The 44396-nt window shown below is 55.5% G+C and carries 36 protein-coding genes and 1 tRNA gene; 15 read left to right on the forward strand and 22 right to left on the reverse strand.

The features are described 5' to 3' along the window. Together rpoD and AXW11_RS13115 are read left to right on the forward strand one after the other, a co-directional pair. A partial coding sequence (rpoD, locus tag AXW11_RS13110; protein ID WP_286792348.1) for an RNA polymerase sigma factor RpoD occupies positions 1 to 1288 on the forward strand: 1288 nt, incomplete at its 5' end. A gap of 114 nt (positions 1289 to 1402) precedes the next feature. Further along, positions 1403 to 1479, forward strand: a tRNA-Ile gene (locus AXW11_RS13115). Between the two features lie 228 nt (positions 1480 to 1707). Here the strand turns inward: AXW11_RS13115 and AXW11_RS13120 are convergent. The 9 genes from AXW11_RS13120 to AXW11_RS13160 all read right to left on the reverse strand — a co-directional run bounded on the left by AXW11_RS13120 (position 1708) and on the right by AXW11_RS13160 (position 14112). Then, entirely contained in the window at positions 1708 to 3453 is a 1746-nt protein-coding gene (locus AXW11_RS13120) for a DUF2726 domain-containing protein (protein ID WP_091642277.1), read from the reverse strand. A gap of 57 nt (positions 3454 to 3510) precedes the next feature. Beyond that, positions 3511 to 3849: a hypothetical protein gene (locus tag AXW11_RS13125; RefSeq protein WP_091642275.1), complete on the reverse strand. Its 339-nt coding sequence runs from the start codon at positions 3847 to 3849 to the stop codon at positions 3511 to 3513. Positions 3850 to 3885: 36 nt separating this feature from the next. Then, positions 3886 to 6084: a DUF262 domain-containing protein gene (locus tag AXW11_RS13130; protein WP_091642272.1), complete on the reverse strand. Its 2199-nt coding sequence runs from the start codon at positions 6082 to 6084 to the stop codon at positions 3886 to 3888. Further along, positions 6056 to 7912, reverse strand: a complete 1857-nt coding sequence (locus AXW11_RS13135; RefSeq protein ID WP_091642269.1) for a DUF262 domain-containing protein — start codon at positions 7910 to 7912, stop codon at positions 6056 to 6058. The genes AXW11_RS13130 and AXW11_RS13135 overlap by 29 nt, the downstream gene beginning before the upstream one ends. A 415-nt stretch (positions 7913 to 8327) precedes the next feature. After that, positions 8328 to 9008: an SOS response-associated peptidase gene (locus AXW11_RS13140; protein WP_091642266.1), complete on the reverse strand. Its 681-nt coding sequence runs from the start codon at positions 9006 to 9008 to the stop codon at positions 8328 to 8330. 37 nt (positions 9009 to 9045) lie between these two features. Beyond that, complete coding sequence (locus AXW11_RS13145) at positions 9046 to 9984, reverse strand: hypothetical protein (protein WP_143071138.1); 939 nt, start codon at positions 9982 to 9984, stop codon at positions 9046 to 9048. A 511-nt stretch (positions 9985 to 10495) separates the two neighbouring features. Then, entirely contained in the window at positions 10496 to 12040 is a 1545-nt protein-coding gene (locus AXW11_RS13150; RefSeq protein ID WP_091642263.1) for a hypothetical protein, read from the reverse strand. 1023 nt (positions 12041 to 13063) lie between these two features. Further along, positions 13064 to 13396 (reverse strand): tRNA-binding protein, encoded by a 333-nt coding sequence (locus AXW11_RS13155; RefSeq protein ID WP_007153529.1) that lies wholly within the window; start codon positions 13394 to 13396, stop codon positions 13064 to 13066. Positions 13397 to 13431: 35 nt separating this feature from the next. After that, positions 13432 to 14112 carry a glutathione S-transferase family protein gene (locus AXW11_RS13160; protein WP_091642257.1) on the reverse strand — a complete coding sequence of 227 codons (681 nt, stop codon included), beginning with the start codon at positions 14110 to 14112 and terminating at the stop codon, positions 13432 to 13434. A 110-nt stretch (positions 14113 to 14222) separates the two neighbouring features. On the opposite strand from AXW11_RS13160, the gene AXW11_RS13165 reads away from it, so the two are divergent. The 6 genes from AXW11_RS13165 (at position 14223) to AXW11_RS13190 (ending at position 23118) form a co-directional block, all read left to right on the forward strand. Continuing rightward, positions 14223 to 14459 carry a TIGR02647 family protein gene (locus AXW11_RS13165; RefSeq protein ID WP_036203201.1) on the forward strand — a complete coding sequence of 79 codons (237 nt, stop codon included), beginning with the start codon at positions 14223 to 14225 and terminating at the stop codon, positions 14457 to 14459. A 162-nt stretch (positions 14460 to 14621) separates the two neighbouring features. Beyond that, positions 14622 to 15212: a PEP-CTERM sorting domain-containing protein gene (locus AXW11_RS13170; protein ID WP_041332642.1), complete on the forward strand. Its 591-nt coding sequence runs from the start codon at positions 14622 to 14624 to the stop codon at positions 15210 to 15212. A gap of 343 nt (positions 15213 to 15555) precedes the next feature. Next, complete coding sequence (gene aupA, locus AXW11_RS13175) at positions 15556 to 16893, forward strand: alkane uptake protein AupA (RefSeq protein WP_041332641.1); 1338 nt, start codon at positions 15556 to 15558, stop codon at positions 16891 to 16893. Positions 16894 to 16906: 13 nt separating this feature from the next. Then, entirely contained in the window at positions 16907 to 20062 is a 3156-nt protein-coding gene (locus AXW11_RS13180; RefSeq protein WP_091642254.1) for an Ig-like domain-containing domain, read from the forward strand. Positions 20063 to 20341: 279 nt separating this feature from the next. Further along, positions 20342 to 22636, forward strand: coding sequence for a molybdopterin-dependent oxidoreductase (locus AXW11_RS13185; protein WP_091642251.1), 2295 nt, complete (start codon positions 20342 to 20344; stop codon positions 22634 to 22636). Between the two features lie 20 nt (positions 22637 to 22656). Continuing rightward, the gene (locus AXW11_RS13190) at positions 22657 to 23118 is read left to right on the forward strand and encodes a DUF2489 domain-containing protein (protein WP_036203189.1); all 462 of its coding nucleotides are present in this window, start codon (positions 22657 to 22659) and stop codon (positions 23116 to 23118) included. Between the two features lie 336 nt (positions 23119 to 23454). Here AXW11_RS13190 and AXW11_RS13195 read toward each other — a convergent pair whose 3' ends face one another. The 3 genes from AXW11_RS13195 to AXW11_RS13205 all read right to left on the reverse strand — a co-directional run bounded on the left by AXW11_RS13195 (position 23455) and on the right by AXW11_RS13205 (position 27992). After that, a complete protein-coding gene (locus AXW11_RS13195) occupies positions 23455 to 24819 on the reverse strand; it encodes an HDOD domain-containing protein (protein WP_036203187.1) in 1365 nt (454 codons plus the stop codon). 129 nt (positions 24820 to 24948) lie between these two features. Then, positions 24949 to 27024, reverse strand: coding sequence for an ATP-dependent DNA helicase RecG (gene recG / locus AXW11_RS13200; RefSeq protein ID WP_091642248.1), 2076 nt, complete (start codon positions 27022 to 27024; stop codon positions 24949 to 24951). A gap of 8 nt (positions 27025 to 27032) precedes the next feature. Further along, positions 27033 to 27992, reverse strand: a complete 960-nt coding sequence (locus tag AXW11_RS13205; RefSeq protein ID WP_041332640.1) for a hydrogen peroxide-inducible genes activator — start codon at positions 27990 to 27992, stop codon at positions 27033 to 27035. Between the two features lie 89 nt (positions 27993 to 28081). On the opposite strand from AXW11_RS13205, the gene AXW11_RS13210 reads away from it, so the two are divergent. Next, positions 28082 to 28954, forward strand: coding sequence for an NAD-dependent epimerase/dehydratase family protein (locus tag AXW11_RS13210; RefSeq protein ID WP_085681670.1), 873 nt, complete (start codon positions 28082 to 28084; stop codon positions 28952 to 28954). Positions 28955 to 29023: 69 nt separating this feature from the next. On the opposite strand, the gene ridA is transcribed toward AXW11_RS13210, so the two are convergent. The 5 genes from ridA to AXW11_RS13235 all read right to left on the reverse strand — a co-directional run bounded on the left by ridA (position 29024) and on the right by AXW11_RS13235 (position 33758). After that, a complete protein-coding gene (gene ridA / locus AXW11_RS13215) occupies positions 29024 to 29410 on the reverse strand; it encodes a deaminase RidA (protein ID WP_036205609.1) in 387 nt (128 codons plus the stop codon). A 103-nt stretch (positions 29411 to 29513) separates the two neighbouring features. Continuing rightward, a complete protein-coding gene (locus tag AXW11_RS13220) occupies positions 29514 to 31661 on the reverse strand; it encodes a RelA/SpoT family protein (RefSeq protein ID WP_091642245.1) in 2148 nt (715 codons plus the stop codon). Positions 31662 to 31836: 175 nt separating this feature from the next. Continuing rightward, positions 31837 to 32049 (reverse strand): DNA-directed RNA polymerase subunit omega, encoded by a 213-nt coding sequence (gene rpoZ, locus AXW11_RS13225; protein ID WP_036203173.1) that lies wholly within the window; start codon positions 32047 to 32049, stop codon positions 31837 to 31839. A gap of 91 nt (positions 32050 to 32140) precedes the next feature. Continuing rightward, positions 32141 to 32773 carry a guanylate kinase gene (gene gmk / locus AXW11_RS13230; protein ID WP_036203170.1) on the reverse strand — a complete coding sequence of 211 codons (633 nt, stop codon included), beginning with the start codon at positions 32771 to 32773 and terminating at the stop codon, positions 32141 to 32143. A gap of 118 nt (positions 32774 to 32891) precedes the next feature. Beyond that, positions 32892 to 33758 (reverse strand): YicC/YloC family endoribonuclease, encoded by an 867-nt coding sequence (locus tag AXW11_RS13235; RefSeq protein ID WP_036203167.1) that lies wholly within the window; start codon positions 33756 to 33758, stop codon positions 32892 to 32894. A gap of 162 nt (positions 33759 to 33920) precedes the next feature. Here AXW11_RS13235 and rph point away from each other — a divergent pair, with 162 nt between their 5' ends. Further along, positions 33921 to 34637 (forward strand): ribonuclease PH, encoded by a 717-nt coding sequence (gene rph / locus AXW11_RS13240; protein WP_036203164.1) that lies wholly within the window; start codon positions 33921 to 33923, stop codon positions 34635 to 34637. Positions 34638 to 34805: 168 nt separating this feature from the next. Here rph and AXW11_RS13245 read toward each other — a convergent pair whose 3' ends face one another. Next, the gene (locus AXW11_RS13245) at positions 34806 to 35612 is read right to left on the reverse strand and encodes an exodeoxyribonuclease III (RefSeq protein ID WP_036203162.1); all 807 of its coding nucleotides are present in this window, start codon (positions 35610 to 35612) and stop codon (positions 34806 to 34808) included. A gap of 81 nt (positions 35613 to 35693) precedes the next feature. Here AXW11_RS13245 and pyrE point away from each other — a divergent pair, with 81 nt between their 5' ends. After that, a complete protein-coding gene (gene pyrE / locus AXW11_RS13250; RefSeq protein WP_075195032.1) occupies positions 35694 to 36332 on the forward strand; it encodes an orotate phosphoribosyltransferase in 639 nt (212 codons plus the stop codon). Between the two features lie 79 nt (positions 36333 to 36411). Further along, on the forward strand, positions 36412 to 37059 hold the full coding sequence (locus tag AXW11_RS13255; RefSeq protein WP_036203157.1) for a DUF4124 domain-containing protein: 648 nt from the start codon (positions 36412 to 36414) through the stop codon (positions 37057 to 37059). Between the two features lie 86 nt (positions 37060 to 37145). On the opposite strand, the gene AXW11_RS13260 is transcribed toward AXW11_RS13255, so the two are convergent. Then, a complete protein-coding gene (locus AXW11_RS13260; protein ID WP_036203154.1) occupies positions 37146 to 37568 on the reverse strand; it encodes a hypothetical protein in 423 nt (140 codons plus the stop codon). A gap of 338 nt (positions 37569 to 37906) precedes the next feature. On the opposite strand from AXW11_RS13260, the gene AXW11_RS13265 reads away from it, so the two are divergent. Continuing rightward, positions 37907 to 38431 carry a fibronectin type III domain-containing protein gene (locus AXW11_RS13265; protein ID WP_051946545.1) on the forward strand — a complete coding sequence of 175 codons (525 nt, stop codon included), beginning with the start codon at positions 37907 to 37909 and terminating at the stop codon, positions 38429 to 38431. A 16-nt stretch (positions 38432 to 38447) separates the two neighbouring features. Here AXW11_RS13265 and AXW11_RS13270 read toward each other — a convergent pair whose 3' ends face one another. Then, positions 38448 to 38774, reverse strand: coding sequence for a DUF2782 domain-containing protein (locus AXW11_RS13270; protein WP_036205605.1), 327 nt, complete (start codon positions 38772 to 38774; stop codon positions 38448 to 38450). Between the two features lie 129 nt (positions 38775 to 38903). Between AXW11_RS13270 and polA the strand changes: the two genes are divergently transcribed. Further along, entirely contained in the window at positions 38904 to 41639 is a 2736-nt protein-coding gene (gene polA, locus AXW11_RS13275) for a DNA polymerase I (protein ID WP_091642315.1), read from the forward strand. 221 nt (positions 41640 to 41860) lie between these two features. Next, on the forward strand, positions 41861 to 42229 hold the full coding sequence (locus AXW11_RS13280; RefSeq protein WP_041332636.1) for a hypothetical protein: 369 nt from the start codon (positions 41861 to 41863) through the stop codon (positions 42227 to 42229). A 29-nt stretch (positions 42230 to 42258) separates the two neighbouring features. On the opposite strand, the gene AXW11_RS13285 is transcribed toward AXW11_RS13280, so the two are convergent. Together AXW11_RS13285 and AXW11_RS13290 are read right to left on the reverse strand one after the other, a co-directional pair. Further along, entirely contained in the window at positions 42259 to 43665 is a 1407-nt protein-coding gene (locus AXW11_RS13285) for an OmpP1/FadL family transporter (protein WP_177190611.1), read from the reverse strand. 115 nt (positions 43666 to 43780) lie between these two features. Beyond that, positions 43781 to 44396, reverse strand: a 616-nt coding sequence (locus tag AXW11_RS13290; protein ID WP_286792349.1) for an ATPase, T2SS/T4P/T4SS family, incomplete at its 5' end; no start/stop codon positions are given.

Raw genomic sequence — 44396 nt, forward strand, 5'->3', positions numbered from 1 at the left:
CACCTCAGACGATTCTTCCGACGATGATGATGACGATGACGACAGCGAAGAAGAAACCGAAAGCGGTCCGGATCCGGAAGAGACCCGTCTGCGTTTTGAGCTGCTGAAAGAAAAGCTCGATGCTGCCGATGCAAGCCTGGCCAAACACGGCCGCGGCCACAAGAAAACCCAGGAAGCCCTGAACGAGCTGGGACAGGTGTTTGCGCCGTTCAAGCTTGGCAACAAGGCCTTTGATGAGCTTGTAAACGTGGTTCGCTCCACCAACGATCTGGTGCGTGAGAACGAGCGTGCGATCATGAAAATCTGTGTGCGTGAGTGCAAGATGCCGCGCAAGGATTTCATCAAGTCGTTCCCCGGCAACGAAACCAGCCTGGACTGGGCCGAAAAGATGTCCAAGGGCAAGAAGCCCTACGCACCGCTGATTGCCGAGCGCATCGACGAAGTCGTGCGCCTGCAGAAGCGCATTGCCAACATCCAGACCGAAGTCGACCTGGACGTTTCCGACATCAAGGAAATCAACCGCCGCGTCTCGATCGGCGAAGCCAAGGCCCGCCGTGCCAAGAAGGAGATGGTGGAAGCCAACCTACGTCTGGTTATCTCCATTGCCAAGAAGTACACCAACCGCGGCCTGCAGTTCCTCGACCTGATCCAGGAAGGCAACATCGGCCTTATGAAGGCCGTTGACAAGTTCGAGTATCGCCGTGGCTACAAGTTCTCAACCTACGCCACCTGGTGGATTCGTCAGGCCATCACCCGCTCCATCGCGGACCAGGCCCGCACCATCCGTATTCCGGTGCACATGATCGAAACCATCAACAAGCTCAACCGCATCTCCCGTCAGATGTTGCAGGAGATGGGCCGCGAGCCCACGCCGGAAGAGTTGGGCGAGCGCATGGAAATGCCCGAGGACAAGATCCGCAAGGTATTGAAGATCGCCAAGGAACCGATCTCCATGGAAACCCCGATCGGTGATGACGAAGACAGCCACCTGGGCGACTTCATCGAAGACATCCAGGCACTGTCGCCCGTCGACTCCGCCACCGCCGAAGGCCTGCGCGAAGCTACCCGCTCCGTGCTCTCCGGCCTGACCGCGCGCGAGTCCAAGGTGCTGCGCATGCGCTTCGGTATTGAAATGAACACCGACCACACCCTGGAAGAAGTGGGCAAGCAGTTTGACGTAACCCGCGAGCGAATCCGCCAGATCGAAGCCAAGGCTCTGCGCAAACTGCGCCATCCTTCCCGCTCCGACCACCTGCGCGGCTTCATTGACGATCAGGGCAACGGATAACACCACAACAGTAGCGGGCGCCACCCCTCACCGGTATAATGGCGCCCGCTTTGTTGCTTCCGCCCGGAAACAATACCTCAAAAGCAAACCTTAAAGCAGCATCCGCTGACAAAAGGGCCTATAGCTCAGTTGGTTAGAGCAGAGGACTCATAATCCTTTGGTCCCTGGTTCGAGTCCAGGTGGGCCCACCACTCCCCCAGTATTTTTGAAACTGGTATTGAAACCATAAATCGTCCGCTTTGGTCGCAAAGCGAACACTAAATTTTAGCGATCAACCTCTGGTGAAAGTTCGTTTGAGGCGGCCACTGTTTTTGGAGAAGCAAAAGGGAGAGTGGGTCAAACGTAACCTTAAGCGATTTATTTACCCGCAGAATGCAGAGTCTCAACTATCTGATTTCTGCGCACACGACCAAAGCCAGTTACCGACTTTGCGCCCAATCATCAAATCTTCTCCATGCATCGCGGTAGTCGTCAAGGATGAGCAACACATCATCCTTTATATTCTGCGATAGTTGTGGGGACTTACTCTCAATAGCTTGGGTTACCGACTCAGCCTTTCGCTGAAAGCCATCGCGCCGACTACTCCAGAATTTCATGCAGTACTCTATAGACGCTCGATACCATCGATTACTCCGGGGCTCACCCCAAAGTTCTTTAGGCTTTGACTTCCCCCAGTTCCACCAATCATCAGAAGACCACTCAACTTCGTCCCAGTTTCCATCAGGCTTGCGAGGAAGATACCGCTCTACAATTGAGAAGACTTTATTGAAATTGCCGTTGCTTGCCGATAAATCATCCAGAAATTGCCACTCCTGAATTTTTTCATCAAACTCCTCTTGGCACGTTATACCTAAAGCTTTAAGCCCTTCTTCGTTGTGTTTTCGCCAGTGCTCGTTGGCCACGTCGAATTCTGCAAAATAATGAAATCGCTTGCGAAACTTCTCACTGCCGATAACTCGAATCCGCAGCGGACCGACTTCCTCTTCTTTGGGAAAGTCCGGGGCATTCAATCCACACGTCGCACCTCCCCACTTGCTTTGAATCTTCAGAAATAGATCATCGCCCCTCCTAATGCTCATTGCTTGGGTATCGACCACAGAATGAGCAAGTTCTGGGTAGCCTATTTCATCCCAGTTCTCATAGCGATAGTGCACAGGAGTTAAGCCGATAGGGGGTGGCACATTTGGCCCGATTGCGGACTCAATGGAATGACTTAGACGCTGAAAGAATCTGTTCGAATGTTCGATTAGTGCAAGCAAGTCTTGACGCACCTCAGCATTGGCTTTGTTCGCAATGTCTCGGATTGACGCCAGGAAATCTGGGATGGTTTCTATGTCAAAGCTTGGCGACTTTATCGCGTCGATCAGCCAACCAACATAGCGGGAAACAAACTCATCTTGCCGGTGGTTGAGCGCAGCATCTAGATGACTCCCGATTTCAATCCTGATCAAGGGAACTCCCACGCTGGCACAGTAAGCATTTTTCAAGCGGTCACCGAGATTGTCCGCATCACCGTGAGTACGGCCATCTATCTCAATTGCTGCTAGCGCCAGGCACATAGGAGGCGGCGTCGCTATCACTACGTCAAATCGGCGGCGTCCGGGTACCCACTCTTCACTCTCGGGCCGGATTTTTGCCTTGGCGGAAATAGACGAACGCAAACCGCTTGAGATTGAGCCAATTTCCGATAGCGCCACCTCTTGCAGTGCGATTAAATCGCTGCCCTCAAGTGCTGATCGAATTTTTAATTGAAACCCAGGAATTCTAAGAAACTGGGCATTACGCGTTGCGCTTTTTCGTTTTCGATGCTCGTCTAGTATTAATTCGGCAACAGCACGGGCTGAATCGCTCGCTCCGATTGAGACCACGACCAAACTAGGCTCTTCCGGTGAAGGCCATACTTTCAAAGATGAACCAGGTTTGTACTCGATGGCAACAAGCGGACGATGGTCGAGCATCTTTCCCTTCGAGATTACGGACTCTGCCAATACCCAATCATAAATGCCTTGAGGATTTGCCTTTGGGAATACAGCATTTTTGGGTATGTGCCAGAATTCCGAAGTGCTGCGTGTCCGGAATTCCCTTTTTAACATTTCCGCGACCGCGTTAACGTGCGCATGAACAAGCGGCTTTTTTTCGAATTCGTTGCGGTTGTCCGTTTCCATCCCTATCCCCTAATAAATTCCGGACAGAAGGCTCCATCGCCCCCCAGCTTTGATGCATTACAAGTCCCGCAAACGCTCAGCTTCTGCCCGGGAAACCCACTGCACAGTCATTTGGTTCTGACGCACGCTAACCACACCCTGACTCGCATTAGGCAGTTCGTGCTGGGCCCGATACACCAGGAGCGTGTCCAGCAATTCCAACAGATACAACTTGAATTCGCTTTTCATTAGACGCGCCTGGGCCTCCTCATCCTCGAATCGCCATGAGGTCAGCTCAAGCCGATTGTCCTCGTCGTCGCTAAGGAATATGACCTTTCCCGTTCCTGTATTGTCAACAAGGCACTGGTCGGCCAACTGATCCAGTCGAGTCTGATCGAAAGTCGGATCGTAATTCATTGTAGGCTCCCTGTACTGTGAAACTGGAGTGTTGTTCTAGCGCACCGGGCTGCCGGGCAAACATTCCTGGATAATTTCCTCCAAGAATGACGGCATGCCAACGTCTACCCAGCCGTCCTTCGGTTCCTGCCGGAACTGTGTCGTAAATCCTTCGTAGTCGTAGTAAATGGCGTAGACTCCCCCATCCTGCATCTTAATCAGGTTGTAGCTCCATTCGTTCGACCCATAGACCGGTTTGAAAGCAACTGACCGGATTGGCCCTGGGAGCCCCTTTTCCTGCTGCAACTGCTTGAGCTTGAGGTCCAGAACGTATGTGCGCAGTTCGGCATGGAAGCCTTTAAAAGATGCTTTGCTGAGCAAGCAGACATGATCACCTTCCCGGTGAATCAGTCGCTTTGTGCAGTAACCAATGACCTGCGGGTTTTCTACGACCAGCTGTCTCCAGCCACCACAGTCACATTTGGCAATCAGGTCCCTTAGGGAGGCCTCAGTGTCGTGGATGTCAATGTGGTCAAGCAGTGCTCTGAATTCTGGCTTTTTAACCACCTTAAACCAGTTCTCGAATCGTTCCCGGTATGTCCCCCGGTTCGGAAGACAGAAGCTCGATCTGTGGAAAGAATGGTAGACCAGATAATCGCCGAGGGAGAGCAGTGCCCGCTCCAAGAGGTGTTCTTTGGAGACCCTTATTTCGTCACTGAGCACCGAAGCGGTCTTCGTAGCCAGGTGCTCAAAGCTTTCGGAATTTATGCTGTCGTCAGGCCCCCTAGCCATATCCAGCAAAAAGCCAAGCTTTCCCTTGAGGTAGACGTGGACCTCAAAACGCTCGAAAAGCGATTCCCAAGACGGATCTTCCAGAATCAGGCTCGCCTTCAATTGTTCCTCTTCCCGCTGGGCTGGGGCGAAGCCACTTTCAATCCCGGAATTCGCAACGAATTCATAGAGGTCTGCACAATGATCCGAAAGCTCATTCAGGCTCTGAAGGGAAGGTACGATAGACGACATCTCATCAATCCGGTGGTTGTTGATGAGGTTGTTGGTTACCCGTTTCCAGCGCCTCAGTTCTTCTTGCACTTCCCATGCCTCTGGCGTCATAGATTCAATGAACCGAACCAGGGCATAGAATCGCGTCTGGCGCACATAATCGGTACTGGTGAGCACATTCAGCAAGTCGTCGAGAAGCCCGCTGTTTTGGGGAAGATCAGAGAAATAGTCGAGGATCAGCTCAACGCGGCGAAGATTCTCCTGATCGAATGCTTCGTGCTTTTCCAGATCGTCCGACGGAATGTGGCCACTGCGCGACCGTACGACACTCAACCACTTCTGTTCGGATTCATCCATCTGAATATAGGGTTGCCCCGTGCGATCACAGGCACGATAGAACGCCATCAAGTGGAAAAATCGCAAATAGAGCTGGTCGAACGTGGCCTCGTTGGTTCGACGGCTTAGCTGCCAAAAGAGGTCTGTCCATTGCTGATCCAGTTTGCTCTCCAGTTCGTTACCTCCGGGGATGCACTCAAGCTGACCACAGAGCCAAGCCTTAAAATTCTCGAAATGAGTCAGTTGCATGCCGCGAGCATTCATCTTGATGTACAGCTCATCCGAGAGTCCGAAGTCTTTCAGCTTGAGAAACTGAAACGTGATGCGTGGTGACTGAGAATCCGTTAACCGGCCATACGAATTAGTCGGACAATCGAAGAAAGTTTCATGGATTGAATCGAGCATGTTCAAACAAGCGTGAACGGTGGGGTCGCCCCTCCACGAAAGCATGAACCAGCTTTTGTCCTCAATGGCCTCGGAAAGAATGGTGCTCAGAGTGTTAGGGTCCACGTCCTCGGCTTTCGCCAGGGCATCAAAGAACTCAGAGGCACTGGTTCGGGTTTTGTACGTGAAGCGGGCATTTTCTCCAGCCACAAAGGTGTTTCTGAACGCCTCAAGTAGGCCCTCCTTCGCCGCAAGATACCAATGGAGCAAAAACAGCGTCGTCATCCGCTGTTGACCATCGAGAATTGAAAAGGTCTTGTTGTCGCCTTCAAAGTTCCCATAGACAAAGTCCAGGTTTAGCGGATGTGAGGGGCTTTCCGTCGTGAGGGAACCGCGAAGGGCCGCAAGAAATTGACGACGAACCTCCCAGGCCTCCTCGCGGCCTTGAGCGTAGTCACGCTGAATAACAGGAATTTGGGCCGTATCCAATTCGCCAAACATCTGGCTAAAGCTGATTGTCTTCCCTTGATTCATGAGCCCCCCCGTCGTTTTTAAAGAACTTGCGAAGCGTTGCTGTCATGGCGCTTTTGTGGCTTTCGATATCGCGTGAATTCCAGAAAAGCATGTTGTCGACTTCATCACTGTAATACTTCAGGAACACATTCTTCGTGCAAATCGGTACGAAGGTCGCGTCCCGGTCCAGGGCGATAATGCGGTTCCGCTTGATGGGAAAGATCGCGTTTTTGTAGCTGCGATTCGTGGTGCTGTCCAGCAGAGCAAGATTGCCGATGGAGTGCTCTGCTTCACCATCCGAGTCCTGGGCGTAAAGAGTGTGGATGGCTAAGAACAGCTTCTCAAAGCGGTCGGAATTGAACGTTTCGCCTTCCAGGAGCTGTGTAGCTTCTTCAAGCATGCCCCCTACTTCTGGTCGAAGTTCAGAGCCCGCCCCGGTGGCCTCCATAGGCTTTTTATAGAAGTATTCGATAATGTCTGACAACCAGTCTTTTTGTTGGCGTGGGGCCCGTGGCATATCGCTGGTAACCGAGCGAATGTGTTCGATGTCCCAGGTGCCGGTTTTGAACTGATCAAATTGAAATCGAGCGTTGCTGCTGGGGTTAAGAAACAACGTGGCCACGTTGAACATCAACAGGATCGAAACCACACTTTGTCGATTGTTTTCATAAGAAAGCTGGCCCACAAAATCAGAGATGTCTGATTCCAGATGGTCAGGATCAGTGTACTGATTCAGAGGCTCCAGGTCGGGGAAGAGGACATTGAAAATAGTCGCTTTGAGCCAGGCCCGGAATTCGGTTTTCGTTGAACAGCCATTGAACGCCTTCAGAATCGCACCAACTTGAGTCTTTCTGGAAACCAGAAAACCGACCATGTGGAAAAGGTTTGGATCGCTAAACCATTCATTCAAGGTCATAAAGCATCGCTTTATGCGAGCCCATTCCTCGTGAATATCTCCGGATTCCTGCTCTTCCAGCCAATGTGAGAAAACGAGAAAAACGTAGTATTTATCGTGGGGATTGATCGTCTGTGTTTTTGAGGCCAACTGGTCAGCGATAAGCTTCAGAACGAACTCGATCCGGTTTGCCTCAGAGGATTTGTTGCTCAGGAAATACCAAAAATCGTTTTTTTGCAGTGTACGCTCAATGTCATCCCATTCTTGGGCGATTTTCAGCTGCTTCAGGTAGCCATCATCGTCTTTGGTATCCTTAAAATTGCCGCTTTTCAGAAACAACGCCTTAACCAGTTCGCCATTGGTTAAGGGGATTTTCCCCACATTCAATCGCGTGAAAACGGTGGTGGCATCAACCTCTTCGTTGATTTGATACCAAATGGCTTTTACTTTCAGGCGATCACGCTCGCCTCCCAGCAATGTTTGAAGAAACAAAAGCTTGTAGCCTGCCCCCTTGGTCTCAAACCAGTCTTCGATGGCAATCTTTGCCTGGTACATGTGGAAAAAATCGATATTGTCCATCGACCGTTCTTGATCCAGTCGATCCAGAAATTCAGCACTTTCAGGCCGAGTCTCGTACGCAATTCGGTACGGCGTCATGTCCATCGCTTCGGCCTGTGTCTTTAAGCAGGTCATAATAATTCGAATGGTCGTTAATCGCTGTTGACCATCGACCACTTCCCACTCGTCACCAAGTCGTTTAACGACCACGGGCTGCAAACAATAAAACGGCTCTCCGGTAGAGGAGGCGTTATTTTTTTGAAACTCATCGATGTCTTCCAGAAGCTCCTCAACCTGCCTCTCGGTCCAACGATATCCACGCTGGTACGCAGGTATAAAGAAGGACTCGTTCAGTAGGCTACTGATTGACACAGGCTCTAAATTATTTTCTGTCATAGGGGCTTCTCTTAGCGGAAATCGAAATGTGTTGAGCGCCGCAGCCGAGGGTTAGCAAACGGGGAACTTGGAGAGCACAGTCCATGTTTAAAGTTCGGGCAGATATTGATCTTAGCGAGGTTATGCTGCCAGATAGGGTAGCCCAACGCCATCCTGCTCTGTAGCTATCATAGGTATATCTAAAGATTTTTCATTCTCAGCGTTAGCGGCAATCCACTTCCCCAAACACCATTTAGTCATATAGCGCGAATTATGGAGCTTGCCGTTCAGCATGAGTTGGGCATCTGAGCTAAACGTGTCGGCAAGGCGCTCGGATGTTCGCTTTTGTTTAAAAACTCGATATCACACTTCGCATCGATAACACCATATTTAGGCTATACGTGGCCAAATTATGGTTGCACTACCACACTCCTGATCAGGCATCGTCCGCTTCAATTTTTTCGACCTCACCCTTTATCTCAAGTTTCTCCGGAGACTTTATCGGCTCCACGGAGAGAGGCTCACCTATCCTCGTCTTGAGCAGATGCTGCAACGGATCGGTATTCGTCAGCTTAGGATCCAGCCACAGTTCAAAATCCTCTGGTCTCAACATCAACGGAATGCTTTTCGGATGAATGTGCCTGAAGTTCGGATGTGGCGGCAGTGTGACGATGGTAAACGAAGGTACGATATCACCCTGGAAATCCCAGAACTCATAAAGCCCGGCAAACGCGAGTGCGCTATCAACGGGATGAATGTTGTAGCATTGCTTGCGCCCCTTTTCCCCGGTCCATTCGTGGAATCCACTGGCCGGGATAATGGCCCGCTGGGAGTGGAACCGTTTTTTCCAGAGTGGGCTGGTTCCCAGGCTTCCCGATCGGGCGTTGAAGGTGCTGTATTTTGGTGAGGGGCGATAGCCGCTACCATCGGGTTTGGGTTCGATTAGTAGTGACCAGATCGCGTCTTCCAGGGCTCTACCCTGGTTTGTCTCGTAGATGATCTGGCCTTTTGCACCTGGTGCTATGTTGAGGCGGGATTGAACGCGTATAGGTATGCCCAGGATTTCTAAAAGATCCTGGACTAACGGGTCGTCGATTACGTTGTAGCGGCCACACATAACGCTGTCCTTCTATAAGAACGAGCTATCGAGCAAATCAAAGATTACGGGCATTAACCTGATCTCGATGGATTCGATACATGACACCAGAGCAAAGTTCACAAAAGCACTGTTGAGCATTTAGAAAAACCTGATGATTACAACGGCGACAATAAAACAGATACTCACCCCGGTCGTTTCGATACATTCCTGAACCTACTGATTTCCGTACCGAAGGAATTACTTGAGATGGTTGATGGTTCTGTTTTTGGACCTGGAACTGTGGTGAATCTTCCCGATAGCTGAATTTCTCCACGTTACGATCGTGTGACTCAAGATAGTGAGCCATCCTTGGGTGATAGAGCCATCTTTTACAGTCCAACTCTTTCGCCATGGATTTCGAGAGAACGACTTTGAGAGGTATCTCTGTATGCTGAAATTGCGACCTGGCACTAGAGATATCAATGGCAAGAACAACCGCCTTATGATCGCGACAATTCCAGTCTGAAAAATCCGGTACACCCTGTTTTTCAGGGTGTACCAGCTTTATACCAACTTGCACGCCTTTGAATTCACCAGTTACATCGAAAGTTTCACCCAGTAGGTTTCTGTTTATGTGAATGTTTTCCAATGTAATGGTACAGGCCTGAGAACATACGTAATCAGGATCGGGAACAGATGACCAAGGGCTTGGCGGGGGATAAACGTAATCTGGCATAGCCACATCAAATGACTCGGACTCGGAGAAAATCTGCCGAGCCATCGCGGCGACTGACACCCAGTATGAAAACGTGCACTCCTCGTAAACTTTTTTGTCTTGTCCACGGGTATTGTGAGCAAAGTGGTCAACACGCCCGACCATGCAGTGTCTGGCAATAAGAGGAAGATCACAACCAGGACACTTACAACCACATCGCGCCCCACTGGGCACGTCCCTTACGTCCACAAATCGTTCAGATTCAATATGGTATCCAAAAGGGATTTTGGTATCAGCCACGCCCAATCTCCAATTCGAGTGACTATCAGTTTAGATAGCTAATCGAATGAGGAGACGAGTGTCAACGAGGTGTCGACCCGTTGATGGGTTTTGTGGTGCTGCGTAAACCCGCCACAGGGCTCCCATAATCCCGTGGTCCCTGGTTCGAGTCCAAGTGGGCATACCATTCGATACATTTACCTATCCAGCGTCATTGAAACCATAACTTGGCCGTTTTGGCCACTTTATGCTTACATAAGTAAGCATAAATGACGGCTTCCCATGCTTGGTAAAAGCTGAGGTCGCAAAGCGAACGCTCCGATCCGCAAAGTCTCCGCAAGAGACTCGGTAGTGTCAATCGGATAGGGGTAAGTCCAAAAGATGTCTACAAGTATCTGAGGGAGAATCCCGCTGAACTGTCCAGGCCGGGTCTCCTATTGTTTTATGAAGCACTACAGGAAGCTTTTCCCTGCAAAAAATAAGCACCAAGCCCAGGCAGGCTCATCGCAGCAAAATTTTCTCGCGAGAAAATTTAAATCCGGAAGCGGTTTCTAAAGCCCAGACCGATCAAAAACAACAAAATGAACGAAATCAGACCGTGCAAGGATGTCAGTAGATAGAGAGCGCCACCACCATCGTCAAGAACGGTTCCATAGCTATCCCTCAGGAAACCGGTTGCCGGCAAAAACGGAAGTACCCACGCAAACGAAAACAGCAACTCGACTTCAGTTTCAGAAATCCAATTTCTGTAAATAAACGCAAAGAACACACAGGAAAAGATGAGCCAAAAAAAAGGACGCCATATCGACTGCCCATAGTTTGAAGAAACTTCAAACATCACATCGAGCACTCCCGCCGGCCAGGATCCTTTACCACCTCGAAACCGACTCCACTTCATTTCTTCAGCATGACACCTCAGTGCCAGCCCGTGATCACGATTTCCCTCAGCGAGCTCCTTGATGCGTTGAAGCTTGAAGCCGCGATTTTTTTCTTGTCGGATATCTCCTCTACTCAACCCTTTTCCGAATTCGATATTGGCAAGATTGAGATGTTTGCTAAATTGGGTTCCAGCCAGGTCCGGTACCGGCCCGAATTTCATATCTGCGAGAGACAAAGGCCCCTCGAAGGTAGATCCTTTAAAAGACAGCTCGCTAAGAAAGGGCGAGTCTTCGTCCTGGGAGAACTCGGCCGAACCGGGAAACACCGCATGGTGAAAAATAACTTTACCCGGCCCAATGCGGCCAAAATGAAGGTGGGAAATAGCCTCCGAGGGAAATCTTGCGAGCGCAAAAATGATGGTGCCCTGACGCATTCCGATGTTATTTATCGACAGATGCCGTACAGCTGTAAAATCAGCATTGGTAAAAGCCAACCGCGGTTTTTCCTCGCTGCCCAAATTCAGATTCCGAATCTGGACCTGTTGGCCATGCCAAAGGGTGTTATTGAACTCGACCTTTCTTAAAGATGTGGCGCCCTCAAAATCCATCGCTACGATTTTTGCCAAAAACTGTGCGTTATCAAAATCTACGAACTGACCTTCCGACGCTTCAACGCTCAGCATAAAAAGGTCACCACCAATCTTTGTGGATTCTCCCTCGCCTTCCGTCATCCCTCGAGAATGGCCAAAGATAAGATCCTTGTTTCCTAACTGCTTTATTGAAAGCCTGGTCTTCCCCGAGAATGAGCACCCATCAAAATTCAGGTGTCCCATTTTTGAAAAACACCCGTTATTAATTTGTAACCCCCGGAATTCTGATCCTGCAAACGACACCAGACCTGCGCCAAACTGAGGATCGTGGAAGACCACCGGCCCATGGAAAATGCCAGGAAAGATAAAATCACCATCACCGAAGTCGCAGTTGGTATACACCAACGATCGACCACCCCAATTGATCTTGGGAAAGACCAAATTACCGTCTTTGGTCGTCTCTCGGAGCGCGATCCATTCGACGGATTCGAAGTGAATCTCGCCGTGTGTCTTAAATCGACCTATCAGCCTCGTTGCTTCAGTGGAATCTTTGGCTGCCAAAAGTTCCTTTAGCAACTTTTGCAGCTGGGCTCCCTCTAATATCGACATAACTCTCCCGGCGTACTGGCTTTCCAGCGTTCAAGCAAGAAAATAAACAAACCCGTCTTGGTGATTCTCAGGCCAACAAAAAGGTAATCATTACAGCCTGCCACCGACAATCAAAGGCGGTTTACAAATTTTCTCGCAAGAAATAAGCCCGCGAAGAGCAGGCCAAGCGGCACCGAGGAAGGTCGTATCAGCTGCTGGCGCTTCGCTGAGGGGTAAAAATGGAGTTGATTCTGCCGATCTCGAATGTTCGCTTTTGTTTAATAGCGTGATACGACACTTCGCATCGACAACATCGCCCCGGATACACCCGGCCAATTTGTGGTTGCACTATCACAAGCTGACCCATAGTTCCGAGAAAGCCCTAGACAAGCACGTTGTCGATCACGTTACCGTGTCCGCGCCTATAAAACCTAAGAGTCCTGTCTAAAGTATTCAACAGTGGGGTGAGGACCAGGATCTTTCGTGCAGTGGCGTATAACCACGATTGAGCCACCCTGCCGGACGGTTGTGGGTGATCTGAGTGGCCGGCCGCATTCTTCGCCATCCACTTTGTGCTTACAGAGCTCCTGGGGCCCGGAACCGTCGCTGTCTATCGTAGGGGGACCACCGCCGCCAGGCGATGATGTGTCAGGGTTCCGGGATGTTCTGACGTAATCGAGCAGTATCCCCAGCCCGATCACCAATACGGTCGCTGTTGCTGGGTCCAGCCCCCACACCTGGAGCCCGGAATACTTGCGATTACGTGACGATGTCACGGGAATGCTGTACCTGTGATACCCGGCCAGCTCATTCTTCGCGGGTAGGTTTCCAGCCACCTCAACGCCTGGTATTGCCTCCAGGGACCGCACCAGCTCTTGTTTCGACAATTCCGATGCATGAGACAGTACAGATAGAAGCGAACCGGTATCTTCATACGATAGTAACTGAGACATGCCAAATTCCTTTGCTCATGCCTTCTGGACAACGACAACGGCCGTTAGGGGGTACCATTAAAAATAGATCAGTTATTGATCAAATCAAGAGTCAAATAAGCCTCTGCCCATTACTCACCTTGTGATCCGTGCTTACCAGGGTTATCGCCCCCTCATCATTCTTGATCCCCGTCACCAGGCACTCGGACATAAATTTACCAATCTGTTTTGGCGGGAAGTTGGTCACGGCGAGCACCTGCTTACCCAACAACAACTCAGGGTTGTACAGGTCGGTAATCTGCGCACTGGATTTTCGAACGCCCACTTCCGGGCCGAAATCGACTTTCAACTTGTACGCTGGCCTGCGGGCTTCCGGAAACTCGTTTACCTCGATGATGGTGCCGATGCGCAGCTCTACGTTCTCAAAGTCTTCCCAACTGATCATTCCTGGTGTGTCCTCTGTCCATTAAAAGAAAGTGGCTATTTTCTGTGGTCCGCGAGCAAGGTGCCGACGGTGAACGCGATGTCCTCGTGCTCGGTGTCCCGCCACGGTTCCGCGAGGGATTCGGCTTCCCACTGCTGCATACTGCCTAACGCCAGAACCCTCTCAACGTAGGCAGCGGCGCCTTCGCTCAGGTCCAGCCCGTAGGTGCGAACCCGATAGACGACAGGGGCAAAGAAGGCATCCACAGCGCTAAAGCGGTCACCGGCGAGGAACGGGCCACCGAACTGCTGCAGGCCATGGGACCACAGGCTGTCGATGCGGTCGACATCCTTTTGCAGGCCCTCACTGACCGTGTTCATGCGGATACGCAGGCCCACGTTCATGCTGCAGATATCCCGTAGCGACTGGAACCCGGAATGCATTTCAGCAGCAGCACAGCGAGCCCAGGCGCGGGCCTTTGCGTCTTTGGGCCAGACGCCCTCGTGACGCTCGGCCAGATACTCAATGATGGCCAGCGAGTCCCATACGGTTGTGCTTTCATCCGTGAGGCAGGGTACCTTGCCGCTGGGGCTCAGGCGCCTGTAAGCCTGCCAGGTGGGCTCATCACCAAACACAATGAGCTGCTCATTAAACTCAATGCCCAGCTCCTTCATCAGGACCCAAGGGCGCAACGACCATGACGAGTAGTTCTTGTTCGCAATATGAAGGGTGTACATCCCTGTCTCCATCCAGGTGGGGTGGTTTATCCGGAAATCAGTTTTGCCGAATACCGTGGCTTCGTATACAACTACACTAAGACCATTAAAAATAACACAAGGAACGCACCATGCCTTTCTCTTCCGACCACATTGATGAACTCAATCTGCTGGCGATGTTCGATCTGTCTTCCGCGCAGGAGGGCATCAAGGTTCACCAGCATTCAGCTGCACCGGAGATGGTGACCGCGGCTGAACGCCTACACCAGAAGGGGCTGATCACTCAGAAGGATGGCGGTTACCTGACAAGTCTGGGCAGTGAAATGGCGGAGCATGCGCAGAAGGTGCTATCGGTGCTGACCAGTTGACACTGGCATCGTGACTCCAGGAATGTCAGCTTTGTTTACACTATCAAACCGAGTCGGAAACTGCGCTTTGCCTATGTATCGGTAACAACGATGATTTTGGACTGTGGCACCTTTAATGCTGTGATTCTCCCGCAGTAAGGAATATCACCGGGAGTAGCAAAAATGAACACGAGAACTAAGTTTTGGCCACTGGTGGCTGGAACGCTGGCATCCGCATTCCTGATGTCAGGTTTTGCTGTCGCGGCACCCATCAAATGTGATGATGCCTATAACTATATGCAGATGGACGATTCGCAGGCCGCAGTATGCCTGGCGTCCGGCAAGAACAACCCGAGCTTTACCGGCAACCCTGCCAATGACATTTTTCTTAACAACGCCGCAGGAACGGGTTATCAGTTTGTGGAGAAATCTGAAAACGCAGGGAACCCCACAGCACTTTACAATCTGGAGTACGGACAGACCGACAGCACCGGCACCTGGGAATTCGATAGCAGCCTTTGGGACTCATACAGCACTATTGCAATCGGCTTCAAATTTGGTGGCGGAAACAAGGCTGACAACTGGTTCGTTTATGAACTTAACTCCCTCGTCTCCTCTGGAGACTGGGCGTACTTCGGCAAGGGTAATGGCCTGTCTCACGTGAGCCTTTACGGCAAGGGCTCTGTTACCGTGCCCGAACCTGGCTCACTGGCGCTGCTGGGCGTTGGCATCATCGGCCTGACACTGGTTGGCCGAAAACGCCGCGCGAACTGAAACGTCGAGTTTCAATACACGTTAGCGCAGTATTCAAAGGCTCCCGGAAGGGAGCCTTTTTTTATGCCCGCAGAAAACCTGCAACAGTTCACAACTCTTCGTTACAGAAAAAAACACCTTCCGGCCTGATAAGACTCTGTATTTCCTTCATTTTTAAACCATCTTTAACTAGAGGGTGGTCGTTTCGACACCAAAAGCTGTCAAAGAAGCCAACGTCCCGATAAGACAAGAGCACTACACTGCTTTTCGAACAAATGTACCAACAATAATTGCCAGCCCTGTTACCCGACTCCGGGGGCACGGCAAAGGTCCATAACAAAGACAAACAAATGGAGTGTGTTTCATGGTTTCAACCTCCCGCTTTTCCCTGCGTGCGATGACACTCGCCGTTGCAGCCGCCTCGGCCGGTTTTTCATTGAATGCCTCTGCCAGTATGGGCAATATCGGTACAACCTATGGCGTGATGCCCGTGGACGTGGCTACCGCACAATCCCTGTCGATGTTCAACGAGCATGTGTCAGCCACCTATTACAATCCGTCCTATCTGACCAGTGACGAGCGTGGCGAGCTGACCGGCGGCATCCTTCACGCGGAGCAGGAATTGCGCTCCAGCCGTTCCGATGCAGACGGCGATATCATTTCGGATTCGCCGAGCCAGCACGTCCTGATCGGCATGAAAACCAACCTGGCGTCCCTGACCCGCTTCGATCACCCGATTTACCTGGGCTTCATCGCAGGCGTTGAGAAGTATGGTAAGGAAATGCTGGCATTCTCCTCGGAAACCTCCGAAACCGGGCAGTACCTGCAATATGGCAAGGAACCCCTGTTCCTGAACATTGGTGGTGCCACCCCCCTCTGGCGGGGCATCTCAGGCGGTTTTTCGGTGCGTGTCACTCTGGAAGCAGCCGCTCAACTGGATGCCGTTTCAACACTTGGCGGTGAAACCAGCCGCGAGCGACTGGCGGTTAACGCCGAGCCCTCGCTGAAGTCCATCCTTGGCACCACCATCAAGTGGGGCGATACTTTCTGTCCGGACAGTGACTGTTTCCTCGACGGCTGGGAAAGCGCGATCACCTATCGCACCAAGTCATCCGCTTCGACGTCTGTAGACTCCAACATTATCGTTACACAGACCATCCCCGACCCGGGCCTGAGCCTTGCGGTGGCTACTATCGATTCCTTCCAACCGGAAACCTTTGCCATCGGCACCCAGTACAAGGGTGACGGCTGGCGCATCGGCGGTAGCATTGAGCAGCAGAACTGGTCTGAACTGGAAGACGAGTTCGCCGGCGACACAATCAAGGATCAGGAGAATGTCAGCGCAGCCAATCGCATCCGTTTTGATGACATCCTGGTGCCTCGCATCGGCGCTGAATACCAGCTCAGCCGTCACTTTGCCGTCCGGGGCGGGCTGGCGTATGAGGAGTCTCCCCTCAAAACCACCCGCAACCCGGAGCTGAACTATCTGGACACCGACAAGATCGTGGCCGGGCTAGGCATCAGTGCAACCTATGAACGCACCCGTGTGCTGGCCTACCCGGTACGGCTGGATATCGGTTACCAATATCAGCAGCTGCAGGACCGGGATTTCACCATCGTCGACTATGACGGTAACGAACAGCAGGCAACCGCCGACGGTGACGTTCACGTTATCAGCGGCTCCATCACCCTGAAGTTCTGAGGAGAGGTTTGCCATGAAACACAACAATACATTGGCACTGATTCCCGCGATGTTCCTGGCAGCATGCGGCGGGGGTGATGAACAGACCATCGACGAGCCGACAACTCCGGGAGAGGTGGTTTACTCCTACCCGGCGGATGGCCAGAGCAACGTTAGCCCCAAGGCCGACATGGTGCTGCGCTTCTCCCATGCGCTGTCTGACAACGATGTTGCCAGCAAAATCCGCATCACCGATGGTAGCACCGACCTGAGCTTCACGGCCGAAAGCGTGGATGGTGGGCGCAGTCTGACATTGTCGCCACAGGGCGAACTCAGCCCGGGCGCCGACTACACCATTGAGTTTACCGAGGCATTGCAGGCGGAAGGCGGCCGTACGATTCCGACCCCCAATGCTTTTGGCCCGGAGGGCGTGCAGTTTTCAACACGGGGTGCATTCAGCGGCATCGCCGGGCTGGACAACCTGAGCCCCGAGTTCACAGTTGCGGAAATGATTCCCTCCGAGGGCAATGTATTCCAGCCCATGAACTTCTCAACGTTCCGACTGCAAATGACCCAGACCGTACACCCGGACTGGAAGGCGCTCGGTGGTGTCATTGAAATCACTGACAGCAACGCGAACGTGGTGCCGGCCACCGTTCTTGTGAAAGGCCGGGACATCACCATCGACCCCTGCCTGGCAGACTCGAAAGAGCGCTGTGGCCGCGAGGAGGACATACTCACCTCGGGCGAGACCTACACCGTGTCAGTCCGCAACCTGTCGAGTCTCCATGGCGGCACGCTGGACGACTTCAGCGAAACTATCACCCCACGCGACACCGGCCCAACCGTTGTGCTGTCCCAGCAAGTGGTGGATTCCGGTCTGAACGCCGGCGAGAGCGCCGCGAACACCCGCAAGTCTCGGCTAAACGGGCAAATCATCAACGGAATTACTCTGAACTCCGTACTGCAGGGCAATGCCGGGCCGTCCCAGCAAACCGGCGATCTGTTTGCAGAGCTCGCTTACGCACCGGCATTTACGGCGGATGAGCCCCTGCCACTGCGAGTTCCGAAAGGCAGCGTGCTAACCAGCAGCAGCCTGGATGTCCGTGTCAACGGTGAGGTGCCGGTTATAGATCCGGCAACCGGAAACATCCAGCAAACCGGTGACATCAAGGTGACCATGTTGTCGGACGCCACCGGTTACCTGATGCCAAACCCCTACACGGATAACATGAACGCGCCGCGCCACGTCAAACTGTTCATGGATGTTGCCATGAACACGGAAGAGGCGCAGCCCAATGCTTCGTTATCCCAGGACCTGCTTGGGGTGGAGCTGACCGGCATCGCGATCGTGGAAGACGGCGTTCTGACCATCGACGCCATCGGCATGGTGGAACCCAACCTGCTGGGCCAGGAATTCACCGATGCCACCATTGCCTTTCGCATCGAAGCCGCGACGGATTCCGAGTCCGCACTGGATGCTGCCGAACAACGGGACGAAGAACTGGCGGACAACACCGGCCCACAGTTAGTGAGCTGGATGCCAGGACCGGACGATGCCTTCCCGGGTGATCGTGATCAGATGCAGCGCCCTGGCGACCCGATCGTACTGAATTTTGACGAACCGCTGGACGCCGATACCATCGCCGATGGCATTGTGCTGGACGCGGCAGGCACACCGCTGACGGTTGGCGACAACACACTGGACGCCAAACTCGACGGAACCGCCCTGGTACTGAACCCGGTCGGAGGCCTGGAGCATGGTGTTGATTACACCGTGCAGATCGGCAACGCGTTGACCGACCTTGCAGGCAATGGTGTCACACCGCAGAACCTCAGCTTCGCCCTCCCTGACATTGGCGGCGGTTCAGTCCCACAGAGGTCACCTCTGGCGCTGACAACCTATCCCGGTTACCCATGCGTCACCACCGGGGTCAACCTAAGCCAAGATAGCCATGGGCAGTGTGTGGATAACGCACCTAATGGTCCTCGCGGGGACGAGTTGCCGGTAACTACCATGCCTACGGACCGCCCCATCGTGGTCGTGTTCTCCCAGTCCATGGATCTGGACTCCATCCGCAGCGGCGAGACGTTTGTGGTTGAGAGAGTGGACGAGAGCGGCGCTGCAATTGAAGCGGTATCCGGCCGGCTGGAGAAGAACAATCAACGGATTCGGTTTTACCCGGACGAGCCCTGGGAAATCGATAGCCTGTATCGTTATCGCATGAAATCCACTTCCGGAGGCCAATGCCAGACCGGAACCGAGGATTTCATCTGCGGCGCCAACGGTCTTGCCCTGCAAACCGATCTCCTGGTAAACCCTGAAGATGTTGGCGGGCCAAATATGGACATTTACTTCCGAGGTGGTGAAGCGCTAGATACAGTATTCACTCCCTTACGGAACCTGCCGATTCGGGATACAAACTCGAACTATGTGGTTGACTGCGACGCGCTGGGTTCCCAGGACTGCCTGGAGCCATTCGATCATGAAGTGGATCCAAACGATGCCAGCGAGTTCCTGCCGTCCGCCAATGCCGCAAAACTGAAATCAGCAGGCAACGCAACAATACTGCTAATGTCCACTCCGGCAAGAGTCGGGTGCCCGACCAACGGTGATGAATGCCCAGAGAATAAATTCATCTATCAGACCTATGGACTGAATACAGAGGTTATCGGCCCCTACATCGATCCGGACTCAGGAGAGCAGACCGGTGTAAGGGTACTCTTATACCCAACCATGCTCGCGACAACCTCTACCTCGGTTTACCTGCGGATTGCCGGCTTGATCACGCTGGAAGAACCGACTGGGCCACAGATCCTTCGGATGCGATACAACACGGAGACTTCCGAGGACAATCCACAAGGCTTGGTGGAAGGCGTTATTGTCGAGAATGATGATGGCCAGACCGAGTTCAGAACCGAAGCCCGCCTTCAGCTCGACGCCCCGCTGCTGGAACCACCCATTGGCGGACCACACGACCTGTACAGCAAACCGTTCACTCTTGAACTGAAAGGCGACATCAATTTCTTTGATGATGGCAGGATGCAAATAGAGCAAAGAAACACCAATCGTGTGCCGCTGACAGTCAACATAGAAAGCTTGGGGAACATTCCTCTGGAAATTCCAATTGGCGGCGTTTACCTGAACTTCCTGTCCAACCCCATCAAGGAAATTCCAGCAGAGTACTAACTTCAGGCTCCGCTACTTATGGCCAGCCCTCGGGCTGGCCTTTTTTGTGGCCGGAAAGGCCATAAACCGGTTTTCCACTCTCCTGCGTTTCCTGCTAATCTGGTTGCCTGTTGAAACCAACTCCGAAGTCCGGGGCCAAGCGGGGACGGTATTCCGAAACCGTGCGGAGCCATGGATGGCGGAGCCCGAGCGTTACAGGGACGTATTCAAAGCGTGTTTCGGAATACCGTCCCTGCTTGGCCATGCTCAGAACAATAACAACCAGTTTGGAGAGACCCCATGGAAAACGGCACCCACTACCGTACCTGCCATCTATGTGAAGCCATGTGCGGCGTGGCCATCGAGGTCAGGGATGGCCACGTCGCCTCCATCAAGGGCGACGAGGACGATCCGCTGAGCCATGGCCATATCTGCCCCAAGGCCGTCGCCCTCCAGGACCTCCACGAAGACCCGGAGCGCCTGCGCAAACCGGTACGGCGCACCACCGACGGCTGGCAGGAAATGGAGTGGGACGAAGCCTTTGACCTGGTGGCCAGCCGACTGCACCGGGTACGCAAAGAGCACGGCCGCAATAGCATTGGCGCTTACCTCGGCAACCCCAACGTACACAATCACGGCTCGCTGGTGGCTACCATGCCATTCCTCCGGGCCCTAGGCACCCAGAACCGGTTCTCCGCCACCTCCAACGACCAATTGCCCCACATGCTGGCCAGCCTGGAAATGTTCGGGCACCAGATTCTCTTCCCGATACCGGACATCGACCGCACCGACCTGTTCATCTGCATTGGCGCCAATCCGATGGCCTCCAATGGCAGCCTGATGACCGTGCCGGACTTCCGTGGGCGACTCAAGGCACTCAAGGGCCGTGGCGGCAGGATGGTGGTCGTGGACCCACGCCGCACAGAGACCGGCAAACTGGCCGACGAGTTCCACTTCATTCGCCCTGGCACCGATGCCCTGCTATTAATGGCCATGGTGCACACCCTGTTTGAAGAAGACCTGGTGAACCTCGGCCATGCAGAACAATGGACGAAAGACGTAGACCTAGTCCGGCTGGCCGCAATGGGCTTCACCCCCGAAGCCGTCAGCGAACAGACGGGCATGCCGGCTGCTGATATCCGCAACCTCGCGCGGCAACTGGCCACAACACCGAGGGCTGCGCTGTACACTCGCATGGGCACCAGTACCCAGGCCTTTGGCGGCGTTGCGACCTGGCTTGCCTACGTGCTCAATATCCTGACCGGGAAGCTGGACAGCACTGGCGGCATGATGTTCACGCAACCTGCGATTGATCTGATCGCACTCGGTGGCATGTCCGGCCAGAAGGGCCATTTCGGCAAGCGGTTCAGCCGGGTGAAAAAACTGCCTGAGTTTGCCGGCGAATACCCTTCAAGCACCATTGCCGATGAGATTCTCACGCCGGGCGAGGGCCAGATACGGGCATTCGTGACGGTGGCGGGCAACCCGGTGCTTTCAAGCCCCAACGGTGGACGGCTCGACGAGGCCTTCGGCGGCCTCGATTTCATAGTGTCGGTGGATTACTACCTCAATGAAACCACCCGTCATGCGGACGTCATACTACCTCCCACCGCCGGGCTTGAACGCAGCCACTACGACCTGATCTTCAGCATGTTTGCCGTTCGCAACACCGCCAAATACAGCCCTGCCCTGTTCGATGCTGGCAAAGACGCCCGCCACGACTGGCAGATACTGCTGGAACTGGCCCACCGTCTGGAGAAGAAGCGAAAAGGTGGCCGCCTGCCCCTGCGTTCCGAGATGGGTTGGCGTGCGTTCAAACAGATCGGGCCGGACCCGATCCTTGATCTTATGTTGCGGGCCGGGCCCTACGGAACCGACATCGGTCCTGCACGCGGCCTGGTCCAGCCCGCCATCGACCTGGTGATGGATATACTTCCGGAGCGCCATCCCCTGCGGGGTCTGGCAAAAATGAGCCCACTGAACCGCCACTGGCAGGACCTGCCCAAGGGGCTGTCCATCAGCGCCCTTAAGGAACTACCCAACGGTGTGGATCTCGGGCCACTTCGCCCATGCATGCCCGGCAGATTGTTTACCCGCGACGGCAAGGTAAACCTCGCCCCACGCCGCTACTTACAGGATCTGGGGCGGCTCCATGCCTTACTCACGGCACCGGCCTCCGACGGTCTGCTACTGATCGGGCGCCGGCACGTTCGCAGCAATAATTCCTGGATGCACAACAGCCAGCGGTTGGTGAAAGGCAAAGACCGCTGTACCCTGATGATCCATCCGAAAGATGCTGCTCGCTGTGGCCTTCAGGCTGGTGATTCCGCCGAGATTGGCTCCACCTCCGGGCAGATCGTACTACCGGTGGAGATCACCGAGGATGTGATGGCGGGCGTGGTTTCAGTACCCCATGGCTGGGGCCACCATCGGAAGGGTACCGGGCAGAGTGTGGCGGTTGCCCACGCTGGCGCCAGCATAAACGACGTGTTGAGCGATCAGGAGATTGATCCGCTTGTTGGCACGTCCGTACTTAATGGGCAGACCGTGTCTGTAAAAGTCTGGCGTGCGGACCGCCAGCGTAAACAGGCCTGACATTCTCAAGGGAGACTTCTATGCCGCCGTGGCTTCAATGGACACTGATTATTGCCGGCCTGCTGGCCATCGCGCTGCTTGTCGCGTTTATCGGCCGCCAGTCCCGTGCCCTGCAGGACAGCAGGAGGCGGCAGGAGAAAGCAGAGTCTTTCCAGAAGGAACGCCGCGACAGCATGATTGAAAGTATCCGGGTATTGGCCATGGCGGTGGAAGAGAATCAGGTTGAATACTCCGAAGCCTGTCTGCGAATCAAGGGCCTATTGGACCACGTGGCACCGGAGTTGCTGGACCAGTCTCCTTTCCGGGTGTTCCAGGAAGTGCATGAGCAGATCCAGCACATGCCGACCCATCGCGCCCGCCAGGAAACGGATGCCCGCTTCGTGGAAAAGATGGACCGCGAGCGCCTGGCAGTCGAAAAGGAGCACGCCGACGCCATTCGCCGCGCCGCAACGGCCATTCGACACCATCCGTTCCAGGCCTGACCCTTACCAATATGAGTCTGACGCTCCAGTATTTTGTAACAGTTTGTAATCGAATTTCATCACTGAAGGTTTGATTAGCTTTACAAATCAATCTCTTCAGATGTCACGAAATTATGACGCCCGGCTCATTCACCAAACACCAACGTAGCCAGCTTTTATTTCACTCCATATTGGCTAAGTTTAAAAAAGCACGTTGCCACTACCGACCCTGCAACTGCTCACGTTGTTTTCTCCTGAACACGTTTGGTTTGATCTGCAACAAGCGGGTGAGCTTGCCGGCCTTCGGGCCGGCTTTTTTGCGGGGCTAAACTAGAGAGGTTTGGCGGTAGAGAGGACCTACTGATTCATCATCCCCGCCATCGCCATAATGCTGTCCTTGTTTCCGACCAGTTCATCAAACTGCGCTTCCACCTTTTCCCTGTTCAGACCGAGAGATTCGTAGAACGCGTCCGACACCTCTTCCCCCGCACCCAACGCAACACCGCGCTTGGTCAGCAGTTGCCGACTCAGCCAGAGCAGTTTGCTGTATACCGCGTGAGGGCCGTCGTAACCAGGATTCTTCTGGTTTCGGATTGCCAGACAGACCTCGTCGGGCATACCCCAGTTCTGCATCAGTTCCGCCGCAATCTGCTCCCGGGTCACGCCCAGAAGATAATGCTCAATCATTGAGGAGTCGAGATGGGGGTTTGCTTCCAGTGACCGGCACACCAACTTGAAATGGGGAGGAAACACCTGTGCCAGCACCAGGTAGCCAAAGTTGTGCAACAACCCCCCCAGGTACGCAAGACCAAAGATAGGACGTTCGCCACGAGGCATCATGCTGGCCAGGATACCGGCCGACTGAGCCTGCCATATTGCCTGTTGCCAGTAATCCACATAGCCTTCCGGATGATCCTGGGGCTGCTTCAGGGCACGCCCCAGAGACAGGCCCATGGCCAGGTTCATCACCAGGTCGAACCCCAGAATCCGAGAGACCGCGTCGTGCACAGAACGCACCTGCCCCGCCGCCGCATAAAAGGACGAGGACGCCCAACTGACCACCTGAGCCGCCAGGCTGGGGTCACTTTCCACGACATCCACCAGATCCCCCATCACAGCATTGGGGTTCACCCGCAGGTGAATAATGCGCTGGGCGGTCTCGGGTAGAGGAGGCAACTCAAGAGTGTCTTCCAGGCGCTGCTGAATGCGCAGCGAGGTAAACCGTCGAATGGCGGAATGCAGCTGGTCCCGGTCTTTTTCCGGGCTGTTGAGATTCACGGCAATGGTATCCCGCGCCACCGAAAACGAATGGCGGTCGGCCGCGACGGTGATTCCCCGGAACTCGTCGCCGGGCATGACCATACAAAGATTCTGCTCGCCCAGGACCAATGCCACGGACGCCAACTCATCCACCCGCGCGTCCACAATCGTGGGCCAGCCGGTCAGAGACGGTAAGGCGGGCAGCTCGGTCAGGCCAGAGCGCTCACGAACCCGGACCTGTTCCCGTCGCTTCATCACCCGCAGATCTCGCCCCAATTGTTTGTTCAGGGCACTGATATCGAGCAGGTCACCCTCGCGGCAAATGGCCTGGAGATTCCCCTCCTCATCCGTGAGCAACACCATTCGCAACAGTTCGTCGTCCCGGGCCTGGCTCACATCCCTAAGGGAAACGCCGGCAGCAGACTCACCCAACGCCTGCCTGACTACGACAGGTAGCTCCATAAGTTTCTCCCAAAATGTAGACAGTGCCCCGTTGGACACATTGGTTTCACTCAGTATAGGGCACAAACAGCGACCCAACTTTGACATCAGGCGGGTTTTCACACGATTTTTTCTACCGGCGCGGCGCAGTTACACGTCGCCGTAACGAATTCGTTCCCCCAACCAACGGCGAATCAAACCGTTCACCAACGCCGGCTGCTTCATCAGCGGCGGCGCCATTTCACGGATTGGCTCGATCCAGCCCTTGTCCCGTTCAAAGTCTGCCAGCCGGAACTGCATCATTCCTGTCTGGCGGGTGCCTAACACTTCTCCCGGCCCGCGTATTTCCAGGTCTTTCTCGGCAATCACAAAACCGTCCTGACTGTCGCGCAGGGCCTGCAAACGCGCCTTGCCATTCAGCGATAATGGTGGATGGTACATCAACACGCAAAAACTGGCCTCTTCGCCCCGGCCAACCCTGCCCCGCAACTGGTGCAACTGCGCCAGGCCCAGGCGCTCCGGATTCTCGATGATGATCAGCGAGGCATTGGGCACATCCACCCCCACTTCAATTACGGTGGTCGCGACCAGAAGGTCGAGCTCGCCGTTCTTGAACTGTTCCATGACCGCTGCTTTTTCGGCCGCCTTGAGGCGACCATGAACAAGCCCCACCTTCAGATCTGGCAGACGTTCCGCCAGCTCCTGCGCAGTCACTTCCGCCGCCTGGCACTGCAGCGCTTCTGACTCCTCAATCAGCGTGCACACCCAGTATGCCTGCCGGCCTTCCTTGCAGGCCTTTCGTACCCGATCGGTCACATCGTCACGCCGGCTGTCGGGAATGGCGATGGTTTCGATAGGCTTGCGGCCGGGGGGCAGCTCATCAATCACCGACGTATCCAGGTCCGCATAGGCGCTCATGGCCAGCGTACGCGGAATCGGGGTCGCTGTCATAATCAACTGGTGTGGCGCCATGGTGCCGCCGACGCCCTTCTCCCGCAGGGCCAGCCTCTGATGCACGCCAAAACGGTGCTGTTCGTCCACAATCACCAGTGCCAGGCGACTGAACGCAACATCTTCCTGAAACAGGGCATGGGTACCTATCACCACGGTGGCTTCGCCACTGCCAACGGCCTCCAGAGTTTCCTTTCGTGCCTTGCCCTTAATCTTTCCCGACAGCCACGCTAACTGGATGCCAAGCGGCTCCAGCCAGCCGCGGAAATTCTGGTAGTGCTGTTCCGCCAGTATTTCCGTGGGCGCCATCAGCGCCACCTGGGCGCCAGCACCAATGGTCTGCAGTGCTGCCAGCGCCGCCACCACGGTTTTACCAGACCCCACGTCTCCCTGCACCAACCGCAACATGGGTACCGGCTGGCTGAGGTCCTGGCGGATCTCGGTCATAACCTGTCGCTGTGCCCCGGTAAGGCTGAACGGAAGCAGATCAAGAAAACGTTCCGGCAGATCACCGGTTGGCAGTAACGGCAGCGCTTCCCGGGCCTGAACCTGTTGCCGTACCTGCAAAAGGCTTAGCTGGTGGGCCAGCAGCTCTTCCATAACCAGTCGCTGTTGGGCCGGGTGCCGCCCCTCCATCAATAGGTGAACCGGCGCATTGGCCGGCGGCGAATGCACCAGCTCGACCGCTTCGGTGATACCCGGCAACTGGTAACTGGCGAGCAGTTCTTCCGGCAACCAGTCACGGATCGGGTAACGTTTGAGGTAGCCCAGCGCTTGCTGGCACAGAGCGCGCACTCGCGGCTGCTGAATGCCTTCTGTCAGGGGATAAACGGGCGTTAGCGTGGCCTCACCCTGCGCGGGCATCGGCGGCGGATTGACCTGGTATTCAGGGTGGTAGAATTCGTAACCGGCCCGCCCCGGCCGAACTTCGCCGAAACAACGCACCCTCGCGCCTTCCGTGAGTTGGTTCTTCTGGGCGGCATTGAAATGGAAGAAACGCATGACCACGAAGCCACTGTGATCCTTCAGGGTCACCTGCAGGCTTCGGCGCCGGCCCATCACCAGATCGGTTTTCATCACCTCGCCTTCGACCACCCCGACGTCGCCAATGCGCAGGTTGCCCATGGAGACAATGCGTGTGCGATCCTCGTATCGATGGGGAAGATGGAACAGCAGATCCTGCAGCGAACGGATGCCCAGCTTCGACAGCTTGTCGGCCAGGGCATTACCGACGCCCTTCAGGGTGGTAACGGCAATGTCGTCCAGTGACATCATGGCCTGGCTCAGGCGGTTGCGGCCGCAGCCGGGGTTTCAATCTTCGCTTTCTCGATTACCCGACACTGGCTGGCCGCCAGCGACAGCACATCAATCGCCTTTGGTCGTGGGAAAGTGACCCGCCAGGCCAACGCCACCGTGCGATAGGGTACTGGCGCCGCAAAAGGCCTGACCGCAAGTATGCTCTCGTCATACTGCATCGCCGTTGCAGCGGACAAAGGCAAAACGGTGATACCCAAACCAGAGGCAACCATGTGACGTATGGTCTCCAGAGAGCTGCCTTCAGTCACCAGTGACGGCGCCGCAGCACTCGGGTTACGGGTGACCGCGTCCACCAACGGCGGGCAGGATTCCAGCACCTGGTCACGGAAACAGTGGCCGGGGCCAAGCAGCAGCAACTGTTCCTTCGCCAACTCCTCGGCGGTCAGGCTGTCACGCTTGGTCAGTGGGTGACCTCCCGGCAGCAGCACCACGAAAGGCTCGTCGTAGAGCGGCAGGGTAACGACCTCCGGCTCTTCAAACGGCAGTGCGATGATGATGGCGTCCAGTTCTGACTGGCGCAGTTTCTGCCGCAGTGTGGCGGTGTAGTTTTCCTCAATGTAGAGCGGCATGTCAGGCGCCGCGCGGCGCAGCTCCGGCAGCAGGTGCGGGAACAGGTAGGGGCCGATGGTGTAGATGGCACCCACCTTAAGGGGGGCATTGAGCTGGTTCTTGCCATCCTGAGCCATGTCACGGATAACACCCACCTGATCCAGGACCCGTTGGGCCTGGTCGATGATACGCTTGCCCGTTTCGGTGACCCGGATACTGTTTTTGCTACGCTCAAACAAGGGTATGCCGAGTTCGTCCTCCAGTTTCTTGACGGCCACACTCAAAGTCGGCTGACTGACATGACAGCGCTCGGCGGCACGGCCAAAATGCCTTTCCCGGGCAAGGGTAACAACGTATCTTAACTCGGTCAGAGTCATGGCGGGCTCCGGTCAGAATTCGTCCAGGTCAGGGATCGTACAAACGTTCCGTTAATTTATTAGCCAAAGCATAAGGATTGATATTGTCTATGGCAATCACTGAGCACCAACAAACGCCAAGAATACTGGTTGCGGGCTGTGGCAAGCTCGGTGGCGCCATTGCCTCTCAGCTTACCGGAACGGCGCAGGTATACGGCCTACGGCGCAGTCCGGACAAGGTCCCGGAGGGCATCCAGGCGCTGGGGGCGGACCTCATGGTGCCGGAGCAGGTGCGTTCAGTACTGCCGGACAACCTCGACATTGTGGTTTATTGCCTCACGCCAGCAAGCTACGACAACGAGGGCTATCACAATGCCTACGTAAAGGGCCTGCGGAACCTGATCGACGCACTGGACGGGCGCCAGCTCACGCGGCTGGTGTTTATCGGTAGCAGCAGTGTCTACGCTCAGGACGACGATTCCTGGGTGGATGAGACCAGCCCAACCGACCCCACCCGATACAGTGGCCAGGCGATACTCGCGGGTGAGAGGATCGCCCTGGAGAGCGGCAGTCCGGCAACCGTAATCCGTTTCAGTGGCATCTACGGCCCGTCGCGGGCGCGCTTCCTCGATGCCGTGATGAACGGAAACATGAACCCGACCTCTCCCGGCCCCTACAGCAATCGTATCCACGAAGCGGATGCGGCCGCGGCCACCTGCCATATCGTGGAGCGGGCACTCGCCGGCCAACCACTTGAAGACTGCTACCTTGCCAGTGATTGCGAGCCTGTGCGACTGGATGAGGTGGTGGCGTGGGTGCGTGAACAACTACCCTGTGCCAAGCCTGGCCCCGACGCCCGCCAGGGTGGTCGCGCAGGGAGCAAACGCTGCAACAACCAGCGGCTGCTGGACTCTGGTTTCCATTTCCGCTATCCGGACTTCCGGGTGGGCTACCAGGAGATGATTACCGAAAAAACCCGGTAGTCCTGGCGAGCCCCCTACCAACGAAAAAGGCGGCCCATGGGCCGCCTTCGGTGTTTGCTTGAACGAGTATCAGCTCAGCACCATCACCGCTTCCATCTCAACCGGGACACCCTTGGGCAACGCCGCGACACCCACGGCGGCACGCGCCGGGTACGGCTCTTGAAAATAGGTGGCCATGATTTCGTTCACCGTTGCAAAGTTGCTCAGATCCGTCATGTAGATGTTGAGCTTGACGATGTCCTTGAGCTCGCCGCCACTGGCCTCGCAGACGGCTTTAAGGTTTTCGAACACCTGGCGGGTCTTGGCGGCGAAATCACCCGCGACCACTTCCATGGTTTCCGGCACCAGCGGAATCTGCCCCGACAGGTACACGGTGTCCCCGGCTTTCACTGCCTGGGAGTATGTGCCGATGGCCTGTGGCGCGTTATCAGTCTGTATTACGGATTTGTTGGTCATGACCTTGGGGTCCTCTTTATCAAAACGCCAATCCTCACCTCTGGGTGGCAGGCGTGTCAACAGGCCAAACGTCGCGGCTCTGGCCCGTTGCACCACGGTTGCGTCAGTGCCTTACCCGGTTGATATGGGTGACAGCGCGAATATTCCTGATCCGCCGCATCACCCTGGCAAGATGCCGGCGACCGTTCACATGCACCACAAGGCTGACAATGCCCAGCTTGGCGTTCTGCTCTTCCACGTTGATGCGCTCGATATTGCCATCCGCCATGGCAACCGCGTTGGCAAGCTCTGCAATGACCCCACGCTGGCGTTCAAGCTCCACTCGAAGTTCAACGGAGAACTCGTTGGCAATGTCCTTGGCCCACTTCAAATGAGTGAGGCGCGCCCTGCCTTCATCGTCCTCTGGCAACCGTGAGCAGGTATCCGAGTGGATCACCATGCCATTGCCCGAGTCCATGGCACCGACCACCGGGTCACCTGGAATCGGCTTGCAACAGCTGGCAAACCGAACCAGCAAGCCTTCGGTGCCACGAATGGTAACCGGGCTGTTATCGGCCTTGTCCATGATTGTCGCGGATGCCACGTCCGATGCCTCATCGTCTGTACTGCCGCTGACCAACTGGCGCGCCACGAGATAAGCCATGCGATTGCCCAGACCAATATCGCTGACCAGATCCTCGAAACTGTCCACTTGGTTGTGGCGGACCACCGCCTGGATCTGATGCTCGTTGATCTCGGACAGGCTGGTACCAAACCCTTTGAGGGATTTCTTCAACAGGGTTTTGCCCAGGTCCAGGGATTCGGCACGCTTCTGGTTCTTGAGCACATGACGAATACTGCTGCGAGCCTTACCGGTTACCACGAAACTGAGCCAGGCGGGATTAGGCCGTGCTCCGGGTGCGGTAATGATTTCAACGGTCTGGCCACTTTGTAGCGGCTGGCTCAGGGATCCGAGGTTGCGGTTGATACGGCAGGCTACGCAGGCATTACCGATGTCCGTATGGATGGCGTAGGCAAAGTCGACGGGGGTCGCTCCGCTGGGCAACTCCATGATTTTGCCCTTGGGCGTGAACACGTAGATCTCGTCCGGGAACAGGTCGACTTTCACGTGTTCGATGAATTCCAGGGAGTCGTCCGCGCGCTCACGCATCTCCATCAGGCCCTTCACCCAACGGTCCACCCGTGTCTGGTTGACGCTGGTCACACTGGAGGGCTCATTCTTGTACATCCAGTGGGCCGCAATACCGTTGTTGGCGATGTGCTCCATTTCCTCGGTGCGGATCTGGATTTCAATATTCACATGCATGCCGAACAGAGTGGTGTGCAGGGACTGATAGCCATTGGCCTTGGGCATGGCAATGTAGTCCTTGAAACGGCCCGGCAGCGGCTTGTAGAGGCTGTGTACGGCGCCGAGGATGCGATAGCAGTCGTCCTCGGTGTCGGTGATGATGCGGAACGCGTACACATCCATGATTTCGTGGAAGGATTTCTGCTTGAACTTCATCTTGTTGTAGATGCTGTTCAAATGCTTTTCCCGGCCCAGGATGCGGCCGGGCAGGCTTCGCTCTTCCAGTTTCTCCTGCAATTTGCCACGGATATCGTCAATGATTTCCCGGTGGCTGCCCCGAAGCTTTGCGACCGCCTTGGAAATGTACTTTGACCGCATCGGGTACAGTGAAGAGAACCCCAGATCTTCCAGTTCGGTGCAAATGGAGTGCATACCCAGGCGATTGGCAATCGGGGCGTAGATATCCAGGGTTTCGTTGGCGATGCGCTGGCGCTTCTCATAAGGCATCGGGCCCAGGGTGCGCATGTTGTGCAGGCGGTCCGCCAGTTTGACCAGGATCACGCGGATATCCCGTGCCATGGCAAGCGTCATTTTCTGGAAGTTTTCGGCCTGGGCCTCGGCGCGGGAACGGAACTCAATCTGAGTGAGCTTGCTGACGCCGTCTACGAGTTCAGCCACATCCTCGCCAAACTGCTCCGACAGCGCATCCTTGGGGATGCCGGTATCTTCGATGACATCGTGGAGCATGGCCGCCATCAGGCTCTGGTGATCCAGTTTCAGGCCAGCAAGGATTCGAGCAACCGCCAGGGGATGGGTAATATAGCGATCGCCGCTTTTGCGCATCTGCCCTTCGTGGGCCTGTTCGGCATAATAGTAGGCTCTTCGCACCTGATTGATGCGATTGGTATCAAGATACGTGCTGAGTTCATTGGCCAGCACATCAACCGTTGCCTCTGCCGACACCGCGCCTCCGTGGGGATCATAAATGCCAGGGATAAAAAAACCCGAATGCAAGCATTCGGGTCCTTCCGACGTTCTTCCAGTCATGCCTATAGATACACTATAAAACCGCAAGAACAGATTTCAATGCTTTGGACGGGTAACCAGAAAATATTCCCGTCTTCGGCCACATTCAACCTTATTCGTCGTCATCCTCAGTGAGGAGATCGCGGGAGATCTTGCCTTCCGCGATTTCACGCAGGGCGATAACGGTAGGCTTGTCGTTCTCTTCGGCGACCAGCGGCTCGAAACCTTTGGTTGCGATCTGGCGGGCACGCTTGGTGGCCAGCATAACCAGCTGGAAGCGGTTATCAACGTGTTCAAGGCAATCTTCAACGGTAACTCGTGCCATAACTTCCCCGACAATAGCAAAATGACTGATTTCAGCAGACCGCGTAGTTTACTGCGGCCGGTTCAATTTGTATACAGGCAATGTGCGCCGATCAATGGCGCTCGGACAGCCTGACCAACAGCCCGGAATGCCTGACCTGCTGGGCCTGCATGCGCAGACGATGGCAACGAACAATCGCCAGCAGGTCGTCCAGCGCAGTGTCGAAATCATCGTTAACCACCAGATAATCGAATTCCACCGCGTGGCTGCATTCATCCGCCGCCTCATTGAGGCGACGCGCCACCACCTCCGGTGCGTCTGTGCCCCGGCCAGTCAGGCGGTCTTTCAAGGCCTCCGGAGACGGTGGCACGATGAAGATGCTGACACAGTCTGGCATCAGGTGGCGGACCTGCTCCGCACCCTGCCAATCAATTTCCAGGATTACATCCTGACCCGTGGCCAGTGTTTGCTTCACCCAGACCTGGGAGGTGCCGTAGTAGTTCCCGAAGACATCCGCATGCTCCAGGAAGTCGCCCCGGCTGATCATCGCCTCGAAGGCCTCCCGGGTGACAAAGTGATAGTTGACGCCATCCTGCTCCCCCTTCCGCATAGGCCGGGTTGTATGGGACACGGAAACACCCAGCTTTTCGTCCTGCTTCAGCATTTGAGCCACCAGGCTGGTCTTACCGGCTCCCGAGGGGGCGGAAATCACATACAGCGTGCCTTGTTCTGATTCCTGGCTCATGGGACTAACAACTCCGGGCATTGACGGGCTTTCAGTTGGCGCGGAACAACCCCGGCGCCACCACAATAACGAGGGCGGAATTATACGGCGTTTGCGCCGCCCCCGCATCCAAGTGAGGTTACTCCAGGTTCTGGACCTGCTCCCGCATTTGCTCTATCAACACTTTCAGGTCAACCGCTGCCCTTGTCACCCGGGCATCGATGCTTTTGCTGCTGAGCGTATTGGCCTCGCGGTTGAGCTCCTGCATCAGGAAATCCAAACGGCGACCGATGGCATCGTCGGACTGCAGAGTGTCCGACACCTCGGTGATATGGGCTTCCAAGCGATCCAGCTCTTCGGCGACATCGCTTTTCTGGGCCAGCATCACCATTTCCTGGGCCACGCGATCCGGGTCAAGCTCCACCTTCGCCTGCTCAAAGCGGTTTTTCAGATGCTCTTCCTGGGCACGAATCAGTTCCGGCATTCGCTCCCGAACCTCAGTCACCCGCTCACCCATGGTGGTGAGCCTGTCTTCAAACAGCGGCCGCAGGCGTTCACCTTCCCGCTCCCTGACCGTCACCAATTCACTCACAGTACGCTCGAATAGTTCGCCAGCCGCTTTCCTGGCGGGGCCAAAATCCTGTTCAGTGGAGGCCAGCACTCCCGGCCAACGGAGTATATCCAGTGCGCTAATGTGGGCCGGGTTGTCCAGCATCCTGTTGATGTGGTTGGCCGCCTCATTGACAGCGTTTGCCACATCTTCGTCGATCTCGAAGCCCTGGGTTGCCGATTCATTGGCCTGAAGACGAATGGCCACGTCTACCTTGCCGCGCCGCAATTGCTTGCGCAGTTGCTCACGGAAACTGTTCTCCAGCTCCCGGAGCGCTTCGGGCAAGCGAAAGGACGGCTCCAGGTACCGGTGGTTAACCGTGCGAATTTCACAGGTGAGCGTTCCCCAGTCTTCCTGGGTATCCTGGCGGGCGAAGGCCGTCATACTTCTGATCATGGTGACTCCACGTTTGCGAAGAAGCAGATTTCAAGTTTAGCAGGCTGGCCGCTCCAACATCGAACAGACGCCACAGACTGCGTGTTATACTCCGCAATCTTTCGACTTTGCAATCGACCGGGGATTCACCCCGGACACTCACCACTGATACCAGGAACAATTATGAGACCGAGCGGAAGAACGCCGGAACAATCCAGAGACATTCGCATCACCCGTCACTACACCCGCCACGCCGAGGGTTCCGTGCTGGTGGAATTTGGCGACACCAAGGTGATCTGCACCGCCTCTGTTGAAAACAAGGTCCCCCCTTTCCTGCGGGGCGAAGGCAAAGGCTGGATAACCGCCGAGTATGGCATGCTGCCCCGCTCTACCGGCAGCCGTATGGGGCGGGAAGCTGCTCGCGGCAAGCAGGGCGGCCGCACCGTGGAAATCCAGCGACTGATCGGCCGTTCATTGCGTGCAGCGGTTGATCTGAGCGCTCTTGGCGAGCATTCCATCACCATCGACTGTGACGTCATCCAGGCCGACGGTGGCACCCGCACCGCTGCAATTACCGGTGGCTGCGTGGCGCTTGTGGATGCGCTGAATCATCTGGTGAAAGAAGGCCGGCTGAAAAAATCGCCGCTGAAGCAGATGATTGCAGCGTTTTCTGTGGGCGTTTACAAAGGCACACCGGTATTGGACCTGGATTACCCGGAGGATTCCGAAGCCGAAACCGATATGAATGTGATCATGACGGATCAAGGTGGTTTCATTGAAATTCAGGGAACTGCCGAGGGTGCGCCGTTTGAACAGGAAGAACTGGACGGCATGTTGAAGCTGGCGAAACTGGGTATTGGCCAGTTGTTTGAGGCGCAGAAGGCGGCTCTGGCCGACTAAGGTGCAGCCTTTTCGCGTGTCCGGAGAGGATCTCTAATTTCCGGACACGCTACAAGCACATCCCTGCGCGCTCGACTCCGGCCTTCCCTGGCCGGAGACGTTCCGGAAAAGAGATCCTTTCCGAACCCGCTTACTTTCCGATACCCCTCTACTCTGGACTAGCTCGGATCAGAAACCGATTCCGATGTCGTAATCCATGATCACCGGCGCGTGATCGGAGAAACGGGTACTGTCGTCAATCCAGCCATCCTGAATGGTCTTGCGGATACCCGGCGTCAGAAGCTGATAATCCACCCGAATACCAGCGCTCTTGCGGGACCCTTCAGCCTGCTCTGGCCACCAGGTGTACTGGTTACTCTGCTTGTTGATATCGCGGAATGCATCAACACAGCCCATTTCATCAAACAAACGGTCCAGCCATGCCCGCTCATGGGGCAGGAAGCCGGAAAAATCCAGTTTGTGGTACAGCGGGCTGGCGTCAGTTACATGATGGGCGGTTTGCAGGTTGGCGCAGAAAATAAACTGACGGCGCTTGCGCAGGGTTTTCTGCATATGGAGGCCAAAGGCTTCCATGAAGTCGTCCTTGTGATCCAGAACCGTCAGGTCGTCCTCGCCAATCAATTCTTCTTCGCGGCCAAGTGCGCAGGGAGAGAGAACGCAGGCGACAGATACCTTGTCAAAGTCCGCCTGAATGAAACGGCCTTCGCGATCTGCCTGCTCATTGGCGAAACCGTACATAATGGCCTTCGGGAAATGGCGGGTATAGATACCAACGCCCCCATCCTCGTTACGCTCGCCATCAATAAAGTAGGCCTCATAGCCGTCCGGGATCAGGTTAAAATCCTCGACCTCGTAAGCCCGCATGCGGTGGTCCTGAACGCAAACCACGTCAGCGTCCTGCCTGGCTAGCCATTCAAAGAAACCTTTTTCAACAGCCTGGGCCAGACCGTTGACGCTGATTGTAACTACCCGCATACGTGTTCCCTGATTCGGTTTGTGTGTATGATACCGGTTTTACGCGTTAATTAAAGATCCAAACCCGCCAGAAGCCCTGTCATGCACGACTATCAGCAACAGTTCATTGAGTTCGCCATCCGCCGTAACGTACTCCGTTTCGGAGAATTTACGCTTAAATCCGGCCGCACCAGCCCCTATTTCTTCAATGCGGGGTTGTTCAATACCGGGGAGGATCTGCTTGAGTTAAGCAAGGCCTATGCCGCAGCACTCCAGCGTAGTGGGCTGGATTATGACATTATTTTCGGGCCTGCCTATAAGGGCATACCGTTGGCGACGGTCACCGCCATGGCCCTGGCCGCCGAGGGTAACAACAAACCATTCGCCTTCAACCGAAAAGAAAAAAAGGATCACGGCGAGGGTGGCAATATCGTGGGCGCCCCCCTGGAAGGCAAGGTTCTGATTGTTGATGACGTTATTACCGCTGGCACGGCTATCCGGGAATCCATGGAGCTGATCCGCACCTCAGGGGCGGAGCCTGCAGGCGTACTCATTGCCCTGGATCGCCAGGAGCGAGGCGCTGGCGAACTCTCCGCCATCCAGGAAGTCAAAGAGGAGTTCGGCATTCCTGTGGTCAGTATTATCAAGCTAGAGCAGGTGCTTGCCTACCTGCAAAGCAGGCCCGGCTTTTCAGAACATGCTGACAAAGTCGCCGCATATCGGGACGAGTACGGAGTCTGAATCCGGGCATGGTTTATCGTTCAGCTTTTGGTATGCTTCCTGACATACATTGTTTCAAGCGGAGCGCCAGTCTCTCACCATGAATCGTCTGACCAGGTTTTCAATCGCTGTATCTGCTGCGGCTGCGCTGATGTCTGCCTCTATCGTAGAGGCAAGGATGTATCGTTATACCGATGAAAACGGCCAGATTGTCATTAGCAGTACCATCCCCCAGGAAGCATCCAGACGGGGCTACGACATTCTCAGCAAGAACGGTCGGGTAATTGAAACGATCGATCCGGAACCCACCGAAGAGGAAATTGCCGCCAGGGAAGCCGAGGAAAAACGCCAGGCCGAAGCGGAACGACAGCGGGAGCTCGATCGCAAGCTTCTGGAGCGCTACAGCCACCCAGACGAAGCCGTGCGCGCCATGCACCGCAAAATACGTGAGCTGCAGGGGCTGAATCAGCTCAAGCGAGGCAACATTTCGGTGATCGTCAGCCAACTGGACAGCGAACAGAGCCGGGCTGCAGACCTGGAGCGATCCGGTCGCGACATCCCCGAAGCGACACTGGAAAAAATACGGCGACTGGAAGCCCAGATTCGTGACATCGAACGGGAAATCAACTCGCAGAACGCCAATATAAAAGCCCTGCGGGAACGTTTCGAAGCCGATATCGAACGGCTGGAAGAGATTACAGGCGAGGAAAGAACGCTTCCGCTGGACCCGGACGACCTGGAAGAATAATAAACCACACGACTCGAACAATCAGGCACAAAAAAGGTCACCTCACGGTGACCTTTTTTTATGCTTCAAAGAACTCCGGTTGCCGTTCAGGCAGTAGCGGGGCTCTTCTTGGCAGTGCTGGTGCTTTTGCGAGCTGTGGTTTTGCGTGCAGCCGGCTTCTTGGCCTGCGCAGTAGCCTTGGTTGACTGGGCGACGCTGGTCACTTCGTCCGCTGCGTCGGCAACGGTATCTGCACCTTCAGCCGCTTCTTTTTCCAGCTTGGCAACCAGGTCAGCCGCAAAGCTGCCGAAACGGGTGTTCAGGCTGCGCAGTTGCTCGAACAGGTTTTCACTGTAGCCATAGTAACGAGTGCGCAGGGTCTTTACGCTGTACTCGCGGGCTTCGGTTTCCAGCTTTTCAGCGTACTCGAACGGCTTGGAAGCCAGCTTCTTCTGCTGCTCTTCAGCTGCGTTGATGCCCTTCTCTACGATGTCCTGAAGCTGTTCCTGATAGGTCCTGAGTTTACCCATGATGAATCTCCTAAGATTGTGGATGCGTGGTTTGAAAATCTGCATCGTTATCGCCGGCAAACCGATGCCGACTTCTGATCACATGTCGAAGGTTACGGTCAAAAATTAGAATGTTCATACTAAAACCACCCCCTATTCGCCATCTGTCAACGGGGGAACAGGATCGTCTCGGAATTTACGGATAGTTCACTTGATGATTTTTTAAAGATTCGGCATGCTCTGCGCCTCGAAATGAGAAAGCCCGTCTCCCCGTTTTATTCAGGCCTCGCTTCTGACGTATCCCATTACAGTAACAACAGCACCAATAACGCGCTGACAAACGGATTGCGAGAAACACCATGCCAGGTATAAGACTCAGCCAGAACGCTGCGGGCCATCGGCAGCTTTGGAAAATGGTCGTTGCCGGAATGGCGCTGGCCATCATGGCCGGATGCCAGGAAGACTCCGGGGCATCAAGGGCCGCTTCAAGCCAAGCCAACGAAGCATCTGAACAAAGGCTGGGAGATGCCGTTTCGTCCATTCGGGACACCCTCGGGCAGCCTGAACCGGTACAGGAAGAGACATCCAACACTGGAGTTCCGGCCGACGAGGAGTCGATCACCCCTCCCACACTACGCTGGGACGCTCCGCTCACCCGGGAAGACGGCTCACGCCTCTATGCCAGCGACATCAGCGGCTATCGCATTTATTATCGCCTGCGGCACAGAGACAGTTTCGAGGTCATATCACTTTCCGGTGACGAAGACACTCGCTACCAGCTTGAGGATTTTCCGCCGGGTGCCTATGAATTCAGCATTACCGCCCTCGACGACAGCGGGCTGGAAAGCAAGCGCTCCGACGCAGTTACCGTCGACCTGATCTGAGTAGCATCCGAGAAATTTACCACCTGAAGATGACCCAACTGGGCACCAGCATGTCGGTCTCGCTCTCACGAATCCAGCCACCACCATCTGCTGGTACCAGGTAGTATTCGGGACCGACTTCCGGCACTACTTTGATCTCCACCAATTGACCATTCACCCGGTATTCGTAGAACACCTCGTTCTCACCCGGGCGAATCACGATCTGCGCCCCGTCAGCGGATGGCTGATAATCAGACACCACCAGGGGCTCCCTGGGTGTCTGTACAACATCGACATCCTCCTGGGCCATTGAAGGCCCGCAGAGCACACCCAACACAAGACCCGAGCAAGCGATACGTTTCATTTTCATGGTACTCTTCGGTTCTGTTTAGAGACGTGCATAATCACGCTGACACACGGGAAATGCACCCCGTTTATGTCAGAGTTGCACAAGCCTATCAACGCTTCAATCAGAATCCGGATCCGTTTTGATATGACACAGCAGCAGACTCCGCCGGTAGTTCTTGTAGATGGCTCCTCCTACCTCTTCCGCGCCTATCATGCCCTGCCGCCACTGATGACCAGCAAGAGCCACCCCACGGGCGCCATAAAGGGCGTTATCAGCATGATCCGGAAGCTGGAACAGGATTTTCCAGGCTCAAAAATGGTGGTGGTGTTCGACGCCAAGGGTAAGACCTTTCGCAACGACCTGTACGAAGACTACAAGGCCACCCGCCCGCCTATGCCGGATGACCTGGCCATGCAGATCCAGCCAATCCACGACATGGTTCGGGCCATGGGCCTGCCCTTGTTGATCGTCAGTGGCGTGGAAGCCGACGATGTCATCGGCACCCTGGCCCATGAAGCCACCAGCAAGGGCATTGATGTGGTGGTGTCGACCGGCGACAAGGACATGGCGCAGCTGGTGAGCGATCACGTCACCCTGATCAACACCATGACGGATACCCGCATGGACCGCGATGGCGTGGTCGAAAAATTCGGCATTGGCCCGGAGCAGATCGTGGACTACCTGGCGCTGGTGGGCGACAAGGTGGACAACATTCCCGGAGTCAACAAGTGCGGCCCGAAAACCGCCGTTAAATGGCTACAGGCGTGGGACAACCTGGATAACATCATCGAGCACTCGGATGAGGTCAAAGGCAAAATTGGCGAATACCTTCGGGAAGCCACCGAAACCCTGCCGCTCAGTCGCCAACTGGCCACCATCAAAACCGACGTGGATCTTGAGTTCGGGCTGGAAGACCTCAAGCTGAGGACCCAGGACGACGGTCAGTTGCTGGAACTGTTCCGGGAATATGAGCTTCGATCCTGGATTGCCGAGCTCGAAAACAGCGACTCAGCCGATGAAAAAAGCGCGGACGATGCCGTCGACAACAGCACCAATCCGGCCAGCAAAGAGAAAACATACACAATAGTGACCGATCAGGCAGAGCTGGATACCTGGATTGATCGCCTCAACAAGGCACCGCTGTTCGCCTTTGATACCGAGACCACCAGCCTGCGTTATATGGACGCCGATGTCGTTGGTGTGTCCTTTGCCATTGAGCCCGGCGAGGCTGCCTACGTGCCATTTGGCCACGATTATATGGGCGCCCCGGAACAACTGGACCGGGAAACAGTGCTGAACCAGTTGAAACCACTGCTGGAAGACCCGAAGAAAGCCAAGCTCGGCCAGAACCTCAAATACGACAAGAACGTGCTGGCCAACCACGGCATCCACCTGGAAGGCATTGCGGAAGACACCATGCTGGAGTCCTACGTACTCAATTCCGTAGGGTCTCGTCACGACATGGACTCGCTGGCCAGGCAATACTTGGGCGAGCAGACCATCACTTTCGAATCCATCGCCGGCAAAGGCGCCAAGCAACTGACCTTCAACCAGATTGATCTGGAGCAGGCTGGCCCCTACGCGGCAGAAGACGCCGATATCACCCTTCGACTGCACCAGGCGCTGCGACCGCAACTGGAGAAAACCGGCCGGCTGCGGGACGTCTATGAAAACATCGACCTGCCACTGGTGCCCGTACTGTCCCGTATGGAGCAACGAGGTGCAATGATCAGCGCCAGCACGCTGCGCAAGCACAGCCAGGAACTGGCAGAGCGTATGGCGGAGCTTGAGAAGGAAGCCCACGAGGAAGCCGGCGAAAGCTTCAATCTGGGCTCTCCCAAGCAACTACAGGCTATTTTCTACGACAAAATGGGGCTGCCGGTGGTAAAGAAAACCCCGAAAGGCGCGCCCTCCACGGCGGAACCGGTGCTGCAGGAACTGGCCCACGAGCATACCCTGCCCCGATTGATCCTTGAGCACCGCAGCCTGAGCAAGCTGAAATCCACCTACACCGACACCTTGCCGGAATTGATTCACCATCGCACTGGCCGGATTCACACCTCCTATCACCAGGCGGTAACGGCCACCGGCCGGCTGTCGTCCTCGGAGCCGAACCTGCAGAACATTCCCATCCGCAGCGAACAGGGCCGGCGCATTCGCCAGGCTTTCGTGGCCCCGGAGGGCTACAAGCTGATGGCGGCGGACTACTCCCAGATTGAACTGCGCATCATGGCGCACCTGTCGGGCGACAAGGGACTGCTCAAGGCGTTCGAAAAGGGCGAGGACATTCACCGGGCGACGGCTGCCGAAGTCTTTGGCGTGGCCGTCGACGACGTCTCCGGCGACCAGCGCCGCAGCGCCAAGGCCATCAACTTCGGACTCATTTATGGCATGTCCGCCTTTGGCCTTGGCCGCCAGTTGGATGTGGGCCGCAACCAAGCACAGGAGTATATTGACCGCTATTTCGAGCGCTATCCCGGCGTGCTGAAATACATGGACAGTATTCGCAAACAGGCCCACGACGACGGATACGTGGAAACGCTCTACGGCCGTCGCCTGTACCTGCCGGAAATCAACGCCCGCAACAAGCAGCTGCAACAAGCCGCCGAGCGTACGGCCATCAATGCCCCCATGCAGGGGACTGCCGCGGACATTATCAAGCGGGCCATGGTCAGCGTTGAGGACTGGCTACAGGAACATCACCAGGACGATGCCCGAATGATCCTGCAGGTTCACGACGAACTGATTCTGGAAGTGCGTGAATCCGCCGTGGACAAGATTCGCGAAGGCCTTGAGAAGCGGATGTCTGCTGCGGCATCGCTGGATGTACCCTTACTGGTGGAGGCCGGAGTCGGTAATAACTGGGACGAAGCCCACTGAACCCTCTCGCCCAGGTTCCGTTTTGGGGCGAACAAGGTGGTTTCGCCCCAAAACACACCATTCTTTTTGCAGTCTCACCAGTATGCTCCCAGCAACGACGGCGCTGGGCTCGACAGCCGAAAACGGCACGAAATTCGCAAGCCTTGTGAGGGTCGGCCCCGCATTCGCATGAGTGAATACCGGGGCCATGTTGTGACACTTTTCTACCCGAGGCACTCACCATGACTTTTCTGGCTTCCGAGCGCAGTTGGCTTATGAACCCTGGCTTACTGAAACTGGTTCACCAGTGTCGCCGCTTAATTCAGTCTGAGTTCGGGGTAAAGCTGCACCTCACGGAAGAGCACCTGGAACGGCATCTAGCGGACTATGCCAGCAAAACCCGCTCAGCCCACCTCATCCACACCTGGGAAATACTCAGACCCCAGATCCCTCACCTGGACCTGCACGACGAGACCGACAATGCGAAGCGAATGTATCGCGGACAGGAAATTGCCGAGGAAACGTCTAGGGGCGACAGTAGTGCTTCCGAAACGGAAGCAGAAAGGACGAGAAAGAAGAAGGTTATCTATCGTGGGCAGGTTATTGGTTGAGGGGCGTCGTACGCCCCTCAAGGTATCACTTAAAACTGCTTGCTGACCTGTACCCCCGCACTCCAGGCATCAAGCTCGTAGGTACCACGGTAGCGAGCCGCCCCGGGCATGGGCTCGTCGTTGACGTCATAGTTCTGTTCGTTCACCTCTTCGTCGTCGAACAGCAACACCCCGGCGGCCACGTCTACCGTCCAGCCTGAACGGGCGTCGGCGTACTGTGCGCCCAGCGTGACCCAATCGCGATCCCCTGACGGGATTCGAGCCGTACGGAAATCGTCGTTCACCGGCGACTCATCCCAGGCATAGCCAGCCTTGAATGCCCACTCCGGGGTCGCCTGCCAGATGGCGCCGACATTGGCCTGCCAGGTGTCTTTCCAGTTTTCCGAAACGTGCGTCACCAGGCGCTCATCACCAAGACCGGGCCCTGCCTGAGAAGAAATTGGGCCATTGTCCTCACGGCTGACCACATCCAATGCCTCAAACCGGCTCCACTTGGCCCAGGTCGCACCTGCCAGCAGTGTTACGGTATCGGTCAATTGGTGACGGGCACCGAAGGTAATGCTCTCGGGAATATCCAGCGGGACAGTCACCCGTTCAGTGACCGTGGACTGGCTGAACGTCAGGCCACCACCGCTAAGGCTACCCTGCGGATAGTTACGAACTTCCGCGTCGCCATCCAGCTCCAGTTCTGTTCCGGTCTGGGCGGATATACCAAACTGTGTTCGCTCCGACATTTCCCAAAGCAAGCCAAAGGCGAAGGTGAGCGCCACGTCACTGCCTTCGATATCCGCGTAACCGTCTTCCAGGGTCCCCGGGGGCAACCCGAAGCGGGCTTCCGTACCACTGTAGTCCTGGAACTTGGTCAGCCGGCCTTCGGCGTAGATCACATTGACGCCAGCACCCATGGAGAATCCATTACCGTCGTTAACGGCAATGGACGGGCTGAATGCAATGGCGGTCAGCTCGGTCTTGTCCGCGAAAAAGCGCCCCTTGAAGTCATCCTCGTAATCCGCCGCAAGGCCATAGGGGGCGTGCAGACCGAAGCCCACGTCCAGCCAGTCGTTGATTTCGTGGGTCATGTAAAAATTGGGAAGGACGGCCGGGTCGGCGATATCACCACCGTTTCCACCGGCGACGGGACGGCCGTCATCGCGAACGGCACTGCCAGTGCCTTCCTTGAGCTCGGCATCAATATCCAGAACGGCGGCACCAAACGACATATTGGTGCCGGAAAGCTGGCTCATGCCGGCCGGATTGAAGAAAACCGTAGTGGCATTTTCCGGATTGGCTGCGGTGCCGGCGTTAGCAACGCCCATGGCACTGGCACTTTGCTCATTGAGTGAAAAACCACCGGCCAGCGCTGCGGCGGGTGCCACCAACGCCGATACCGTCGCGATTCGGATAACAGAGCCGGGCAATACTTTGTTTTTGCGCATAAATCCCCCTGGATGATCGTCGGAGCGGAGTATACGCATCACGGGCCAATGGCCTCAAATGCCATCCCTACTGATTCAGAACCCTAATTGTTTACTACTTTAGTCTAATCCTCGATCAATCGTCCTGGATCGACAACTTGTCGACACTGGAAGCCAGCTTGTCAGCGCCCTGGGAATCGGCACCCAGCTTGATCATCAGGCGCAGGTCGTTGGCTGAATCCGCGTGCGCGAGGGCATCCTCATAAGTGATGGAGCCTTCGGCATAGAGTTCATAAAGCGCCTGATCAAAGGTGCGCATGCCGCTCTCGTTGGACTTGGACATCAGTTCCTTAAGTCGGTGCACTTCGCCTTTTCGAATCAGGTCCGCGACCAACGGTGTGTTGATCAACACTTCAATGACGGCTTTGCGGCCCTGCCCGTCCGGCGTCGGGATCAACTGTTGAGCGACGATGGCCTTGAGGTTCAGGGACAGGTCCATCCAGATCTGGTTGTGCTGTTCCGGCGGGAAGAACTGGATAATCCGGTCCAGCGCCTGGTTGGCGTTGTTGGCGTGCAGGGTAGCGAGGCACAGGTGGCCGGTTTCAGCAAACTGCACAGAGTATTCCATGGTCTGGCGGGTACGCACCTCACCGATGAGGATCACGTCCGGTGCCTGGCGCAGGGTGTTCTTCAGAGCCACTTCAAAGCTATCGGTATCGATGCCCACCTCTCGCTGGGTCACGATACAGCCC

Origin of the sequence: Marinobacter sp. Hex_13, assembly GCF_001566815.1 — a bacterium.
Taxonomy (GTDB): Bacteria; Pseudomonadota; Gammaproteobacteria; order Pseudomonadales; family Oleiphilaceae; genus Marinobacter; species Marinobacter salarius.

What these genes read in the sequence shown, in the direction of transcription:
- AXW11_RS13120 (WP_091642277.1), bottom strand. Translation starts at nt 3,453, where the DNA reads ATGGAAACGGACAACCGCAACGAATTCGAAAAAAAGCCGCTTGTTCAT.
- AXW11_RS13125 (WP_091642275.1), bottom strand. Translation starts at nt 3,849, where the DNA reads ATGAATTACGATCCGACTTTCGATCAGACTCGACTGGATCAGTTGGCC.
- AXW11_RS13130 (WP_091642272.1), bottom strand. Translation starts at nt 6,084, where the DNA reads ATGAATCAAGGGAAGACAATCAGCTTTAGCCAGATGTTTGGCGAATTG.
- AXW11_RS13135 (WP_091642269.1), bottom strand. Translation starts at nt 7,912, where the DNA reads ATGACAGAAAATAATTTAGAGCCTGTGTCAATCAGTAGCCTACTGAAC.
- AXW11_RS13140 (WP_091642266.1), bottom strand. Translation starts at nt 9,008, where the DNA reads ATGTGTGGCCGCTACAACGTAATCGACGACCCGTTAGTCCAGGATCTT.
- AXW11_RS13150 (WP_091642263.1), bottom strand. Translation starts at nt 12,040, where the DNA reads ATGTCGATATTAGAGGGAGCCCAGCTGCAAAAGTTGCTAAAGGAACTT.
- AXW11_RS13155 (WP_007153529.1), bottom strand. Translation starts at nt 13,396, where the DNA reads ATGATCAGTTGGGAAGACTTTGAGAACGTAGAGCTGCGCATCGGCACC.
- AXW11_RS13160 (WP_091642257.1), bottom strand. Translation starts at nt 14,112, where the DNA reads ATGTACACCCTTCATATTGCGAACAAGAACTACTCGTCATGGTCGTTG.
- AXW11_RS13165 (WP_036203201.1), top strand. Translation starts at nt 14,223, where the DNA reads ATGCCTTTCTCTTCCGACCACATTGATGAACTCAATCTGCTGGCGATG.
- AXW11_RS13170 (WP_041332642.1), top strand. Translation starts at nt 14,622, where the DNA reads ATGAACACGAGAACTAAGTTTTGGCCACTGGTGGCTGGAACGCTGGCA.
- aupA (WP_041332641.1), top strand. Translation starts at nt 15,556, where the DNA reads ATGGTTTCAACCTCCCGCTTTTCCCTGCGTGCGATGACACTCGCCGTT.
- AXW11_RS13180 (WP_091642254.1), top strand. Translation starts at nt 16,907, where the DNA reads ATGAAACACAACAATACATTGGCACTGATTCCCGCGATGTTCCTGGCA.
- AXW11_RS13185 (WP_091642251.1), top strand. Translation starts at nt 20,342, where the DNA reads ATGGAAAACGGCACCCACTACCGTACCTGCCATCTATGTGAAGCCATG.
- AXW11_RS13190 (WP_036203189.1), top strand. Translation starts at nt 22,657, where the DNA reads ATGCCGCCGTGGCTTCAATGGACACTGATTATTGCCGGCCTGCTGGCC.
- AXW11_RS13195 (WP_036203187.1), bottom strand. Translation starts at nt 24,819, where the DNA reads ATGGAGCTACCTGTCGTAGTCAGGCAGGCGTTGGGTGAGTCTGCTGCC.
- recG (WP_091642248.1), bottom strand. Translation starts at nt 27,024, where the DNA reads ATGATGTCACTGGACGACATTGCCGTTACCACCCTGAAGGGCGTCGGT.
- AXW11_RS13205 (WP_041332640.1), bottom strand. Translation starts at nt 27,992, where the DNA reads ATGACTCTGACCGAGTTAAGATACGTTGTTACCCTTGCCCGGGAAAGG.
- AXW11_RS13210 (WP_085681670.1), top strand. Translation starts at nt 28,082, where the DNA reads ATGGCAATCACTGAGCACCAACAAACGCCAAGAATACTGGTTGCGGGC.
- ridA (WP_036205609.1), bottom strand. Translation starts at nt 29,410, where the DNA reads ATGACCAACAAATCCGTAATACAGACTGATAACGCGCCACAGGCCATC.
- rpoZ (WP_036203173.1), bottom strand. Translation starts at nt 32,049, where the DNA reads ATGGCACGAGTTACCGTTGAAGATTGCCTTGAACACGTTGATAACCGC.
- gmk (WP_036203170.1), bottom strand. Translation starts at nt 32,773, where the DNA reads ATGAGCCAGGAATCAGAACAAGGCACGCTGTATGTGATTTCCGCCCCC.
- AXW11_RS13235 (WP_036203167.1), bottom strand. Translation starts at nt 33,758, where the DNA reads ATGATCAGAAGTATGACGGCCTTCGCCCGCCAGGATACCCAGGAAGAC.
- rph (WP_036203164.1), top strand. Translation starts at nt 33,921, where the DNA reads ATGAGACCGAGCGGAAGAACGCCGGAACAATCCAGAGACATTCGCATC.
- AXW11_RS13245 (WP_036203162.1), bottom strand. Translation starts at nt 35,612, where the DNA reads ATGCGGGTAGTTACAATCAGCGTCAACGGTCTGGCCCAGGCTGTTGAA.
- pyrE (WP_075195032.1), top strand. Translation starts at nt 35,694, where the DNA reads ATGCACGACTATCAGCAACAGTTCATTGAGTTCGCCATCCGCCGTAAC.
- AXW11_RS13255 (WP_036203157.1), top strand. Translation starts at nt 36,412, where the DNA reads ATGAATCGTCTGACCAGGTTTTCAATCGCTGTATCTGCTGCGGCTGCG.
- AXW11_RS13260 (WP_036203154.1), bottom strand. Translation starts at nt 37,568, where the DNA reads ATGGGTAAACTCAGGACCTATCAGGAACAGCTTCAGGACATCGTAGAG.
- AXW11_RS13265 (WP_051946545.1), top strand. Translation starts at nt 37,907, where the DNA reads ATGCCAGGTATAAGACTCAGCCAGAACGCTGCGGGCCATCGGCAGCTT.
- AXW11_RS13270 (WP_036205605.1), bottom strand. Translation starts at nt 38,774, where the DNA reads ATGAAACGTATCGCTTGCTCGGGTCTTGTGTTGGGTGTGCTCTGCGGG.
- polA (WP_091642315.1), top strand. Translation starts at nt 38,904, where the DNA reads ATGACACAGCAGCAGACTCCGCCGGTAGTTCTTGTAGATGGCTCCTCC.
- AXW11_RS13280 (WP_041332636.1), top strand. Translation starts at nt 41,861, where the DNA reads ATGACTTTTCTGGCTTCCGAGCGCAGTTGGCTTATGAACCCTGGCTTA.
- AXW11_RS13285 (WP_177190611.1), bottom strand. Translation starts at nt 43,665, where the DNA reads ATGCGCAAAAACAAAGTATTGCCCGGCTCTGTTATCCGAATCGCGACG.